Raw genomic sequence first — 56,076 nt, forward strand, 5'->3', positions numbered from 1 at the left:
TCAACACCCGGCAGCAGCGGTGCTATCCGCTCCCACGCCACATCCGTCAGCTCACCACGACCCACCACAAGATCAATTATCAGACACGGCCTAGGCCGGTGTCCTGTTCGAGGTGCGGCGGGCCGTTGCCGCCGATGCCAGGCGGGTCAGGGCTTCGTCGCGGTCGCAGGCGTGGGCGCCCAGGGTTGTCTGGCGGGCGATGATCGTGCGCTCCAGGCGCATCAGGCGCCAGCCTCGGCGGAGGAGGAAGGGGATGGATTTGCGGCCCTCCCTCAAGTCCCGAAGGAAGCGGCGGCGGAAGGTCTTCACCGGGCCCCGGCTCAGGCACAGGGCGTCCGCCAGGAGGCTCAGCTCGCGGCAGCGCGTCACGATCTCCGCCGCGAAGACGCCCTCCGCGATGAACACCGGTGTGCTGTCGATGCTCACCGTTTCCTCGCCGGTGCGGGCGCTGAGGGAGAGGTCGTACGTCGGGACGCTCGCGCGACCCGTGCGGCACAGGTCCTCGATCGCGGCCACGGCCTTGTCCGCGTCCCACGAGTCCGGATGGTCCCAGTCGATGTCGGAGCTGTTGGCCACCAGCGGCAACGTCGGGTCGTCGCCCTCTTTGTAGAAGTCGTCGAGCCGCAGCACCGGCAGGCCGGAGCGGGCGGCGAGCAGGGACTTGCCGGAGCCGGAAGGGCCGCAGAGCAGCACGACTCGCGCAGGTATGTGCGGATGGGAGCTCACGGGACACCAGTGTGAGGCATGCATGTGCCGTCGAACGACCCCGCGGGTCGGCTTTGAAGCGCGCGTCACATGTCCACTACTCTACGTACTTGTACCGTCACTCGGAGCAGTTGAACGTGCAGCAGAGGTGGCAACAGAGATGGCTCGACACGCTCTTCCCCGCAGGACCACGGCTCGACGTGGCCTCGTCGCCCTCGCGGTCGCGGGCGTCGCGCTGGGCGCGGGTGCGGCAACGGCCTGTGCGGCGGACGCCGAGCCCGTGTCCGACCCGGGCGCCGGCCCGGCCACGCTGGGCAACGTCGACCCGCAGGCCGGTCTCGACACCGTCACCGGGACCGTCGGGTACGTCATCGGTCCGGTCGCCGGGCTCAAGCCCAACCCGCTCGCCGGTACGGGCGTGGACCCGCTGGACAACGGCGTCGGCACCCAACTCGCCGACTTCCAGCCGCTGTCCTCCAAGACCCTGACCGGACCGGTCGCGCAGGCCCCGTCCATCGGCGGCATCCCGGTCGTCGGGCAGGTGACGGGGCTGCTGGGCGGCTGAGGCCCGTACACGGCGAAGAGCCGCGCCTTCCCCGGACGGAGGGAGAGCGCGGCTCTTCAGACTGTGGGTGCTCTCAGTACGACCCGCCCGACGCGCCCAGGGAACCGGTCGGGTGCCAGACCGTCTTCGTCTCCAGGAACGCCGTCATGCGCTCGATGCCCGGCGTCACCGACCAGTCCACCTCGTCCGCAGGCTGTGGGCGCAGCGCGCGCTTGAGGTTGTCCGCCGCGGCGATCTCCAGTTCCTTCGCGAGGACCTCGTCCGCGCCGGCCAGGTCGATCGCGTTGACGTCCTGATGGGCCGCCAGTGGTGCCGCGACCTCCGCCGTACGGCCGGAGAGGACGTTGACCACGCCTCCCGGGACGTCCGACGTGGCCAGGACCTCCGCCAGGGACAGGGCCGGGAGCGGGGACTTCTCGCTCGCCACGACCACCGCCGTGTTGCCCGTCGCGATCACCGGGGCCAGGACCGAGACCAGGCCGAGGAACGACGGCTCCTGGGGGGCCAGTACGGCCACCACGCCGGTCGGCTCCGGGGAGGAGAGGTTGAAGAACGGGCCCGCCACCGGGTTCCCGCCGCCCACCACCTGGGCGATCTTGTCCGTCCAGCCCGCGTACCAGACCCACCGGTCGATCGCCGCGTCCACCTGCGCGGCGGCCTTCGCCTTCGACAGGCCCTCCGCCTCGGCGACCTCATGGACGAACTGGTCCCGGCGGCCCTCCAGCATCTCCGCGACGCGGTAGAGGACCTGACCGCGGTTGTACGCCGTCGCGCCCGACCAGCCGCCGAACGCCTTGCGGGCGGCGACCACGGCGTCCCGGGCGTCCTTGCGGGACGACCGGGGTGCGTTCGCCAGCCAGTTGCCCTTGGAGTCGGTCACCTCGTACACCCGGCCGCTCTCGGAACGCGGAAACTTCCCGCCCACGTACAGCTTGTATGTCTTGAAGACCGACAGTCGCTGCACGGTCTTTTCCTTATCGGACATCGAGGTACGCCTCCAGGCCGTGGCGGCCGCCCTCGCGGCCGAAGCCCGACTCCTTGTAGCCGCCGAACGGCGACGTCGGGTCGAACTTGTTGAACGTGTTGGACCAGATCACGCCCGCGCGGAGCTTGTTCGCCACCGCCAGGATGCGGGAGCCCTTCTCCGTCCAGATGCCCGCCGACAGGCCGTACGGCGTGTTGTTCGCCTTGGCGACGGCCTCGTCGGGCGTACGGAACGTCAGGACCGACAGGACCGGGCCGAAGATCTCGTCGCGGGCGATGACGTGCGCCTGCGTGACGTTGGTGAACAGCGTCGGGGCGAACCAGTAGCCCGACGACGGCAGCTCGCAGGCCGGGGACCAGCGCTCGGCGCCCTCCGACTCGCCCTGCTCGGCCAGCGAGGTGATCCGGGCCAGCTGCTCGGCGGAGTTGATCGCGCCGATGTCCGTGTTCTTGTCGAGCGGGTCGCCCAGCCGGAGGGTGGAGAGCCTGCGCTTGAGCGCGTCCAGGAGCTCCTCCTCGATGGACTCCTGCACCAGCAGGCGGCTGCCCGCGCAGCACACCTGGCCCTGGTTGAAGAAGATGCCGGTCACGACGCCCTCGACGGCCTGGTCGATGGGGGCGTCGTCGAAGACGATGTTGGCGCCCTTGCCGCCCAGTTCCAGCGTGAGCTTCTTGCTGGTGCCCGCTACCGTGCGGGCGATCTGCTTGCCGACGGCCGTCGAACCGGTGAACGCGACCTTGTTCACGTCCGGGTGCGCGACCAGCGCGGCGCCCGCGTCGCCGTACCCGGGAAGGATGTTGACGACACCCTTCGGCAGGCCCGCCTGGCGGCAGATGTCCGCGAAGAACAGGGCCGAGAGCGGAGTGGTCTCCGCCGGCTTCAGCACGACCGTGTTGCCGGTCGCCAGCGCCGGGGCGATCTTCCACGCCAGCATCAGCAGCGGGAAGTTCCACGGGATGACCTGGCCCGCCACGCCCAGGGGGCGCGGGGCCGGGCCGAAGCCCGCGTGGTCGAGCTTGTCCGCCCAGCCCGCGTAGTAGAAGAAGTGCGCCGCGACCAGCGGCAGGTCGGCGTCCCTGGTCTCCCGGATCGGCTTGCCGTTGTCCAGGGTCTCCAGGACGGCCAGCTCGCGGCTGCGCTCCTGGATGATGCGGGCGATGCGGAACAGGTACTTCGCGCGCTCCGCGCCGGGCAGGGCGGACCACTTCTCGAAGGCCTTGCGGGCGGCCTGCACGGCACGCTCCACGTCGGCCTCACCGGCCCGGGCGATCTCGGAGAGCACTTCCTCGCTGGACGGCGAGACCGTCTTGAAGACCTGACCGTCGGCGGCCTCGGTGAACTCGCCGTCGATGAACAGGCCGTACGAGGGCGCGATGTCGACGATGGCCCGGGACTCCGGCGCCGGTGCGTACTCGAAGGGGGATGCGGATGCCATGGTGATCAGTCCACCGTCACGTAGTCGGGGCCGGAGTAGCGGCCGGTGGCCAGCTTCTGCCGCTGCATCAGCAGGTCGTTCAGCAGCGAGGAGGCACCGAAGCGGAACCAGTGGTTGTCCAGCCAGTCCGGCCCGGCCGTCTCGTTCACCAGAACCAGGAACTTGACCGCGTCCTTGCTGGTGCGGATGCCGCCGGCCGGCTTCACACCGACCTGGACGCCGGTCTGCGCGCGGAAGTCGCGCACGGCCTCCAGCATGAGCAGGGTGTTCGCCGGGGTCGCGTTCACCCCGACCTTGCCGGTCGAGGTCTTGATGAAGTCGGCACCGGCCAGCATGCCGAGCCAGCTCGCCCGGCGGATGTTGTCGTACGTCGACAGCTCGCCCGTCTCGAAGATGACCTTCAGGCGGGCGCTCGTCCCGCAGGTCTCCCTCACGGCGGTGATCTCGTCGTACACCTTCATGTACTGCCCCGCGAGGAACGCCCCGCGGTCGATGACCATGTCGATCTCGTCGGCGCCCGCGGCGACCGCCTCCCGCACGTCCGCCAGCTTCACGGCGAGCGGTGCGCGGCCCGCCGGGAAGGCGGTGGCGACCGAGGCGACCTTCACGGAGGAACCGGCGACGGCCTCCTTGGCGGTGGTCACCATGTCGGGGTAGACGCAGACCGCGGCCGTGGCAGGGCTCGTGCGGTCGGTCGGGTCGGGACGGACCGCCTTCGCGCCGAGCGCCCGGACCTTGCCCGGGGTGTCCGCGCCTTCCAGCGTCGTCAGGTCGACCATCGAGATGGCGAGGTCGATGGCGTACGCCTTGGCGGTGGTCTTGATGGAACGGGTGCCGAGCGAGGCGGCACGCGCCTCCAGGCCGACCGCGTCGACGCCGGGCAGCCCGTGGAGGAAACGGCGCAGCGTGCTGTCGGACGCGGTGACGTCCGGGAGGGCACGTGCGGCGGTGGGTGCATTGGTGGGCATGGTCACCAGACCAGCATATCTACGCGCGTAGCGGCTGTACAGGGCCCGGCCGGAATCGCGGGCCGGACCGGGGAGGGCGGCGGGCAGGGGGAGGACAGGGGGCGCGCACCGGGAGCGTGGGACGCGGAGATGGCGCTGGTGTGCAGGGGGAAGACGGCAGGAGCGGGTGGGGCGGGTGGTGCGGGTGTGGTGCGCGTGCGGGGACGGAGGGGGCGTCGGGCAGAATCGGGGGCATGACGACCCCGGAGCCCTCAGAGCCCCAGCCTTCACGACCCTCGGGCCCCCCGGAATCATCGGAAACCCCGGACGCCCCGGACGCCCGGAAACCCGCGGAACCCGCGGAACCCGACCGGGTCTACCGGTCTCCCGCGGGCATCGCGGGCGGTGCCCTGATGCTCGCCCTCTCCGGGTGGTTCGGCATCGACGCCGTGGTGCAGGGGGAGGGGCGTACGCCCTGGCTGTCCCTGGCCGCACTGCTGCTCGTCGTCCCGCTCGTCGTCGCCTTCACGCTGCGTCCCGCCGTCTACGCCAACGGCGACCGGCTGCGCGTCCGGAACCCCTTCCGCCTCGTCGTGCTGCCCTGGGGGCAGGTCGTGGAACTGCGCTCCGGATACACCAACGAGGTCGTCGACCGGGCCGGCACCAGGTACCAGCTGTGGGCCGTTCCCGTCTCCCTGCGGGCCCGGAAGCGGGCGGCGCGCCGCGACGCGCGGGCCGCGGCGCACGGGGACCCGCCCGGGGGTGCGCCGCAGACGCCCGTGAGGGCCGGGACCGACCAGATCATGGACGAGCTGCGTGCCCGCCGGGAGGGACGGGCCGCGGCCCCGGAAGCCCAGGGCGCGGTCACCGTGCGGTGGGCGTACGAGGTTCTGGCGCCGGCGATCACGGGCGCGGTGCTGCTGGCGGTGCTGCTGGCACTCGGGTGAGCGGGACGGCCCGCCGGCCCTGAGCGACGCCGGGAGGACGTGGTGGGAGTGTCCTGCGTGGCACCCCCACCACCCCGGAAGTCCGTGCACGTCCGGGTGTCTAGATGCCCGCGGCCCTGGACAGATCGCGCTTGAGGCCGGCCAGCAGGTGCGCCGCCCTCGTCCGTGCCTCGGGCAGGCTCGCGTGCGAGGGCACCGGGACGACGACCTCCAGGTAGCACTTCAGCTTCGGCTCCGTACCGCTCGGGCGGACGACGACCCGGGCGCCGTCGAGCGTGTAGCGCAGGCCGTCGGTGGGAGGGAGGCGGTCCGTGCCCCGGGTGAGGTCCTCGGAGCGGGTGATGCGCAGGCCGGCCAGCTCCGTCGGGGGCTGCTCACGCAGGCGCCGCATGGCCGCGGTGATCACGGCCAAGTCCTCCACGCGGACCGACAGCTGGTCGGTGGCGTGCAGGCCGTGCTCGACGGCGAGGTCGTCGAGCAGGTCGAGCAGCGTGCGGTTCCGCGACTTCAGCACGGACGCCAGTTCCGTGATCAGGAGGGCGGCCGTGATGCCGTCCTTGTCGCGTACGCCGTCCGGGTCCACGCAGTAGCCGAGGGCCTCCTCGTAGCCGTAGCGCAGGCTCTCGACGCGGGCGATCCACTTGAAGCCGGTGAGGGTCTCCTCGTAGGGGAGTCCGGCCTTCTCGGCGATGCGGCCGAGGAGGGAGGAGGAGACGATCGACTCCGCGAAGGTCCCCTTGACTCCTCGGGAGACCAGGTGGGCGGCGAGGAGCGCGCCCACCTCGTCGCCCCGCAGCATGCGCCAGTCGCCGTCGGCCGTGGGCACCGCCACCGCGCAGCGGTCCGCGTCCGGGTCGTTGGCCACGATCAGGTCGGGCTCCGCCTCGCGGGCCTTCGCGAAGGCGAGGTCCATCGCGCCGGGCTCTTCCGGGTTGGGGAAGGCGACGGTCGGGAAGTCCGGGTCGGGGTCGGCCTGCTCGGCGACCAGCACCGGCGCCGGGAAACCCGCGCGGGCGAACGCGGCGAGGAGGACGGCCGTGCCGACGCCGTGCATCGCGGTGTAGACGGTGCGGGCGGTACGGGGAGAGTCCTTGCCGAGGACCGCGTCGGTGCGGGCGAGATAGGCGTCGAGGACGGAGTCGTCCAGGGTCTCCCAGCCGGAGTCGGGCCGGGGGACGTCGTCGAGGGAGCGGACGGCGTCGATCTCGGCGGCGATGCCGGTGTCGGCCGGGGGCGCGATCTGGGAGCCGTCGCCGAGGTAGACCTTGTAGCCGTTGTCCCGGGGCGGGTTGTGGCTGGCGGTGACCTCCACGCCGGCGACCGCGCCGAGATGCCTGATCGCGTACGCGAGGACGGGCGTGGGCAGCGGGCGGGGCAGGACGGCGGCGCGGAGACCGGCACCGGTCATGACGGCGGCGGTGTCCCTGGCGAAGTCGGCCGACTTGTGCCGGGCGTCGTAGCCGACGACGACGAGGCCGCCGGCGTGGCCGTTCTTCTTCAGGTGGGCGGCGAGGCCTGCGGCGGCGCGGATGACGACGGAGCGGTTCATGCGCATGGGTCCGGCGCCGAGTTCGCCGCGGAGGCCGGCGGTGCCGAACTGGAGGGTGCCGCTGAAGCGGGCGGCGAGTTCGGCGACGTCCCCGGCGTCGATCAGGCGGGCGAGTTCCGCCCGGGTATCCGTGTCGGGGTCCTCGGCCAGCCATGCCCGGGCCCGTGCGAGGAGGTCGTCGTGCACGATGGGTCACCTCTCGTGTGTGCGTGCGGTTGGTCTGTTCGGGTGGGTCGCCCGCCCCGGCGCCGACTGGTTGCCGCGTCCGTCCGCGCGGCCGGGTGGGTACGCGTCCCGGCGTTGCCGGGTTGGCGCTGCGCCCACCCTCCCCGACTGTCGGCTTCGCTCGGCCGGGGAGACCCCGTCGCCCCGGCGGCGCGTACCGACGCCGCCGCCGGGCTGGAAGACCTCGGCTTCGGCGGCAGGGGACGGTGGGCCGGCTGCGTACGACGGGAGCGGGGTGGGGGTGGGGTGTGGCCCGCCTCCGGGCCGGCCACCGCCCCGAAAGGCGTGAAGCCGGGCCGGGGTGCGACCCGCGGCGGACCGCGCCACGCCCCCTCACCGTCGATCCGCCCGTGAACTGGCGCCCGACGGCAGCGGAACCGCCCGGCGAACGACGGCTCTACAGACGCTCCAGCACCTGCGCCAGCAGACTGCCCATCCGGGCCGCGCTGTCCCGCCCGGCCCGGAGGACCTCCTCGTGATTGAGGGGCTCACCCGTCATGCCCGCCGCGAGGTTGGTCACCAGCGAGATGCCCAGCACCTCGGCGCCCGCCTCACGCGCGGCGATGGCCTCCAGGACGGTCGACATGCCCACGAGGTCCGCCCCTATCACGCGGGCCATGCGGATCTCGGCCGGCGTCTCGTAGTGCGGCCCTGGGAACTGGGCGTACACGCCCTCCTCCAGCGTGGCGTCGACCTCCTTGCACAGCGCGCGCAGACGCGGCGAGTACAGGTCGGTGAGGTCGACGAAGTTCGCGCCGACGATCGGGGAGGTCGCCGTGAGGTTGATGTGGTCGCTGATCAGGACGGGCTGCCCGGGCCGCATGCCCGCGCGGAGACCGCCGCAGCCGTTGGTGAGGACGATGGTCTTGGCACCGCCCGCCACGGCCGTACGGACGCCGTGCGCGACCGGGGCCACGCCCCGGCCCTCGTAGTAGTGCGTACGGCCCAGGAACACCAGGGCACGCTTCGCGCCGATCCGGTAGGAGCGGATCCTGCCTCCGTGACCCTCGGCCGCCGGCGGCGGGAAGCCGGGCAGCTCGGTGACCTGGAACTCGGCGTCGGGGGCGCCGAGGGCGTCGACGGCCGGAGCCCAGCCGGAGCCCATCACGAGGGCGACGTCGTGGGTCTCGGCGCCGGTGAGTTCGCGCAGGCGCGCGGCGGCGGCGTCGGCGGCGGCATGGGGGTCGCCCTGGATGTCGTCCGGAAGAAGAGATGCGTTCACGCCGACGAGAGTAGCCGGTCGAGGCCTACGCGCGTAGATGACGGAGCTCGCGGGTTGGCGATCGTTGTCTTGTCGTTTCCGACGCCGGAGCACGGCGGGACACGCGGAAAGGCACCCGGAAGGCCCCCGGCGGCGCTCAGCAGGGGCGCTTGCGGAGTTCCATCACATAGTCGTGCGGCGCTCCGGCGGACTCGGCCGCGTCGGCGACCTCGCCCAGATAACGGGCCGAGGGAAGGCCGCCCTCGTAGGCGTTCAGCACGTACGACCAGGCCTGTTCCTCGCCGTCCAGGGTGTGCACGCGGACCCGGGTCCGGCGGTAGATGTCCAGCCCGACGCCCTCCCAGCGGTCGAGCGAGTCCTCGTCCATCGGCGCGACGTCGTAGAGCGCGACGAAGACCTGCGACATCGGGTCCTCGACGATCGTCGCGAGCGCGCCCTCCCAGCCCAGGTGCTCCCCGCCGAACGTCAGCCGCCACCCGTTCATCCAGCCGGTGGCGCGCAGCGGCGAGTGCGGGGCGCGGCGGGTCATCAGCCGCGCGTCGAGGTTGCCGGCGTACGCGGCGTAGAGCGACATGCTTCAGAGCGTACGGCAGGCGGCAGTGACCGCCACTTCGGTAACGGTGGTACGTCGGTCGGGGCCCCGGGGCGGTGAAGCGTTGAAGCGTGCGGGACAATGGAGTACGTGACTCGGATCGTGATCATCGGTGGCGGACCCGGCGGATACGAAGCGGCGCTGGTGGGCGCCCAGCTCGGCGCGGAGGTAACCGTCGTCGACTGCGACGGCCTGGGCGGGGCGTCGGTGCTGACCGACTGCGTCCCGTCCAAGACCCTCATCGCGACGGCCGAGGTGATGACCACCTTCGACTCGTCGTACGAGGAACTGGGGATCATCGTCGCCGACGACACCCCCTACATCGACACGCCCGCCCGGGTCGTCGGTGTGGACCTGGGGAAGGTCAACCGTCGGGTGAAGCGGCTGGCGCTGGCGCAGTCGCACGACATCACGGCGTCCGTCACCCGGGCCGGCGGGCGCGTGCTGCGCGGTCGCGGCCGGCTGGAGGGCATGCAGGCCCTCGACGGTTCGCGCAAGGTCGTGGTGACCGCGGCCGACGGCACCGAGGAGACGCTCGCCGCCGATGCCGTGCTGATCGCGACCGGCGGCCACCCGCGTGAGCTGCCGGACGCCCGCCCCGACGGCGAGCGCATCCTGAACTGGACCCAGGTCTACGACCTGAACGAGCTGCCCGAGGAGCTCATCGTGGTGGGCTCGGGCGTCACCGGCGCCGAGTTCGCCGGCGCCTACCAGGCGCTGGGCTCGAAGGTCACCCTGGTCTCCTCGCGCGACCGGGTGCTGCCCGGCGAGGACCCGGACGCCGCCGCCGTACTGGAAGACGTCTTCCGGCGGCGCGGCATGAACGTCATGGCGCGCTCCCGGGCGCAGTCCGCCAAACGGGTCGGTGACCGGGTGGAGGTGACGCTGGCCGACGGTCGGGTCATCACCGGCTCGCACTGCCTGATGGCCGTCGGCGCCATCCCGAACAGCGCGGGCATGGGCCTGGAGGAGGCCGGCGTCCGGCTGCGCGACTCCGGGCACGTCTGGACGGACAAGGTCTCCCGGACGTCCACCCCCGGCGTGTACGCGGCCGGTGACGTGACGGGCGTCTTCGCGCTCGCGTCGGTGGCCGCCATGCAGGGGCGGATCGCCATGTACCACTTCCTGGGCGACGCGGTGGCCCCGCTGGACCTGAAGACGGTGTCGTCGAACGTCTTCACCGACCCCGAGATCGCCACGGTCGGCTACACGCAGGCCGACGTGGACGGCGGCAAGATCGACGCGCGCGTGGTGAAGCTGCCGCTGCTGCGCAATCCGCGCGCCAAGATGCAGGGCATCCGGGACGGCTTCGTCAAGATCTTCTGCCGGCCGGGCACGGGCATCGTGGTCGGCGGCTGCGTCGTCGCGCCGCGCGCCTCCGAGCTGATCCACCCCATCTCGCTGGCCGTGGACAACAACCTGACGGTCGAGCAGATCGCGAACGCCTTCACGGTGTACCCCTCGCTCTCGGGTTCGATCGCCGAGGTGGCCCGCCAGCTGCACACCCGGAAGATGAACGGCGAGGGCTGAGCGAAACAGGTACGTCTCCCGGGGTGCCCGGCCCCCTGACCGGCCCACCTCCCGACGTGGAAGATCCCCGGCCGCGCCCAACTCGCCGCCGGTCACAGGGAGTCGCCGCCCATGCGCGTGGCATAGTCGGGATGGGTAGGCCTTATACCACTTCCGTGATGTTGTTGCGAACAACTTCTGTTATTCGGCGCAAACTGCTGAAACCAGACGGACGTTGGGGTTACTGTCAGTTTCGTGTTCGCTGCAGAACGTCGCCAATTGATCCTCGAAATGGTGCGAGCGAACGGGGCCGTGTCGCTCCGTGAGCTCGCCCGCGTCGTCCAGACCTCCGAAGTAACCGTACGGCGGGACGTGCGCGCGCTGGAGGCAGAAGGACTCCTCGACCGCCGGCACGGCGGTGCGGTACTGCCGGGCGGATTCACGCGGGAGTCCGGTTTTCCGCAGAAGTCACATCTCGCGACCGCCGAGAAGACGGCCATCGCCGACCTCGCCGCGGGCATGGTCGAAGAGGGCGAGGCCATCGTCGTGGGGGCGGGCACCACCACGCAGGAGCTGGCGCGCAGGCTGGCCCGGGTGCCCGGGCTGACCGTCGTCACCAACTCCCTCCTCGTCGCCCAGGCCCTCGCCCACGCCAACCGCGTCGAGGTCGTGATGACCGGCGGCACGCTCCGTGGCTCGAACTACGCCCTCGTCGGCTCGGGCGCGGAGCAGTCCCTGCAGGGGCTGCGGGTCTCCCGGGCCTTCCTGTCGGGCAGCGGGCTCACCGCCGAGCGCGGGCTGTCCACGTCCAACATGCTGTCGGCGTCCGTCGACCGCGCTCTGGTGCAGGCCGCCGCCGAGGTCGTCGTCCTCGCCGACCACACCAAGCTCGGCACGGACACCATGTTCCAGACCGTGCCCACGGAACTCATCACCCGGCTCGTCACCGACGAACCCCCGGCTCACGACGACCGCGCGGCCACCGAACTCCAGGCGCTCGCCGACCAGGGGGTGCAGATCGCCGTGGCCGGCGCCTCGGGCCCGGGCGCGGGAGGCTCGCCGGGACCGGGGAACCCCGGGGGTGAGGCGAACCCGGCTCGCCGGCAGCGCCAGGACGTACCGGTCCCCGGACCGCGCCGTCAGGTGCCGGGGGCGGGACCGGGACTGCGGAGCGCACCCCCGGTCCTCGGTGAGCAGCCCGCGGCGCAAGAGCGCGCCAGGGTCGCGGACCTGCGGCGGCGGTAGACCTCGCGTCGCGGGGACCGCTGTCCCGCCTCGGCGGCGCGCGGGCGCACCACCGGCGCGGGGCCGGAGGCGGGTTGCCGCCGGCGCGCGCCCGTGGTGCGCCCCGGAGCCTCCTGACCGTCCGCCGTCCGTCCGCCGGACACACGACAGCGCCCGGCGGTCCGTCACGGACCGCCGGGCGCTGTCGTGATCACACGGGCAGTACGGGCGTCAGTCCTTGATCTCGCAGATCACGGCGCCCGACGTGAGGGACGCGCCGACCTCGGCGGACAGGCCCTTCACGGTGCCGGACCTGTGCGCGTTGAGGGGCTGCTCCATCTTCATGGCCTCCAGGACGACGACCAGGTCGCCCTCCTTGACCTCCTGGCCCTCCTCGACGGCGACCTTCACGATGGTGCCCTGCATCGGGGAGGCGAGGGTGTCGCCGGAGGCGGCGGGGCCGGACTTCTTGGCCGCGCGGCGCTTCGGCTTGGCCCCGGCGGCCAGACCCGTGCGCGCCAGACTCATGCCGAGCGAGGCCGGCAGGGAGACCTCGAGACGCTTGCCGCCGACCTCGACGACGACCGTCTCACGACCGCCGTCGTCCTCGGCCTCCGCGTCGGCGGGGGCGGCGAAGGGCTTGATGTCGTTGACGAACTGGGTCTCGATCCAGCGGGTGTGGACCGTGAACGGGTCGGCCGAACCGGTGAGTTCGGGGGCGAACGCCGGGTCCTTCACGACCGCGCGGTGGAACGGGATCGCGGTGGCCATGCCCTCGACCTGGAACTCCTCCAGGGCGCGCGCGGCACGCTGGAGGGCCTCGGCGCGGGTGCGGCCGGTGACGACCAGCTTGGCCAGCAGGGAGTCCCACGCCGGGCCGATCACACTGCCGGACTCGACGCCCGCGTCCAGGCGGACACCGGGGCCGGACGGCGGATCGAATCTCGTGACCGTGCCGGGGGCGGGGAGGAAGTTGCGGCCGGGGTCCTCGCCGTTGATGCGGAACTCGAAGGAGTGACCGCGCAGCGGCGGGTCGTCGTAGCCGAGCACCTCGCCGTCGGCGATGCGGAACATCTCGCGGACCAGGTCGATGCCGGAGACCTCCTCGGTCACCGGGTGCTCGACCTGGAGGCGGGTGTTGACCTCGAGGAAGGAGATCGTGCCGTCCACGCCGACCAGGAACTCCACGGTGCCGGCGCCCACGTAGCCGGCCTCCTTGAGGATGGCCTTGGACGACGCGTACAGCTCGGCGACCTGCCCGTCCGTCAGGAACGGTGCGGGGGCCTCCTCCACCAGCTTCTGGTGACGGCGCTGCAGGGAGCAGTCACGGGTGGAGACGACGACCACGTTGCCGTGCTGGTCGGCCAGGCACTGGGTCTCGACGTGGCGGGGCTTGTCGAGGTAACGCTCGACGAAGCACTCGCCGCGGCCGAACGCGGCCACCGCCTCACGGACCGCGGAGTCGTACAGCTCGGGGACCTCTTCGAGGGTCCGCGCGACCTTCAGGCCACGGCCGCCGCCGCCGAAGGCGGCCTTGATGGCGATGGGCAGGCCGTGCTGTTCGGCGAACGCCACGACCTCCTCCGCACCGGACACCGGGTCGGGCGTGCCCGCGACCAGTGGCGCGCCGGCACGCTGGGCGATGTGCCGGGCGGCGACCTTGTCACCGAGGTCGCGGATGGCCTGCGGCGGCGGGCCGATCCAGATCAGGCCGGCGTCGAGGACGGCCTGCGCGAAGTCGGCGTTCTCGGAGAGGAAGCCGTAGCCGGGATGGATGGCGTCCGCGCCGGATTCACTGGCGGCCTTCAGTACCTTGTCGATGTCCAGGTAGCTGGTGGCCGGAGTGTCACCGCCCAGGGCGAACGCCTCATCCGCGGCGCGGACATGCAGAGCGTCCCGGTCCGGGTCGGCGTATACGGCCACGCTCGCGATCCCGGCGTCCCGGCAGGCCCGGGCAACGCGGACAGCGATTTCGCCACGATTGGCGATGAGCACCTTGCGCACGATTGAGGCTCCCTCCTTGAAACAAGCCGAGTTTAGGGACTGCCGACACGTCACTTCGACCCGTCCCCAGTGGTGAGCTTCCCCACACGGAGCGTGATACGGGGCTCGCTCGACCTGCGAGATCCCATGCAGCACCTCGGTACGCAGGACTTCTCCGGGAAACCCTAGCCCTCCTATGTGGCCAAGGTCTCTGTGAGAGCGTGCTGCGGCCCACTCCGTTTCTTTGTTGAGTCCCTACGAATGGCCCAACGATTCTTTGCCCTCCACAGAACCCTTGTCCCAGCGTTTACCCGTTAGTAGCGTTCAGGGCGGTTCGGACGTACTCCTGGTAACGGCAGTCTTCTCCGGCACGCTGGAGCGGTGGTTGAAAGAGGGTGGGGCTCGTGGTGCGCAGGCCGGTGGCGTGGATCGTGGCGGTCGTGCTCTTCGCCGAGGCGGTCGGCATCGCGGCGCTGAACTGGTTCCTCGGAGTGGTCGTGGACCGGCAGGACATGTCGCTGGCGGGTCTCGACCCGGACATGATGTCGCTGTCGTCGAAGATCGGCGGCGTCGTCTTCGGTCTCTACTTCGCGCTGTGCGGCCTGGTCGCCCTGCTGGTCGCGCTCCGGGACCGCCCGCCGGCCGGGTTCGGCCGGGTGCTGCTGATCAGCGTGGCCGTGGTGCACGCCCTGCTCGGCGCGCTCACCTGGGGCCTGGTGGGCTGGCACGCCTTCCTGTTCATGGTGGTGGTGCTGGGGCTGGTCGTGCTGCTGCTGATGACGTACGACCGCCCGGCCCGGCCCGAGAAGTCCGCCGGGGCCGCGCCCGGTGACGGCCCCGGCGGTTCCCCGGTCACTTCTCCGGCGGCGCCCACAACTCCGTGATACCGGTGCCCAGTCGGGCGAGCAGTCGCCGGACCAGGGGCAGGCTGATGCCGATCACATTGCCGTGGTCGCCCTCGATGCCGTCGATGAACGGCGCCGACCGGCCGTCCAGGGTGAACGCGCCCGCCACGTGGAGCGGCTCGCCCGACGCCACGTACGCGGCGACCTCCTCGTCGGTGGGCTCGCCGAAGCGGACCACGGTGGACGCGGTGGCGGAGACGTACCGCCCGCTGAGGGTGTCGTAGACGCAGTGGCCGGTCTGGAGGGTGCCGGCCCGGCCGCGCATCGCCTTCCAGCGCGCGGTGGCCTCCTCGCGGTCGGCGGGCTTGCCCAGGGCCCGGCCGTCCAGTTCCAGTACGGAGTCGCAGCCGATCACCAGCGCGCCCTTGGCCTCGGGCCTGGCGGCCACCACGGAGGCCTTGGCCTCGGCGAGGGCCAGGGCGAGTTCGGCGGGGGTGGGGGCGGAGACGGCGTCCTCGTCGACGCCGCTCACGATCACCTCGGGGGCGAGTCCGGCCTGGCGGAGCAGTCCGAGCCGGGCGGGGGACTGGGAGGCGAGCACGAGTCGACGGCGCGGCTGATCAGTCATGCGGCCAGGGTATCGGCGCCGCCCGGCGGGCTCATCGCACCCCGATGACCAGCATCGCGAGGACCATGGCGAGCGCCACGAGAACGCCCAGCCGGCGCAGCATCTCCTGCGTGTCGCGCAGTTCCTGGGGCGGCTCGTTCTCGGGGTCGGACCACAGCATGCCGCCCATCGTCGGTCGCGGGGCCGGAGCGACGCCTGAGTACGGGTACTCAGGTCGGGGCGCGGGGTCGCACTGGCGTGCGCGTTCCCCGCGCCCCGGAGCAGGCTGCCCTCAGCCCGGCCAGAACGTGCGGCCCCATGACACCGGCCCCGGCTGGGGCAGGTGGTGGGCCGCGATACGGGCCGGGTCGGACCAGGAGTCGCGGGCGGCGGGCGCGCCGGGCGGTATCGCTGCCGCCGCCGCGGCGCGCGCCCGGACCACCGCCAGGGCGGCGGCCAGCTCCTCCGGCGTCGGGTTGCCCCGTACGACTTTGATCGTCACAGCCACTCCTGAGGGCTAGAGAGGGATGTTGCCGTGCTTCTTCGGAGGGAGTGATTCCCGCTTGGTACGCAGCTGACGCAGGCCGCGTACGACGTGGCGGCGGGTGTCGGACGGCATGATCACCGCGTCGACGTAACCCCGCTCGGCCGCGACGTAGGGGTTGAGGAGGGCGTCCTCGTACTCCCGCATCAGCCGGGCGCGGGCCGCCTCCGCGTCGTCGGCCTCGGCGATGGTGCGGCGGTGCAGGATGTTGACCGCGCCCTGCGCGCCCATCACCGCGATCTGCGCGGTGGGCCAGGCCAGGTTGAGGTCGGCACCGAGGTGCTTGGAGCCCATCACGTCGTAGGCGCCGCCGAACGCCTTGCGGGTGATCACCGTGATCAGGGGGACGGTGGCCTCGGCGTAGGCGTAGATCAGCTTGGCGCCGCGCCGGATGATGCCGTAGTGCTCCTGGTCGACGCCGGGCAGGAAGCCGGGCACGTCCACGAACGTCAGCACCGGGATGTTGAACGCGTCGCAGGTGCGCACGAAGCGGGCCGCCTTCTCGGAGGCCTGGATGTCCAGGCAGCCGGCGAACTGCATCGGCTGGTTGGCGACCACGCCGACCGGGGTGCCCTCCACGCGGCCGAAACCGGTGAGGATGTTCGGCGCGAACAGCGGCTGCGTCTCGAAGAACTCCGCGTCGTCCAGGACGTGCTCGATCACCGTGTGCATGTCGTAGGGCTGGTTCGCCGAGTCCGGCACGATCGTGTCGAGTTCGCGGTCCTCGTCCGAGACCGTGAGGTCGGCCTCCTCGGGGAACGCGGGAGCCTCGGAGAGGTTGTTGGACGGCAGGTACGACAGCAGCTGCTTGACGTACTCGATCGCGTCCTTCTCGTCGCCGGCCATGTGATGGGCCACGCCCGAGGTCGAGTTGTGGGTGCGGGCGCCGCCCAGCTCCTCGAAGCCGACGTCCTCACCGGTGACCGTCTTGATGACGTCGGGGCCGGTGATGAACATGTGCGACGTCTGGTCGACCATCACCGTGAAGTCGGTGATCGCGGGCGAGTACACCGCGCCGCCCGCGCACGGGCCGACGATCAGGCTGATCTGCGGGATCACGCCGGAGGCACGGGTGTTGCGGCGGAAGATCTCGCCGTACGCGCCCAGCGAGGCCACGCCCTCCTGGATGCGGGCGCCTCCGGAGTCGTTGATGCCGATGACCGGGCAGCCGGTCTTCAGCGCGAAATCCATGACCTTGACGATCTTCTGCCCGTAGACCTCGCCCAGCGCGCCGCCGAAGACGGTGAAGTCCTGCGAGAACACGGCGACCGGCCGGCCGTCCACGGTGCCGTACCCGGTCACGACGCCGTCGCCGTAGGGGCGGTTCTTGTCCAGGCCGAAGTTGGTGGACCGGTGCCGGGCGAACTCGTCCAGTTCGACGAAGGAACCCTCGTCCATGAGGAGTTCGACGCGTTCACGCGCCGTCAGCTTGCCCTTGGCGTGCTGCTTCTCGACGGCACGTTCCGAACCGGCGTGCGTGGCCTCCTGGATACGGCGCTGGAGATCCGCGAGCTTGCCCGCGGTCGTGTGGATGTCAGGCTGCTGCGGCTCTTCCGGCTCGGACATCGGGATGCGGCTCCCTGCCTGCTCATAAGGGGGGACGGTTACTGATCCGTAGCGTAGTGGGGTGCCTACCGATCGGCAGTGCGGCGTTTACCACACCTAGGGTGGCTTGCATGACGTCGCACGATGCCCAAGGCACCTCGGGTGCCTCAGACGCTAACAACAACCGGTGGTCGGACCTGGACCGCCCGCCCCTCAACGCCGCGGCCCTGCGAAGGGCGCTGGTGCGCGAGGGCGGGCTGTGGTCGCGGGTGGACGTGGTGCAGCGGACCGGCTCCACCAACTCGGATCTGGTGGAGCGGGCGGCCAAGGGCGACGCCCGGGAGGGCACCGTCCTGGTCGCCGAGGAACAGACCGCCGCTCGAGGCCGCCTCGACCGGCAGTGGACCGCGCCGCCCCGCTCCGGCCTCTTCTTCTCCGTCCTGCTGAACCCCGCCGAGGTGCCCGCGGCCCGCTGGGGATGGCTGCCGCTGCTCACCGGCGTCGCCGTGGCGACCGGCCTGTCCCGGACCGCGGGCGTCGACACGGCACTCAAGTGGCCCAACGACCTCCTCGTGACCGTCGGCGACGACGAACGCAAGGCGGGCGGCATCCTCGCCGAGCGGGCCGGTGACAACGGCGTGGTCATCGGCATCGGCCTCAACGTCACCCTCCGCGCCGACGAACTGCCCGTGCCGCAGGCCGGTTCGCTGGCCCTCGCCGGCGCCACCGGCACCGACCGGGACCCGCTGCTCAGGGGCGTCCTCAGGTCCCTGGAGCAGTGGTACGTGAAGTGGCGCCGCTGCGGCGGCGACCCGGCGTCCAGCGGGCTGCAGGAGACATACGCGGCCGGCTGCGCCACCCTCGGACGTATGGTCCGCGCGGAACTTCCCGGGGACCGCTCGATCAGCGGCGAGGCCGTCGCCGTGGACGGCGACGGGCGGCTGGTGCTGGCGACCGAGGACGGTGTGCAGGAACCCGTGGGCGCGGGCGACATCGTGCACCTGCGGCCGGCGTGACGGGAGCGCCGCGGAAGGCGCGGCACCGGATGTGGCGCAAGACGCGACGGAAGCCGGGACCGAGGGCACGGCGGAAGCCGGACAGAAGGTGTGGCGGGAGGCCTGACAGGAGGGCCGCCCACGCCTCTCACCGGCCATGTCGTCGAGGGAGTGAGGTGGCCCACACCTGCCGTACAGTTGAGGCCGGTCGATACCTGACCGTGGCAGATCGGAAGGGCAACAGGCGTGACCGTCGACGACTCGGGCTCCGACACCGGCGCGCACGGCCGGGTCGACCCCGACCCCGCCGACCTCGGTGAGGACAACCCTCTCGCGCTGCGCCTCGAACAGCTCATCCTGGGCGCAGAGCGCCGCTACACCCCCTTCCAGGCGGCGCGCAGCGCGGGCGTCACCATGGAACTGGCCACCCGTTTCTGGCGGGCCATGGGCTTCGCCGACGTCGGGCAGGCCAAGGCGCTCACGGAGGCGGACGTCCTGGCGCTGCGGCGCCTGGCCGGTCTCGTGGAGGCGGGCCTGCTGAGCGAGGCCATGGCCGTGCAGGTGGCCCGCTCCACCGGGCAGACCACGGGCAGGCTCGCCGAGTGGCAGATCGACTCCTTCCTGGAGGGCCTCACCGAGCCGCCCGAGCCGGGCATGACGCGCACCGAGGTCACGTACCCGATCGTCGAGCTGCTGCTGCCCGAGCTGGAGGAGTTCCTCGTCTACGTGTGGCGGCGGCAGCTCGCCGCGTCGGCGGGCCGCGTCGTGCAGGCCGCCGACGACGAGGAGATGGTCGACCGGCGTCTCGCCGTCGCCTTCGCCGACCTCGTCGGCTTCACCCGGCTGACCCGCCGCATGGAGGAGGAGGAGCTCGGCGAACTGGTCGAGGCCTTCGAGACGACCGCGGCCGACCTGGTGGCCGCCCGTGGCGGCCGGCTCATCAAGACCCTCGGCGACGAGGTCCTGTACGTGGCCGACGACGCCGGTACGGCCACCGAGATCGCGCTGCGCCTCATCGAGACCATGGCGCAGGACGCGACCATGCCGGAGCTGCGCGTGGGCATGGCGTTCGGCACGGTCACCACCCGGATGGGCGATGTCTTCGGTACGACCGTGAATCTCGCCTCCCGTCTCACCTCCATAGCGCCCCGGGACACCGTGCTCGTGGACAGCGCCTTCGCCGAGGAACTCATCCGCACCGGCGACGCGCCCGCCTCGGAAGCGGCGGCGGCCGAGGCGGCGGCCACCGCGGAGAAGGAGGGCGAGGAGCCCCCGAGCTACCGCTGCGCCCTCCAGCCGATGTGGCAGCGCCCGGTGCGTGGCCTGGGCGTGGTCGAACCCTGGCTGCTGTCGAGGCGGAACGGGGCGGCCGGTTCGAACGGGGCCCCGGGAGCGCCGGCGGCGGGATGAGACGGCCGGTCGTCCTCACGGCTGTTCCCGTGCCCCGGCGCGCCGTCTCCTACGGCCGGTCGCCCTCGGGAAGGATCAGGCAGACGCCGATGAGCGGTACGCAGAGTCCTGCACGGTCCGCTTCCGGAGGTGACGGCGCCGGGCTCTGACGCGGGGGCTCGCTGGTCTCCGTGCGCCGAGGAGGCACCGGGGCGGTGGTTTGCTCCCGGCTCTGGCGAGGGGACGGGACCGTGGCCGTCGGGTGCGTGCCCCTTCCGGTCCCGTGCGCGGGGGTGCTGGCGTCCGCCGTGGCGGTGCCGCGGTCCCGCCGCGGTCCGCCGTCCGTGCCGTCGCCGCCCGTGCCGTCGCCGTCCGGACCGCCGTGTCCGGTCGGGCCGCCGGGCGGGCGGGAGCCCGCTCCGCCGGGTGCGACGCTGCCCGGACGCGTCGTCGCCCGGCCCGCGGCGGTCACGGAGTCCTGTCCGGGTGCCGCTGCCGCCACGCCCATGCCGCCGACCCCCGACTCGGACGTCAGCCGTACGAGGGCGAGGGCGCCGGCCGCCAGCGCGAGGCAGGCGGCGGCGAAAAGCGGTCTGCGGGAGCGCGGGCGGCGGTGACGGCCACGCGGCGGCGGCGTCGCCGCCCCCGCCGCCGATGCGGGCGGCCCCGCCTCGCTCGCGGCCGTGTTCCCGGTCGTGGTGTCTGCCGCCCCCGGCGTGTCCGTGGTCATCGTGCTCCCTCCCCATGTCCGGGCGCCCCCCAATGCGCCGCGCTGATCGCACGCTATGAGACGGGTGGGTTACAGGGCGTGATGTTGACCGGACGTCACTCGAACGGGTGGGCCCCGGCAGGGCGCGGACGCCGGACGTGCCCGGGGTTTCGCGCGGCGGGTCCGGCTGCGATGATCGAGCCGACGTTGTTAACCCGCGTTAACCGGGAGGGTGTCATGAGTCGGGACGGTGCCGTGAGCGAGGAGCGTTACGGGGAGTTCGTGCTGGTGCGACGGCACGAGCACGTCGCGGAGCTGGCACTCGACCGGCCCAAGGCCATGAACGCCGTCTCGACCGGCATGGCCCAGTCCCTCGCCGCCGCCTGCTCGGCGCTCGGCGCTGACCGGGACGTACGCGTCGTCGTCCTGACCTCGACGCACGAGCGGGCGTTCTGCGTGGGGGCCGACCTGAAGGAGCGCAACTCGTTCACCGACGCCGACCTGGTGCGGCAGCGTCCGGTCGCGCGTGCCGCGTACACCGGCGTGCTGGAACTGCCGATGCCGACGATCGCGGCGGTGCACGGGTACGCGCTGGGCGGCGGCTTCGAGCTGGCCCTGTCCTGCGACCTGATCGTCGCCGACCGCACGGCCGTGGTGGGGCTGCCTGAGGTGTCCGTGGGTGTCATCCCGGGCGGCGGTGGCACGCAGCTGCTGCCGCGGCGGGTGGGCGCGGCCCGGGCCGCGGAGCTGATCTTCTCGGCGCGGCGGCTGGAGGCCGCGGAGGCGCGGGAGCTGGGACTGGTCGACGAGCTGGTGGACGAGGGCGGGGACCGGACGGAGGCGCTGGCGCTGGCGTCCCGGATCGCGGCGAACTCCCCGGTGGGGCTGCGGGCCGCCAAGCGGGCCCTGCGGCTCGGGCACGGTCTCGACCTGCGGGCCGGCCTGGAGGTCGAGGACGCGGCCTGGCGCTCGGTGGCGTTCTCGGGGGACCGGGCGGAGGGCGTGGCGGCGTTCAACGAGAAGCGTCCGCCGCAGTGGCCGGGTGAGTGACCGGCGGCACCACGGTCAAGCGGTCTCGTGACCCGTACGAACGGCGCGACGGGCGAATGCCGACATCCCGGTTCGCCCTGATTGTCCCTAGCCTGGAGTGATGGGTGAGGACAGACGGCTCGCGGCCGTCGTGGCGCTGGCGCAGAGCATGGCCGCCGCGCACGACGAGCGGGAGGCGTGGCGGGCGGCGGCCGTCGGCGCGTGCGACGCGCTCGGCGGGAACTTCGCGGCGCTGTCGGTGTGGGAGCGGGAGCGGGGCCGGCTGCGCGTCCTGCTGAACGTCGGGCACCGGGCGGCCGGCGAGGAGGAGTTCCCGCAGGACGAGGCGTACCCCGTGCACCGGTTTCCGGAGATCACCGAGTTCCTGCACGAGCGGTGGGTGCGGGGCGGGAAGCCGGACGCCTGGGTCGAGACGGTCGAAGGGCCGGCGCCCGAAACCGGCCGTAGGCCCGGTTACGTCCATCAGCGCGTCGCCGCGCTGCGCCGCCGGGGCCGGGGCTGCTGCGTCGTCGCGCCGATCGTGCTGCACGGCCGTGCCTGGGGCGAGCTGTATGTGGCGCGTCCGGCGGGCGAGCCGGTGTTCGCGCGGTCCGACGCGGACTTCGCGACGGTGCTGGCGTCCGTCGTCGCCGCCGGGCTCGCGCAGACCGAGCGGATCGAGGAGGCGAGGCGGCTGGCGTTCACCGACGCGCTCACCGGGCTCGCCAACCGCCGTGCCGTCGACGTACGCCTGGAGGAGGCGATCGAGCGGCACCGTGCGGACGGCGTGATCGTGAGCCTCGTCGTCTGCGACCTGAACGGGCTCAAGCGGGTCAACGACTCGCAGGGGCACGCGGTCGGCGACCGCCTGCTGGAGCGGTTCGGGTCGGTGCTGTCGCTGTGCGGGGCGATACTGCCGGGCGCGCTCGCGGCCCGGCTCGGCGGCGACGAGTTCTGTCTGCTCGTGGTCGGGCCGTCCGCGGACCAGGTCGTGGAGGCGGCCGGCGAACTCTGTCGCCGGGCCGCCGGACTGGAGCTCGGCGAGGGCGTCGCCTGCGGGGTCGCCTCCACCGGGGACGCGATCGGGGAGGTGCGCTCGGCCCGCCGGCTGTTCCGGCTCGCGGACGCGGCCCAGTACCGGGCCAAGGCCGTGCGGGCCGCCGCGCCGGTGGTCGCCGGGCGGGAGGGCCCGCCGGACCCGGTGGTACGGCTCGCCGACACGCCGCCCGGGGAGGGGAACGGCGAACGGCGCCGGTTCCGGGGCCGCCACGCGCCCCCGGAATGAGCGGGGCGACGAGCGGATGTACCGGGGCAGGGCGTAAGGGGTGAAGCCCCCCGCCAGTAGTGACAGTTTCGAATTCACTGCGTACGCTCCTGAATATGGATATGCACACTGTGGTGGTGGGGACGTCCGGCGTGACCGCGTCCGACGTGCTCGCCGTGGCGCGCGGCGGTGCCCGCATCGAGCTGTCGTCCCAGGCCGTGACCGCACTCGCCGCGGCCCGCGAGATCGTGGACGCCCTGGCGGCCAAGCCCGAGCCCGTCTACGGCGTGAGCACCGGCTTCGGCGCCCTCGCGACCCGGCACATCAGCCCGGAACTCCGCGCCCAGCTGCAGCGCAACATCGTCCGCTCGCACGCCGCGGGCATGGGCCCGCGCGTCGAGCGGGACGTCGTACGGGCCCTGATGTTCCTGCGCCTCAAAACGGTCTGCTCCGGGCACACCGGGGTGCGCCCCGAGGTCGCGCAGACCATGGCCGACGTCCTCAACGCCGGGATCACCCCGGTCGTGCACGAGTACGGCTCGCTCGGCTGCTCCGGCGACCTCGCGCCGCTGTCCCACTGCGCGCTCACACTGATGGGCGAGGGCGACGCGGAGGGCCCCGACGGGGTGGTGCGCCCCGCGGGCGAGCTGCTCGCCGAACACGGCATCCGCCCGGTGGAACTGCGCGAGAAGGAGGGCCTGGCCCTCCTCAACGGCACCGACGGCATGCTCGGCATGCTGATCATGGCCCTCGCCGACCTGGAGACGCTGTACCGGTCCGCCGACGTCACGGCCGCGCTGACGCTGGAGGCCCTGCTCGGCACCGACCGGGTCCTCGCGCCCGAACTGCACGCCATCCGCCCGCACCCCGGGCAGGCCGCCAGCGCCGCCAACATGGCCGCCGTCCTGGCGGGTTCGGGCCTGACCGGTCACCACCAGGACGACGCGCCGCGCGTCCAGGACGCCTACTCCGTGCGCTGCGCCCCGCAGGTCGCGGGCGCCGGCCGCGACACCATGGCCCACGCCCGCCTGGTCGCCGAACGCGAACTGGCGGCGGCGGTCGACAACCCGGTGGTGCTGCCCGACGGCCGGGTGGAGTCCAACGGCAACTTCCACGGCGCCCCGGTGGCCTACGTCCTCGACTTCCTCGCCATCGCCGCCGCCGACCTCGGCTCCATCGCCGAACGCCGCACCGACCGCTTGCTGGACAAGAACCGCAGCCACGGCCTCCCGCCGTTCCTCGCCGACGACGCGGGCGTCGACTCCGGTCTGATGATCGCCCAGTACACGCAGGCCGCCCTGGTCGGCGAACTGAAGCGGCTCGCCGTCCCGGCCTCCGCCGACTCCATCCCGTCCTCCGCGATGCAGGAGGACCACGTGTCCATGGGCTGGTCGGCGGCCCGCAAACTCCGCACCGCGGTGGACAACCTCACCCGCGTCCTCGCCGTCGAGCTGTACGCCGCGACGCGCGCGATCCAACTCCGCGAGGGCCTCACCCCGGCCCCGGCCACGCGGGCCGTCATCGAGGCGGCGCGCGAGGCGGGCGTACGGGGCCCGGGCCCGGACCGCTTCCTGTCCCCGGACCTGGCGGCGGCGGAAACCTTCGTGCGGGAGGGGCGGCTGGTGGCGGCGGCGGAAACGGTGACGGGGCCGCTGCGCTGAGGGGTCGCGCGGCCCGGACTCACGCCGTGCGGCGCACGTGCGTCCCCGCAGCGCCGCCGGTCACCGCGCCGCGCGGGACCCGCTGGACAGGCGTCCCTCCGAAGCCTTCTGCAGGACTGCCGGGCGGGTCAGAAACCCAGGCGCTCGCGGCGTACGGAATAGACCACGAAGCCCGCGCCGACGGTGAGGAACAGCGTGCCGCCGATGACGTACGGCGTGCTGTCGAAACTGCCGGTGTCGGCCAGCCGGACCTGCTCCGCGACCCCGTCCGCGGACTCCGCTGAAGCGACCCGCGCCTCCGTGGTGACCTGCGGCGCGACCTGCGGCGCGGCGCTCGCCGCGGACTCCGCTGTGCCCGGGGTGTCCACGGACGCGTTCGCGGACGGTACGAACCACAGGGCGCCCAGCAGGGTGCCCGCGGCGGTGGCGGTCAGCAACGTTCGGCGAGCGGATGACACGGAATATCGATCCCCTTGTGGCGCTGGCGAATTGGCCGTGCGGGCGATATTAACCCCCGCGGTGAGCGGGTGTTGAGGGGCGTGGGGCCTTGCGGCAACTGAGCCAGTGGGGCTGGTGGCCGCTGGGGTGCTGTCCGCGGTGGCGACGGTCGTTCCGGTGGTGTGTGAAGTCCCGAGGCGTGGGTCACCGACACGTCACGGGATCCTGGCCGTACGCTGCGGCCATGAGCACTGAAGAGACGTCGCGCTTTGTGCGCGTGCGGGTGGAACTCGTCCTCGAGGTGGAGGACGAGGCCGCCGTGACCGGGGCCGCGCTCGGGCGGGTGGCGGACGATCCGGAGATCCCCGAAGGGGAGAGGGCGCATGCCGAGCGGGCTGTGACGGAAGACACCGCGGAGGCCCTGGCCCAGCTCATCGACCCGTTCGACCTGGTCAGCGAAGTGCCGGGGGTGGAGCTCCAGCAGGCTTCGTGGAGCAGCGAGCGGATCGACTACGACCCTGATTCGCCCGACTGGGACCTGGACGAGGATGATGGCGCGCAGGACGACGAGGCCGAGGCCGTCGGCTGACGCCGCTTGGGGAAATCGTGACCCCGGGCGGCAACCGCCACCCGGGGTTTCGTCGTCTCAAGGGGCGCACAGACCGACCCCAGCACCCACTGGCCCTCAGGCAACGTGGTGTGCCCCACACATCAGAGCCATGTGGAACGGGATGAAACGGTCGTAGCGTTGAAAGCTCTTGGCGGGGACTCCCGGGGTTATCGGATTTCGGCAACGATGGAGAAGCGTGTGATGACGGACAGTAAGCGGCGCAAGGGCCTCACGGTCGCGTCCGCACTGCTCGGCGGAGTATTGGTGCTCTCGGCCTGTTCCGGCGGCGACGCCGGGGCCGGCGACGGGGGCAAGGGGGGTGACGCCTCCTCCCAGGCCAAGGTGGACGAGGCGGCGGCGGAAAAGACCTCCGAGGCCCAGATCAAGATCACACCCAAGGACGGCTCGAGCAACGCCTCCATCAACAACTCCGCGACCGTCGGCGTGAGCAAGGGCACGCTCACCGAGGTGACGATGACCACGGCGGAGGGCGCGACGGTCGCCGGCGAGATATCTGCCGACAAGAAGAGCTGGAAGCCCACCGTCCAGCTGGAGCGCGCCACCACGTACAAGCTCGCGGCGACCGCGGAGGACTCCGAGGGCCGCGCCGCCCACGAGAACGCTTCCTTCACGACGGTCTCCCCGGACAACAGCTTCATCGGCAACTTCACGCCGGACGACGGCAACACCGTCGGCGTGGGCATGCCCGTGTCGATCAACTTCGACAAGGCGATCACCAACAAGACGGCCGTCCAGCAGGGCATCACCGTCAGCGCCAGCGGCGGCCAGGAGGTCGCCTGCCACTGGTTCAACGCCAACCGCATGGACTGCCGCCCCGAGAACTACTGGCAGGAGAACCAGACCGTCACCCTGAAGCTCGCCCTGGACGGCGTCGAGGGAGCCGACGGCGTCTACGGCGTCCAGCAGAAGACGGTCACGTTCAACATCGGCCGCAACCAGGTCTCGTACGTCGACGCGAAGACCAAGCAGATGAAGGTCACGCAGGACGGCAAGACCGTCCGGACGATCCCGATCTCCGCCGGCTCGCCCGACAACAAGACGTACGAAGGCCAGATGGTGATCTCCGAGAAGTTCAAGGAGACCCGGATGAACGGCGCCACCGTCGGCTTCACCGACGACGACGGCAAGGGCGAGTACGACATCAAGGACGTACCGCACGCCATGCGCCTGACGGGCTCCGGCACCTTCATCCACGGCAACTACTGGGGCGGTCCGGGCGTCTTCGGCAGCGTCAACACCAGCCACGGCTGCATCGGTCTGCAGGACGCCAAGGGCGCGAAGGACCCGAACACGCCGGGCGCGTGGTTCTACGACAACACGATCCTCGGTGACGTGGTCGTCGTGCAGAACACCGGCGACAAGACCGTCTCCCCGGACAACGGCCTCAACGGCTGGAACATGAGCTGGGACCAGTGGAAGGCGGGCTCGGCGGTCTGACGCCGGCCCACCCCTTCCGCAGTCCGTCTGCCGCTGCCGTCCCGGTGCCTCCGGGGCGGCAGCGGCGTTTTCCCGACCGCCCTGACGCAGGGCCCGGCCGGACCGGACTCCGGTGCGTGGAGACGGGTCGTTCCCCGTCCCCGCGCACCGGGCGGCGGGGTCAGTTCACGGTCAGCGTGCGGTGGGGGGCACCCGCCGGGCCGGTGAGCAGGGCGCCGAAGTTGCCCTCGACCTCGGACTTCTCGGCGGAGTCCGGGTAGGGGTTCGTGCAGGAGACGCCCGCGCTGGAACCCGACATGAGGCTTGTGCACGGGCCGGGCTTGCGGTCCGGCAGGCCCAGGATGTGGCCGAGTTCGTGCGACGAGATCCGAACCGTGTTGTACCCCTCGTTGACGGCTTCCCGTCCGATGTAGACGGTTCCGTTGCCGAGCGAGGTGGTCAGTGCGCGGGGCCAGCCGTCGTCGGCCAGGATGCGGATGTTGGCGCGTTGTCCGGCGGCGACCGGGCGCAGTTCGACGTTGTCGACGCTCTCGTTCCAGATCGCGGCGCCCCGGTCGACGGCCGCCCTGAACTCCGCCGAGGCACTGGCGTCGTAGGTGACGACACGGGCCGCGACGGTGCGGTCGTCCGGGGCGTCCGTCCCTGCGTAGGCCTGGCCGCCGACCAGGGTGAGGGCCGCTGTCAGGGCTGCGGTGACGCCGTGGGCGAAGAAGCGCGAGTGCATGGTCGACCTCCGGTGGGGGGTGGGCGTGGTCATGTCACATGCTGCGGGACTTCACTGCCCAAGCCCGGAGAGCGCCAATCCAACAATCGGGAATCCACCGATCCACGAGGGTCACCGATCGACAGCGGGCATCGACTGGCCAGGGTCATCGACCGACGAGGGTCATCGATGGGCAAGGGGCCATCGATCGACGAGGGTCATCGAGGAGGTCATTGATGGAGGAGGTCATCGCATGACACGGGGCGTCACATGGGGGATTCGTCGATCGGCAGGGGGACGGGCCCCCGCGGCGCGACCGGCGCGTGCGGGAGCAGGGCAAAGCCCAGGGGGCTGAGGGGAAGAAGCAGGGCGGGCGTCGGGCCCGTCGGCCCCGCCTATACGCTCCCCTCCCGGTGCGAACCGCTCCCCGCCCGGGTCGCGTCCGCGCCCCAGCTCGCCAGCAGGCGCAGCGCCTCGGCCGACGCCGAGTCCGGCTCGGCGTGATACGTGACCAGCGACTGCTCGGTGCCGTCGTTCAGGCGGAACGACTCGAACTGCAGCGTCAGTTCACCGACGAGCGGATGGCGCAGGTGCTTGACGCCGTGGCTCTTCTCCTTCACGTCGTGCGTGGCCCACAGGCGGCGGAACTCCTCGCTCTTCACGGACAGTTCGCCCACCAGCGAGGACAGCCGCGGATCGTCCGGATGGCAGCCCGCGTCCATGCGCAGATGGCTGACCATGTCGGTCGCCTTCTGCTCCCACTCCACGTACAGGTCCCGGTACTCCGGATTCAGGAACACCAGCCGCGCCCAGTTCCGCTCCTGCGGGGGCAGCTTCGACCAGTCGCCGAAGACGGCCGCCGCCATGCGGTTCCAGGCGAGGATGTCCGAACGCCGGCCGGTGATGTACGCGGGTACGCCGTCGAACGAGTCCAGCAGCTGCCGCAGCGCCACCCGCACCTGCTGCGTCCGGGCCGCCGCCTTCTTCTTGTGCTGCTTCGGCTTCGCCAGACGCGTCAGGTGCGCGTGTTCGGCGTCGGTCAGCCGCAGCGCGCGGGCGATCGAGTCGAGGACCTCCGCCGACACGTTCCGCCCGTTGCCCTGCTCCAGGCGCGTGTAGTACGCCACGGACACCCCCGCGAGCTGCGCCAGCTCCTCGCGGCGCAGCCCCGGCACGCGGCGCTGCCGCCCGTAGTGCGGCAGCCCCACGTCCTCCGGCTGCAGCCGGGCCCGCCGGGTGCGCAGGAACTCGCTGAGCTCGGCGCGCCGGTCCAGGCCGGCACCGGGCTCCCGGGCGGGTTCGGGCTGTATGTCCATGCGTCCAGTATTCCCGGTCGTACGACGGGGAGCCTGACCCCGCCAGTGGTACGCACGCCGAACGTACGCAGGACCATGGCCTGGGCGAACGCCCGCCCTTCGGGCAGGCTGGACGCGTGCCCGGACGGAAGGCGGCCGGGCACCCGACCTCTAGGAGAACCCTCGGCATGACCACTGTCGCCGCGTACGCCGCACCCGCCGCGAAGGCTCCGCTGGAGCGCACCACCATCGAGCGCAGGCCGGTCGGTGAGTCCGATGTGCTGATCGACATTAAGTTCGCCGGCATCTGCCACTCCGACATCCACCAGGCCCGGGAGGGCTGGGGCGAGGCGATCTTCCCGATGGTCCCCGGCCACGAGATAGCGGGAGTCGTCTCCGAGGTCGGCCCCGGGGTCACCCGGTTCGCCGTCGGGGACCGTGTGGGCGTCGGCTGCATGGTCGACTCCTGCCGCGCGTGCGGCAACTGCGAGGCCGGCCTGGAGCAGTACTGCACCGGCGGTGGCATGGTCGGCACGTACAACGCCATCGGCAAGGACGGCCGGCCCACCCACGGGGGCTACTCGCAGAAGATCGTCGTCGACGAGAACTACGTCGTCCGCATCCCGGAGGGCCTGTCCCTCGACGAGGCCGCACCGCTGCTGTGCGCCGGCATCACCCTGTACTCCCCGCTCCGGCACTGGAACGCCGGCCCCGGCAAGAAGGTCGCGATCGTGGGCCTCGGCGGTCTCGGCCACATGGGCGTCAAGATCGCGCACGCACTGGGCGCCGAGGTCACCGTCCTCTCCCAGTCGCTGCGCAAGAGGGACGACGGACTGAAGCTGGGAGCCGACCACTACTACGCCACCGGCGACCCGGCCACCTTCGGGAAGCTCGCGGGCACCTTCGACCTGATCGTCTCCACGGTGTCGGCCCCGCTCGACTTCGGCGCGTACCTGTCGCTGCTGAAGACGGACGGCGCGCTGGTGAACGTCGGCGCCCCCGAGGAGCCCATCTCCCTCAACCTGTTCTCGGTGATCGGCGGACGCAAGACCCTCGCCGGCTCCAGCATCGGCGGGATACGCGAGACGCAGGAGATGCTCGACTTCTGCGCGGAGCACGGCATCGGCGCGGAGATCGAGCTGATCCGGGCGGACGGCATCAACGACGCGTACGAGCGTGTCCTGGCGAGCGACGTCCGCTACCGGTTCGTGATCGACACGGCGACGATCTGACGTGGTCGGCGCGTGAAGCGGGCCGGCGGCGGGGGCCCCGGGCGTCCTCCTCGGACGCATCACCGGGGCCTCGCGCCGGTCCTCCTCGGAGGCGTCACCGTGGCCCCGCGCCGCAGCGTAGGCGGTGGGCCCGACGCGCGGGCCCACCTGACTCGCGCAGCTTCACCCGGCCTACTGGGCGGGCGCCCCGGGCTCCGCTTCCGGCCCCGCCCCGGCTCCCGCTCCCGGGGCGGGCTCGCCGAGCTGCTCGCGTACGTAGTTCCAGACCACCGCCAGCAGCGCGGCGACCGGTACGGCGAGCAGACTGCCCACGATGCCGGCGAGATTGCCGCCCAGCGTCACGGCCAGCAGGATCACGGCCGCGTGGAGGCCGAGCCCCCGGCTCTGGATCATGGGCTGGAAGACGTTGCCCTCCAGTTGCTGCACCACGACGATGATGGCCAGCACGATCAGCGCGTCCGTCAGGCCGTTGGAGACCAGCGCGATGAGGACGGCGACCAGTCCGGCGAACAGCGCACCGATGATCGGCACGAACGCGGAGACGAAGGTCAGCACGGAGAGCGGCAGCACCAGCGGCACGCCGAGCACCCACAGACCGAGACCGATCAGTACGGCGTCGAGCAGGCCGACGGCCGCCTGGGAACGCACGAACGCGCCCAGCGTGTCCCAGCCGCGCGAGGCCACCGTGGGGATGTCGGTGGCGAGCCGGCCGGGCAGCTGACGGGCGAGCCAGGGCAGGAACCGCGGCCCGTCCTTGAGGAAGAAGAACATCAGGAAGAGCGCCAGGACGGCGGTGACGATGCCGTTGACGATGGTGCCGACGCCCGTGACGACGGCGCCGACCATGTTGCCGAGGCCGTCCTGGGCGCGGGCGACCGCGCTGTCGAAAGCCTTGTTGATCTCGGCGTCACCGATGTTCAACGGCGGCCCGGCCGCCCACTCGCGCAGCCGCTGGATGCCCTCGACCACGCCGTCGGTCAACTCGCCGGACTGCGACGCCACCGGCACCGCGATCAGCGCCACCACGCCCGCGGCGACCGCCAGGAACCCCACGGTCACCACGGCGGCGGCGAGCGCCGCCGGCCACCCGCGCCGCCTCAGGAACCGGGCGAAGGGCCAGGTCAGGGTGGTCAGCAGCAGCCCGACCACGAGCGGCCAGACCACGGACCACATCCGGCCCACGACCCACAGAACCACCGCGAGCATCACCAGAACCAGCAGCAATTCCCCGGACACGCGCGCCGAAGTACGCAGCGCGGCGCGGGTCTTCCCGGCACTCAATGTGGCAGTCACGCATGCACCCTAGTGCCACCCCCGTCACACAGCCGTGCCCCAAGTCACACAGCGCCGCCCGGCCACCGCGGCCTCACCGACCCGTACGCCGACAGCACGCCGGCCCGTATGCCGACAACACGCCGACAGCACGCCGGCCCGTAGGCCAAGAGCACGCCGACGCGTACGCCGACAGCACGGCGACCCGCACGGGGCGGCGCAACCCGGCGGCGCGGGCCGCTATTTGCCTTCGCGACGCAGGCCAGTCCCTCGCCCTCGCCGGGCAGAACACCACCCCTTCACCGCGAACGCGTCACTCGACTTGCACCGCGTCACGGCGAGCTCACAGATGCCGCAACACCGAGTCGTCTGCGAGCGGGCTCCAGGCCGTCGTCCACGAGCCCCGGACCGGTCCACTCGACGACGAGGGTGCAGGGCCGGTCGTCCAGCCTTCGTAGGGCGAGGGAGACCGGTCGGCGCTGCGGGCGGACCGGCGCCGGCAGGCTCTTCATGGGGGTCCCCGAGGAGTTGCCCAGGGTGAAGGCCACCGGCGCCTCTCCGGTCATGGCCAGGGTCACCTCGACGGAACCTCCGGCGCAGCCGTCGGCCTCGATTCTGCCGTCCCAGCCCTGAAGGGAACGGTTGTGGAGGGTGGCCGGCAGCCAGACGGTGCGGAGGGAGGAACCCTGGGGCAGTTTCCACGACCAGATCGTCACGCCCGTGCACGTGTTGCTGATCTGGCTCGCACAACCGGCGGTGTCGACCCGGACGCCGGGTTTGTTCCCGGAGTGGTATTCCAGCGATATGTGGGTCGAGGAGGCGTACACCATGGAGACGAAGGCAAGCCCGAACAGTACGGAACCGACCTGCGTCAGGCTGGCGAAGACGGGCAGCAGCGGTCTGTACCGCCGCCACTTGGCGCTCCACTCGCCGTGAACCGACCGGGAAGGCTTCTCGGCGGCTGTCCCGCCCAACTGCCTCAGCACCCGCTCGTGCCGGAACTGGTGGACAGTACCGATCTGCCGCAGTACGCCGAGTTCGCGGGCGTCTTCGAGGAACGACGGCAGCCGCCAGGGAAGCCGGCCGGTCAGCCAGTACCACGACCGGGACACCTGGTACGACCCCCAGGCCGAGCCGAGCAGTGTGGCCACGCCCGAAGCGGTACCGACGATCGTGCCGTAGTACCAGGCGACCTGCCCGTCCGTCCTGAGCACCCCCGACAGCCACAACGCCGCGGCGCCTCCCGTGGCACCGGCGATCGCGAGAGCCGTCGCGCCGCCGATCAGCGCGTACCGGCGTATGAGGGCTTCCGGTCCGTGCACCGCGCTCTTCGGCACGTACACCTGCCTCAGGTCGGACCGGACCATGCCATGCGCGGCCCATCCTCCGAAAGCGGCCAGCAGTCCGGTCGTCACCCCCACCGTGGGACCGAACAGCACATACAAGAACCAGCCCCACACAGCGGCAAACGCCAGACCGACCAGAGGTCCGGTCAGCCGGGCATTGATCTGCCACCAGGCGAAGTCGACCGTCCCGTCCCGCCGCATCTGACGAGCCATCAGTGTCAGATACCTCCTGGCCGAGGTCTCCTGGTAGCGGCTGGGTGGATGCGTCGTGTAAACGGCAGGAAGGTACCGGTTCAGCAGCCTGTCCTCGATGTCCTCCCGGGACAGCTCCGTCGACATCAGGTCTGCGGGCTTGGTGAGGCTCGCCCGGTACGTCGTCTGTGCCAGGTACAGCATCAGGGGTGAGGCCATCGTCCGGGCCAACTCCGACTCCGGTTCCCCGCGCATGGCGTCGAAGACCACATCCCAGCGCTCGTCACCGGTCACCTTCGACCGTGCCAGGTAGGTGATGGCGGCCTCCGCCTCCACGAGGTCGAGTTCCGCGACCGCGGCTCTGGTGAGGTGGGCCCCGTCCCGGCACGCCGCCGCGTACTCGTCGCCGCGGGAGGTGACCAGCAGCCAGCAGCCGTTCGGGATCACCTTGTCGATCGCCTCCACCGCCTGGGCACGCAGCGGTTCCGGCAGCTCGTCCAGGCCGTCGAGCACCGGCATCACCCTGCGCTCGTCGAACAAGCCCGCCGCCGCGTCCGGCCCGAACCGCCATCGGCTGGTCAGTCTGGGGCTGGTCTGCCGGATCTGCCGGAGAATCCATTCCCGCATCGGGATCGCCGGACGCCAGGACGACAGCGACATCAGCACCGGGACCGGGTCGCCGGGCCGGGGGTTCTCGGCCATGTCATGGACGAGGTGTACGGCGACGACGCTCTTGCCGGTACCCGCTCTGCCCAGCACCACGAATTGATGCAGGGGCAGATTCCGGCAGATGTCCGGAACCTGGGTCACCGTGCCCTTCAGCTCCGCCGCCTCGACACCCAGCACGTCCCGCGACGGCTGGACCGGCCGGCTACTGCCCTGCCAAGCGATCTCGATCAAGGTCGGCTGCTGCAGCCCGAGACGGGCCACAGCGTGCCGCGCCCTGGACAGGACGTCCTTGCGCAACTGGTTCACCGCGCGGTCCAGGGCGGAGGCAGCCGGTTCCCCGTCCATGATCACGGTCACATTGCCGCCGGCCTCGATGTGGCTGACCGTCTGCTGCCGTTTACGCCACACGGCATTTCCCCCATGCTGAAGAATCGGCCTGCAATCGTACGAGACCGGCGGGGGATGGTGACGGGAATGACGTCGACGCGTGTGGCGGCAGCGGCCGGATCAGTGGTGGTCGCGGCGGCCGTGAACGTGGCCACCGGGATGCTGACCCAGAACTGGACAGCAGCGTGGGGGGCCTGCACGGGCGTGCTCGTACTGCTGGCTGTCGCCCTGGCGGTGTGGCAGACGAGGCTCGACGGTGCGTCGGTCCAGCGCAGTCAGCGGGTCCTCGACGTCGAGAGTGGCGGCTCGCTGACCATGAGGATGTCGGGGCCCGGCAAGCAGGTCTTGCGGGGTGCCAAGGTCGACGGAGACGTGACGCAGAGCCAGGAGGACTGACGAGAGGGAGCCGCCCACCGCGTTTAGGCGACCACCCGGTCACTCTCTCGACGCCGGGCCTCGCGTACAGGTGTCGCCGTCCTGAGTCGCGTTGCCGCAGGTCCCGCACCGGGCGGCCACCGTCCGGCGCCCGGCACGGCCTACTCGTCCGTCACCTCCGACGTGGCCGCCACGCCCGTCGGGCGGGACGCCCCCCGGTTCGTACCGAACGGGGTACTCAGCTCGACCCCCGTCCCGCCGAGCCCGCAGTACCCCGACGGGTTCCCGGCCAGGTACTGCTGGTGCTGGGCCCCTGCCGGATAGAAGGGGTGGAGTTCGGCGGGCAGGATCGTGGTGGTGATCCGGCCGTACCCGGCGGCGGTCAGGGCCTGCTGGTACATCTCCCGGCTCTGCTCGGCAGCCCGCTGCTGGGCGGGGGAGTGCGTGAAGAGGATCGACCGGACGTGGGTGCCGACGTCGTAACCCTGCCGGAAACCCTGGGTGGGGTCGTGCGACTCCCAGAACAGCCGCAGCAGGCGTTCGTAGGAGATCTTCGCGGGGTCGAACACCACCCGCACGGTCTCCGCGTGCCCCGTCAGCCCGGTGCGTATCTCGTCGTCCACCGGGTGGGGCGTGAAGCCGCCCTGGAAGCCGGAGAGGGTCGTCCAGATACCGCCGGGGAGCTGCCAGAACCTGCGCTCGGCGCCCCAGAAGCAGCCGAGGGCGAAGTCGGCGATGTCGTGGCCCTCGGGGTAGGGGCCGAGGAGTGGCGTTCCGAGAACGGTGTGCTTGTCGGGTACCTCGTATGCCGGGGCGGAGCGACCGGCTGGGGCTTCCTCTGCTGTGGGCAGGCGTAATTCCTGCATCCGTGTGCGCGGCACGAGCGTCTCCTCGTTCCCGGTGGCGGTGGCGGTGGCGGTGGCGGTGGCGGTGGCGGTGGCGGTGGCGGTGGCGATGGCGATGGCGATGGCGGTGGCCGTCGGCGGCCCGGCAGCCTGGCGGTGCTCGTACAGCAGTCTTCCCGAACGCCGCCCGTTGTGGCAGCCGCACATCGGGCCCGGTGTCGCCGCTCGGCGTGCGGTGATCGGGTCCGGGCCGGTGCGTGCCCGGCAGGCGGAGCCCCGGCAGGCGGAGTTCCGGTAGGCGGAGCGCCGTTTCGCGGGTGCGGTTCCGGGGGTGCGGTTCCGGCTGTTCCGGACTGTCTCGCCGGTCTCACGAAAATCGAGCCGACGACCGTGGGCTACAAGGACAGGCCCGGGCCCGGGTGAGGGCGGTGACCGCTCACTGGTCCGCCGATTCCGGCGCCGGTGCGATACCCGTCGGGCAGGACACCCCCCAGTTCGTCTCGAAGGGGTCGCCCAGCTCGACCCCCGTCCCGCCGATACCGCAGTACCCCGCCGGGTTCTTGTCCAGGTACTGCTGGTGATAAGCCTCCGCCGGATAGAAGGCGCGGCCCTCCGCCGGAAGGATCTCGGTGCTGATCGTGCCGTGACCGGACGCCGTGAGGACCTTCTGGTAGGCCTCGCGGGAGGCTTCGGCGGTCGCCGCCTGCGCCGCGCTGTGGGTGTAGATCGCCGAGCGGTACTGCGTGCCCACGTCGTTGCCCTGGCGGAAGCCCTGCGTCGGGTTGTGGGACTCCCAGAACGTCCGCAGCAGCCGCCCGTACGACGTCACACGGGGGTCGTACACCACACGGACGGCCTCCGTGTGGCCGGTGCGACCCGAGCAGACCTCCTCGTACGTGGGGTTCTCGGTGTAACCGCCCTGGTAGCCGACGAGGGTCGTCCACACTCCGGCCGGGAGCTGCCAGAACTTGCGCTCGGCGCCCCAGAAGCAGCCCATGCCGAAGTCGGCGACCTCCAGGCCCTCGGGGTAGGGCCCGAGGAGCGGGTTGCCGAGCACGGTGTGGCGGTCGGGCACCGCGAAAGCCGGCTCCGGGCGGCCGGTGAGCGCCTGTTCGCGGGTCGGCAACTGGGGCGTACGGCTGTTGAGGAACATGCGGTCTCCCACTCCGGTCGGGGCACCCCGGGGCGAGGGTTCGGGGCACCGATTCAGTGAACGTGTACGGGTGGCGCGGAATTCCGGCCGGACCAACCGCTCGTCCGGCGCCCCCCTCCGCCTCGGGCGCGTACCCGGGGTTCTTGCCCGGCGGGCGCCGCAGCGGTCCGGTCCGCCGGGGAGACAGGGTCCCCGTCCGCCCGGGCCGGAAGCGTCCACGTCGGCCGGTGCGGCAGCGGCGCCGTCCGCTCAGTGCGGCAGCGTCGCAGGGCTCCCGCCGTTGGCCTCGTAGCCCGCCACCGCCAGGGCCCGGTAGACCGCGAACTCCGCAGCCGGGTCCTGGGACAGCGTCCAGGGCAGGGCGCCGACATGGCCGTCGATGTGTATGAGCTGGTCCATGGCCTCGGCCCAGCGCTCGGCCCGTACCAGGAAGAACACCAGCAGATGACGGACGTGCGCCGACATGGGGTCGTCGGGGCGGGCCGAGTGCGCCGCGTGCAGGGCGCCGTGGATCGCCTTCGTGACGACCTCGCTCTGGTAGAACCCGCTGACCAGGTTCACCTCCGGCAGGTGCTCGAAGACCGCGAACAGCGGCATCGCCGACAGGAGGGAGCCCTGCGGGGCGCGGGCCGCCGCGGCCTCAGCGAACTCGCCGGCGAGCTGACGCGAGCCGTGCCACTTCTCGCACCAGTAGTGCAGCGCCGCCAGGTGGGCTCCCATGTGCGCCGGGGCGCGGTCCAGGATCTTCAGCCACAGCTGCTCGAACTCGGCCCGCGGATACGCCAGGCCGCGCGCGACGGACAGCTCGACGATGTACGGAACCGGGTCGCCCGGCGCCAGCAGGGCCGCCTCGGAGCAGGCCGCCTTCGCCTCCTCCATGATGATCCGGAACTCGTCCGTGCCCGGCGTCGCCGTCCGCCACGCCTGCTGCACCAGGAACTCGGCGTGCACCGCCGCGCCGCCGGCGTCCTTGGGTGCCTCGGCGCGCCACACCCGCAGCCACTGCCCGCCCGGCGATTGCCCGACGCCGCCGGGCTGCTGCCGCAGCTCCAGCGACGCGGCGCCCGCGAACGCCTGCACCCGCTGCCAGCGGCGCTCGCTCCCGGCGTCCGTGCCGGCGAGGAGCTGCTGGGCCGCCCGGTAGTCCTGCGTGTGCTGCACGACCTCCAGGACGTCCAGCAGATCCTGGTCGGGGCCGGGCATGCGGATGTCCAGCTCCTCCTCGCGCGCGAATCCGTAGTTCTCCGGGTCAGCGGCGTCCGGGTGGCCCGGGTGGACCTGTGCGATCCCGCTCCGCCCGCGCCGCAAGAACGGGACCAGCACGATGCCGAGCATCATCGCCGCCATCAGAACCCACAGAATCTCCATGCCACAAGCGAACCAGACCGCGCCGACAATTGGCCAACCCGATACCCGGACCTGTGGATAACGCCCTGCCTGGGGAAAACCACCGCGCGACACACGACCCATGCCGGTTCCGCACCGTGAACAGGCGGGCGCCGAACGCGCGCCGGGCGCACTACGCTCGGGCACATGACCGACAGCATCAGTGAGCACTTCGAGACGCTCGCGATCCACGCGGGCAACACCGCCGACCCCCTGACGGGCGCGGTCGTCCCGCCGATCTACCAGGTCTCCACCTACAAGCAGGACGGCGTGGGCGGGCTGCGCGGCGGCTACGAGTACAGCCGCAGCGCCAATCCCACCAGGACCGCCCTCGAGGAGAACCTCGCCGCCCTGGAGGGCGGGCGCCGCGGCCTCGCGTTCGCGTCCGGACTGGCGGCCGAGGACTGCCTGCTGCGTACGCTGCTCAGCCCCGGCGACCACGTGGTCATCCCCAACGACGCGTACGGCGGCACGTTCCGCCTGTTCGCCAAGGTCGTCTCCCGCTGGGGCGTGGAGTGGTCGGTCGCCGACACCTCCGACCCCGCCGCCGTACGGGCCGCGATCACGCCGAAGACCAAGGTCGTGTGGGTGGAGACGCCCTCCAACCCGCTGCTCGGCATCACGGACATCGCCGCCGTCGCCCAGATCGCCCAGGACTCCGGCGCCCGGCTCGTCGTCGACAACACCTTCGCCACGCCGTACCTCCAGCAGCCCCTCTCGCTCGGCGCGGACGTCGTCGTGCACTCGCTGACGAAGTACATGGGCGGCCACTCCGACGTCGTCGGCGGCGCGCTGATCGTCGACGACGAGGCCCTCGCCGAGGAACTCGTCTTCCACCAGAACGCGATGGGCGCGGTCGCCGGGCCCTTCGACTCGTGGCTGGTGCTGCGCGGCACGAAGACGCTCGCGGTGCGCATGGACCGGCACAGCGAGAACGCCGGGAAGATCGCCGACATGCTGTCCCGGCACGCGCGCGTGACGCACGTGCTGTATCCGGGCCTGCCCGAGCACCCCGGTCACGAGGTGGCCGCCAAGCAGATGAGGGCCTACGGCGGCATGGTGTCGTTCCGGGTGCGGGGCGGCGAGGAGGCGGCCGTCGAGGTCTGCAACCGCGCCAGGGTGTTCACGCTCGGTGAGTCCCTCGGCGGCGTGGAGTCGCTGATCGAGCACCCCGGCCGCATGACGCACGCCTCCGCGGCCGGTTCGGCCCTCGAGGTACCCGCCGACCTGGTGCGGCTGTCCGTCGGCATCGAGAACGTCGACGACCTGCTGGAGGACCTCCAGCAGGCGCTCGGCTAGTCCCTCCGGGCCCGGCGCGGTCCGGGCTCACCAGCCGGTCAGGGGTGGAGTCGTGTCGGACGGCGGCTCCACCCACGGCCGTACCGCCATCGCCCACACGAAGAACGCCACGGCCGCGGCGGCCAGCGCCAGCCACAGCAGGCGGCGCGCGATCGTCCGGCGCCGCAGCATGCGCTCGCCGCGCCGCACCGCCCGCGCGTACAGCTCCGGCGGCACGGGCGGCGGCGCCTGCTCCATGACCCGTCGTACGGCGGCCTCCCGGTCGCGCTCTTTCACGGACGGCTCCCGGGGCTGGGCACCCGGTGGCCCGGCCGGCTCATGACGGCGCCGCCTTCGTCCCGCCGACCGCGGAGGTCCGGCCCCGCGGCGGGTGCAGCAGTCTCCTCGTCGCCCGGTCGCAGAGGGCGCGTACGCGGTCGGTGGACAGGCCGAGCAGGGCGGCGGTCTGTTCCTCGGCGACCCCGTCGTACACCCGTAGGACCAGGACGAGGCGTTCCTGCGGGGTGAGGACGGCCAGGGGGCCGGGCGCGGGGTGCGGCCGGGTCCGGCCCCGACCGCCGTACCGGTGCCACGATCCCCGTGCGAAGCGGGTGGCAAGGTACTGGCGGGCGTGATCGTAGGGGTCCTCTCCGCTCGTCCGGTGCCAGCACGCGTACGTGTGCGCGAGGGCGAGCGTCAGCAGGCGCCGGGCGTGCGGATTGTCGTCCGGGGGCTCCGCCGTGAGGAGTGTCGCGGCGTGCAGCAGCCGCCCGCCCGCGCCCGCGACGAACGCCTCGAACTCACGGGCCCGGTGGGCGGCCCACCACGCGTGCCGTTCTCGCACCGCGCCTCCCGGGAGGGCGACCTCTGACATGTCGGTCCGGCCACGACCGTGACCGGTATCGGTCTCATAGGAGGCCACCGGCGGCCACAGGTCAAGAGTCCGGTACGGACCGCGGTTCAGCCGGCTGATCGCGGCCCGGCGGGCCGGACGCGCGCAGACACGCGGGTACGTGTGCCGGGACAGCGGCTGTGGGCCGCTCTGCCGCTCCCGCGGGCGTGCGGTGCGTACGCGCGTGTCCGCGCGGGGGCACGGGAGAGCGGGTGCGTGGGGTGGGTCCTCGCGGCACACCCGGTGGGCAGCCGTGGGCCGGTGTGCCGCTCAGGAAGTCGGCGAGGGCTCCACGCTCGGGGCGTCCTGTCCGGACATCCGGGCGGACAGCGCGCTGTTGAAACGTGTGAGGAGCGTGCAGAACGCCTCACGCTCCCCCGGTGCCCAGTCGTGCGTCAGATCCGCCATCAACTGGCGCCGCGAGGAGCGCACTTCGTCCAGCCGGGACTGGCCGCGCGGGGACAGCTGCAGGACCACGGCCCGCCCGTCCTCGGGGTGCGAGGTGCGCTTGACGAGCCCGGTGTCGACGAGCGGGGCCACCTGCCGCGTGACCGTGGAGGAGTCGATCCCCATGCTCGCGGCGAGCGCCTTCACGCCCATCGGGCCTTCCTTGTCGAGGCGGTTGAGCAGCAGGTACGCGGCGCGGTCCATGGAGTTGCGCACCTGTCCGACCCCGCCGAGCCGGGTTTGTTCGGCACGGCGCGCGAAGAGCGCCACCTCGTGCTGCAGCAATTCGAGAAGACCGGTATCACCGGCGGTCGTCATGTCCATCGACGTTTCAGGAGTGGGCATGGCCGGAGGCTCACTTCGTGGAGGGCTGCTGGTTGGGGGACAGGGTACGCGGATGGGAGGCGGGCTGTACCGGGGCTGAGGCATCCGGTCTCGCACGGTGGTCGGAGCGGCCGATTCCGCTCTGAACTGCGATGCTTGTGTCATGAGCTACACCACGGCTGACTCCTTGCGGACCGTCACTCTGGACGATGTCCGGGGCGCTCAGAAGATGCTTTCGGGCGTTGCACGAGTCACCGCGATGGAGGGCAGCAGGCACCTTTCCCAGATGGTGGGCGCCCCTGTCCACCTCAAATGCGAGAACCTGCAACGGACGGGTTCGTTCAAGCTGCGCGGCGCGTATGTGCGGATTGCCGGGTTGCTGCCCGAGGAGCGGGCCGCCGGGGTCGTCGCGGCGAGCGCCGGCAATCACGCCCAGGGCGTCGCCCTCGCCTCCACCCTGCTCGGCGTGCGGTCCACGGTCTTCATGCCCAGGGGCGCCCCGCTGCCGAAGATCAGCGCCACCGAGGACTACGGCGCCGAGGTGCGGCTGCACGGCCACGTGGTCGACGAGACGCTGGCCGCCGCGCAGGAGTACGCGGAGCGAACCGGCGCGGTGTTCATACACCCCTTCGACCACCACGACATCATCGCAGGTCAGGGCACGGTCGGCCTGGAGGTTCTGGAACAGTGCCCCGAGGTGCGCACGATCGTCGTCGGCGTCGGCGGGGGCGGGCTGGCGGCCGGAATCGCGGTGGCGGTGAAGTCGCTCAGGCCGGACGTGCGGATCGTGGGTGTGCAGGCGGAGGGTGCCGCGGCGTACCCGCCCTCGCTGGCGGCGGGCCGGCCGGTGTCGGTGCGCAAGCCGGTGACGATGGCGGACGGCATCAAGGTCGGGCGGCCCGGCGACGTGCCGTTCAGAATCGTCGGCGAACTGGTCGACGAGGTGCGTACGGTCACGGAGGACGAGCTGTCCGCGGCGCTGCTGCTGTGCCTGGAGCGGGCCAAGCTGGTCGTGGAGCCGGCCGGGGCCAGCCCGGTGGCGGCGCTGCTGAGCAGGCCGGACGCCTTCGACGGGCCGGTCGTGGCGGTGCTGTCCGGCGGGAACGTCGATCCGGTGCTGATGGAGCGGGTGCTGCGGCACGGCATGGCGGCACAGGGCCGCTACCTGGCCGTACGGCTCCGGCTGCCCGACCGGCCGGGGGCTCTCGCGACGCTCCTCGGCGTGCTGTCGGGGGTCGACGCCAACGTCCTGGACGTGAGTCACGTACGGACCGATCCGCGGCTCGGACTCACGGAGGTGGAGGTCGAACTCCACCTGGAGACCAAGGGCCCGGCGCACTGCGCCGAGGTGAGCCAGGCCCTGCACGACGCGGGCTATCTCGTGATCGGCTGACCGCTGCCGCCGGGTGGTCCGTAGCCGCGAGTGGACTCCTGATCCGCAAAACCCCAGGTCGGACGGCTCCCCTCGCCATTTCGCGAAAACTCCGTTGAAGGACGCGATACATCGCGTTACAGTGTGTGTCGGCGCACTTCCTGTGTGACGCGGCACAACCCGACGACGTGGAGGCTCATATGCCGGGCGCCATCCATGCCGAAGGCCTGGTGAAGACCTTCGGTGACGTAAAGGCTCTGGACGGCGTCGATCTCGACGTCCCGGAGGGCACCGTCCTGGGGCTCCTGGGACCCAACGGTGCGGGCAAGACGACGGCTGTCCGCTGCCTCACCACGCTCCTGCGCCCCGACAGCGGCAGAGCGGTGGTCGCCGGCCTCGACGTGCTCGAGCAGCCGGACGCGGTACGCCGCTCCATCGGCCTGTCCGGCCAGTTCGCGGCGGTCGACGAATACCTCACCGGCCGCGAGAACCTCCAGATGGTCGGCCGGCTCTACCAGATGTCGGCCAGAGCGGCGAAAGCCCGCGCGGCCGAGCTGCTGGAACAGTTCCACCTGGTCGACGCCGCCGACCGCCCCACCAAGACCTACTCCGGAGGCATGCGCCGCAGGCTCGACCTCGCGGCGGCGCTCGTCGTCTCCCCGCCCGTGATGTTCATGGACGAGCCGACCACCGGCCTCGACCCCCGCAACCGGCAGCAGTTGTGGGAGGTCATCAAACACCTCGTCTCCGGCGGTACCACGCTGCTGCTCACCACGCAGTACCTGGAAGAGGCCGATCACCTCGCGCACGACATCGCGGTGGTCGACCACGGCCGTGTCATCGCCCAGGGCACCTCCGACCAGCTCAAGGCCCGCACCGGCGGGGAGCGCGTCGAGGTCGTCGTGCACGAACGCGCGCACATGGCCGCCGCCTCCGAGGTGCTGCGCGGCTTCGGCAAGGGCGAGACCACGGTCGACGAGCACATGCGCAAGCTCACCGTGCCCGTGACCGGCGGCGCCAAGCTCCTCGCCGAGGTCATCCGCGAGCTGGACACCCGCGACATCGAGATCGACGACATCGGCCTGCGCCGCCCCACACTCGACGACGTCTTCCTCTCCCTGACCGGCCACCTGGCCGAGGCGCCGGAGCAGGAGGAGGACGGCGCGCGGGGGGATGCCGGAGGCAGGCGCAGGAAGGAGACCGCCCCGTGAGCACCGTCACCGACACCGCGCGGATCGCACCGCCCCGCAACCCTCTCGTCAGGCTGATCCGGGATTCCCTGGTCGTCGCCCAGCGCAATCTGATCAGGATGGCCCGGATCCCCGAGATGGTGGTGTTCGGGCTCATCCAGCCGATCATGTTCGTGGTGCTGTTCACCTACGTGTTCGGCGGCTCCCTGAACATCGGCGGCAGTACCGACTCGTCCGTCTACCGCGAGTTCCTGATGGCCGGCATTTTCGCGCAGACCGTCACCTTCGCCACGGCCGGAGCGGGCGCGGGCATCGCCGACGACATGCACAAGGGCCTCATCGACCGGTTCCGCTCGCTGCCGATGGCGCGCGGCGCGGTGCTGACCGGGCGGACCCTCGCCGACCTGGTGCAGACCGCGCTCACCCTGTCCGTGCTGGCCATGGTCGCGCTGCTGGTCGGCTGGCGCACGCACACCAGCATCGGCGAGGTACTCGGCGCGTTCGGACTGCTGCTCCTGGCCGGGTACGCGTTCACCTGGATCGGCGCAGTGATCGGCCTGTCCGTGCGCACCCCGGAGGCGGCCACCTCGGGCGGACTGATCTGGCTGTTCCCGGTCACGTTCATCTCGAACGCCTTCGTGGACTCGGACCGGATGACGCCCTGGCTGCGGCACATCGCCGAATGGAACCCGTTCAGCGCCACCGTCCAGGCCTGCCGTCAGCTGTTCGGCAACCCCGGCGTCTCCCAGTCCGACGCCTGGCCCATGCAGCATCCGGTGTGGGCGTCGCTGGTCTACTCGCTACTGATCATCCTCATATTCAGAACGCTCGCGGTGCGCAAGTACCGGTCCGCGACCGCATGAGTGCGCCCCCGGTGCCAAGAAGGGGCACCGGGGGCACGACTCGGACGTCGACGGGCGGGTCAGCCGTTGTACGGCTCGGCCTTGAGGATGCGGACCGACGCCTTCTTGCCGTTCGGCAGCTCGTACTGGGCGTCGTCGCCGACCTTGCGGCCGATCACGCCGGCGCCGAGCGGCGACTGCGGAGAGTAGGTCTCGATGTCGGAGCTCGCGTACTCGCGCGAGGCGAGCAGGAAGGTCAGCGTGTCGTCCTCGTCGCCGTCGAAGGCGATCGTGACGACCATGCCGGGCGCCACCGCGCCGTTGGCGGCCGGGGCCTCACCGACCTTGGCGTTGTCGAGAAGCTGGGTGAGCTGGCGCACACGGAGCTCCTGCTTGCCCTGCTCCTCCTTGGCCGCGTGGTACCCGCCGTTCTCACGCAGGTCGCCCTCCTCGCGCGCAGCGGCGATCTTGGCGGCGATCTCCGTGCGCGCGGGACCAGTAAGGTACTCAAGCTCGTCCTTGAGCTTGTTGTACGCCTCCTGGGTCAGCCAGGTGACGTTCTCGCTGGTCTGGGTCACAGGTGCTCCTCGTAGGTACTGGGAAGACAAAGCATCGCCCTACCCAGAAGCATGTTCCTTCATGAGAGGGCGAAACCACGAGCCTAACAATTCCCTGCCCGAAGGGGGAGGACATAAGCGATCAGAATCACGTCAACGCAGGTCAGTGGGTACGGATTCCGAGTGACTGCCCCAGGGCGGCCCGGTGAGGGGAGCCTCGGGTGCCGGGGCTTCGGGGCGGCCCCGGGCCGGGTCAGTCGGCGTGGCAGCCGAGCAGTTCGGCGGTCGTGCCCGGCGACGTCGTACGGAGCGTGACGACCTTGTCGACGCGCGTGGCGTCACCCTCGAAACGGAAGTCGGCGCGGCCCACCTCGGCGCCGTTCGCCGCCTGTGACCGCACGGTGCAGTAGCCGTCGGCGCCGGCGTCCTTGCGGACCTCCAGGTGCACCTTCACGGCGTCCTTCGTGATGTCGAACTCGATCACTTCCGCGCTGATCCTGCTCTGGCCGACGTAGTGGTAGCCGAAGTAACCGATGAGGGCCAGCAGTGCCGCTCCGAGGACGGCGCCGACGATCTTGAGAGTGCGGTCGTCGCGTCCGGCCGGGGCGCGTCCGTAACGGCCCTCGGGCGGTCGCGTGCTCGCCGTGCTCATGATCGTCCTCTCGGCAGGAACGGGACAGCGGTCCCGGAAAGGGCCCCGGAGTCCGGCCCCGGAATTATTCACCCGTGGATTCGGTCACTATAGAAGCCCCACTCGCAAGCCCGCCGTCGCCCCTCGAGGACGTGCCTACGGGGCGGCACCATTGGAATGCGCCGACGCACACCGGGCGCCGACTGACTGAGGAATTGAGTCTTGACTGACCAGCTGCGACTGATGGCCGTGCACGCCCACCCCGACGACGAGTCGAGCAAGGGCGCGGCCACCATGGCGAAGTACGTGTCCGAGGGGGTGGACGTGCTGGTCGTGACCTGCACGGGCGGGGAGCGCGGCTCCATCCTCAACCCCAAGCTGCAGGGCGACACGTACATCGAGGAGAACATCCACGAGGTACGCAAGAAGGAGATGGACGAGGCCCGCGAGATCCTCGGCGTGAAGCAGGAGTGGCTCGGTTTCGTCGACTCCGGGCTGCCGGAGGGCGACCCGCTGCCGCCGCTTCCCGAGGGCTGTTTCGCCCTGGAGGACGTCGACAAGGCGGCCGGCGAGCTCGTGAAGCAGATCCGTTCGTTCCGTCCGCAGGTCATCACCACCTACGACGAGAACGGCGGTTACCCGCACCCCGACCACATCATGACCCACAAGATCACGATGGTGGCCTTCGAGGGCGCGGCCGACACCGAGAAGTACCCGGAGGCCGGGTTCGGACCGGCGTACCAGCCGCTGAAGGTGTACTACAACCAGGGCTTCAACCGGCCCCGGACCGAGGCGCTGCATCAGGCGCTGCTGGACCGCGGGATGGAGTCGCCGTACGGGGACTGGCTGAAGCGCTGGGACGAGTTCGAGCGCACGGAGCGGACGATCACCACGCACGTGCCGTGCGCCGACTTCTTCGAGATCCGCGACAAGGCGCTGATCGCGCACGCCACGCAGATCGACCCCGACGGGGGCTGGTTCCGGGTGCCGATGGAGCTCCAGAAGGAGGTCTGGCCCACGGAGGAGTACGAGCTCGCGAAGTCTCTCGTGGCGACCTCCCTCCCCGAGGACGACCTCTTCGCGGGCATCCGCGACAATGCCTGACATGAGCGCAAGCGCAAGCCAGGCAATGACGCACCTCGTGGTATTCGCCAAGGAGGTGGACGAGGACAAGGTGACCCCCGGCGTCCTCGGGTTCATCGTGTTCGCGGCGATGGCGTTGGCGGTGTGGGCCCTGATGAGGTCGATGAACCGGCACATGGGGAAGGTCGACTTCGCGGAGCCGGCGGACGGCGCCGGCAACGGTGACGGCGAGGGCCGCACCGGGAGCGCCCGGGAGCGGGGTGCTTCCCAGGAGGCCGAGACCTCCGGTCCGGCGGGGCCGCGCAAGGGCTGACCGACTCCGGTTCTCGGGCGTCGGGCGTCGGGCGCGAGACCCGGTTCGCGGTGACGCGGGTGGGCGCGCGGGCGGCGGATGCCGGGGCGGCCGTCGCCGCTGCGGGCTTGCCCATCTGCGGTTCGCCCACCTGCGGGTCCGCCCACCCGCGGGCTTGCCCACCTGGGGGCTCGCCACCCCCGAGCCCGCCCAACCGTGGGACTGCCCAACCGTGAGCCCGCCCATCCGGGGAATGAGGGGCTCGCCGGACTGACGTTCTCCTTGCCGGCTTTCGGAGGCCGCGTCCGGTCGGTCCGGCGTCCGTCCCGCGCGGGCGGCCACTCCGGCCCACCGGCCCGCCTCGCTGCCGGCTTCTGTCAGTCCCCGGCCGCACTGTCTGCTCCTGCTGTCAGTGCCTGCCCACGCTGCCCGTTCCTGCTGGCAGTCCCCGGCCACACTGTGTGTTTGCCGTCAGTCTCCGCCGCCGTTGCCCGCTCCTGCTGGCAGTCCCTGCCCGCGCTGCCCGTTCCTGCTGGCAGTCCCTGCCCGCGCTGCCCGTTCCTGCTGGCAGTCCCTGCCCGCGCTGCCCGTTCCTGCTGGCAGTGCCCGGCCACACTGTGTGTTTCTGCCGTCAGTCCCCGCCCACGCTGCCCGCTCCTGCCGTCAGTCCCCGGCCGCGGGCACCGGTTCCGCCGTCACCTCGCGGGGCGGCCCGAGACACCTCGCGGGGCGGCCCGGAGACATGTCGAGACGCCGGGCTGCCACCCCGGCCCGGGGAAGCCGACCGTGCTCCCGGCACCGACTGGCCGGTGCTGCGCCGAAGCCGAACACCGACTGGCCGGTGCTGCGCCGCGCGCGGGGCGGGTGAGCGGTACGCCGCCGCCTCGCGTTGACGCGGGCCACGCGGGCCGGGCCACGCGAGCCATCCGACCTGTCTCAGCCGTCTCAGCTGTCCGAGCTGTCCGAGCTGTCCGAGCTGTCCGAGCTGTCCGAGCTGTCCGAGCGAGCCGCTGCCGGTCACTTCCGGCGGCGGCTCGCTCGCGTCCGCCGGGCCGGACCGGTCCGGGCGGGGGCCGTGCCGGTCCTGGCGGGGCCGGGAGCGATCCGGGTGCGGTCCCGGGGCGGTCGGAGTTCGATACCCGGGCATGGCGGATCTTCCGCCTCTCTTGCGGTCTTCCGCATCGTCCCGGCGTACGGGAACAACCACTCCTCTCATACCGAAAACGTGCGAGGTCGCCGCAATGGGGAGGAAGGGGCGGGAGGTGGTGGGGGAGTCCCCTGTGTGTGGTGATGCCGCACGCGGTGGCCGGTGTCCGGCGGACACCTGCCGCCGGGAAGTGCGTGTGTGACCACTGTGGGCCACCGTCCGCGCGTGGTCCGGCACACCTGGGCCCCGGGTGCGGTCACCGCCTAGCGTTCCGAATCGATCGGACATCAGTGCGGATGACACATCGGTGAGCACGCCTGGGGGCCCTCGTGAAGAGCAGCACTTCCGTCGCGCCGCGTGAGCGTCACGGGCCGGTCGCCGTGGGGGAGACCTACGAGGCCGTCCTGGACGACCTGGCCTCGGCCCTGTTCGCCTCGCTGCCCCGCAGCGACCAGCGACGCCGGGGGGTCCAGTACGTACAGGGCCTGCTCCGCGCGCGGGGCCGCAAGTCGATCCGCAACATCGCGACGCTGATCGACGGGGCCGCCTCCGAGCAGAGCCTGCACCACTTCGTCTGCAGCTCCACCTGGGACTGGATGCCGGTGCGGCAGGAGCTGTGCCGCTACCTGGACCGGTTCGCCCCGCAACAGGCCTGGGTGGTTCACCCCGTGCTGATTCCCAAGGCGGGCAAGCACAGTGTGGGAGTGGGCCGGCGTTTCGTGCCCGCCCTCGGCCAGGTGCTCAACGCCCAGCAGGCGGTGAGCGTCTGGGCGGTGTCGCCGCAGCTGAGTGCTCCCGTCAACTGGCGGCTGCACCTGCCCGGACCGGCGGCGGACGGTACCGAACCGGCCTCCGGGGTGTCCTCGCCCCCGGATCCCGGTGGCGGGACGCTGGGCGACTGCGTGGCAGACACGTTCCTCGAGGTGGCCACCGGCTGGCAGCGATCGGCGTGCCCGGTGGTCCTGGACGCGCGCGAACTCGCGGTCACCGGGCTGCTGGGCCGGTTGCGCTCGGCGGGCGTCCCGATGATGGTCCGGGTGCGCCGCACCTTCCCGCTGTCACCGGTGGGCGCCGGGCGCGCGGGGCGCGTCGACAGCACCCTGCCGGCCCACCGGATACTCCGTACGTTCGGGCAGCCGTACCGCCTGGCGCCGGCCGCGGGGGAGGACGGCCAGGACGCCCGCACCCTGGTCGCGAGTGTCCGGGTGGTCCTGCCCCGGCGCGGGTCCGCCCCGGCCGCTCACCGCGATGAGGACGAGTTCGTCCTCTTCGGCGCCGGGCCGAAGGGGCGGCACTGGCCCACCGAGGTGTGGCTGAGCGACCTGGCGCAGCACCGGCCCGCCGCGCTGCACGGGCTGAGCCGGTCGGCCGCGCGGGTGGAACGCGACTTCGCCGACATCACCGACCGGGTCGGCGTACGGGACTTCGCCGGGCGCTCCTACAACGGCTGGCACCGCCATGTGACGCTCGCCTCGGCCGCCCACGCGGTGGCGGCGCTCGCCAGGAGTTCGGCCGTGCTGCTATCCGGCCCGTCCGGCGACCTCGTCCGGCTCGCCGGTGCGTCGCGCGATCAGGGACTGCCTGATCCCGTGCAGGCGCAGGGCGAGCTGGATCTTCAGCGTGTGGTCGGGCTGCTGCCAGTCGGGCGCGAGCAGGCTGCCGATGCGCTCCAGCCGGCGGGCGACGGTGTTCGGGTGGACGAAGAGCTGCTGGGCGGCGTACGTCGGGCTGCTGCCGCAGCGGAAGTACGTCTCCAGCGTCTTGGTCAGCTCGGTGAACCGCTGCCGGTCGTAGTCGAGGACGGGGCCGATCGCCGAGTGCACGAACGCCGTGACGTCGCGGCTGTCGGAGAGCAGTGCTCCGAGGAAGCCGAGGTCACGGGCGGAGGCGACACAGCCGGTGGCGCCGAGGGCGATCATCGCGTCGAGACACTGGCGGGCCTCCTCGAACGCGGCAGACGCGGCAACCCGGCCGGTCACCGGACCCGCCCCGGCGATGGTCACGGCACCCTCCAGCAGTGGCGCCAGCTCGTCCATGACGGCACGGGCGGCCCGGCCCGGGTCGGTGCCCGGCAGGACCATGACCAGCAGGTCGCGCTGCTCGCCCGCCAGACCGCCGGTGCGGCGGGCGTGACGCGCCGCCCAGGCGACCGCCTTGCCCAGTTCGTCGGTCCTCGGCAGGGCGACCAGGACGGCGTGCGGCCGTCCGGGGGCCAGGTTCCGCCCGGTCTGCTCGACCAGTCGCCAGGGCCCGGTGAGCAGGTCGTCCAGGGGGCCGTCACTGCGCTGGGCCGGGGCGGCGGCCTGCCCGGCCGTGTCCCCGAGGAGCAGGACGGCCATCGCCTCCGCGAGGATGGCCAGCACGTGTACGTCGGTGTCGGTGACCGGACGGTCCAGTCGCAGCAGGACGGTGCCGAGCCGGGCGCCCCTGGCCCTGATCGGGGCGGCCCACGTGCCGTCGCCCACGGAGACGGGGCGGCCCGCGGTGTGGGCGGCCACCGTGGCGGGCCCGTCGCCCCCCTCGTCGCCCCAGGCGCAGGCGCCGCCGGTCGTGTCGAGCACCGTGCCGTCGGCGGCGAGGATCCGCAGCGCGCCGCCCGTGCGGGCGGCGGCGGCCTCGGCCAGCGCGGACGGGGCCACGCCGTCCAGGGCCCGCCCGATCAGGCGGTGGTGCAGGTCCCGCAGGCCGGCGGTGGTCCGCAGTTGCCGCTCCGACTGCGCGTACCGGGCTTCGAGGGCGGACAGCTCGGTGCACGCCCGCTCCAGGGCCGTGACCTTGTCCACCGCGGCGCCGACGAGTTCGCCGAGCAGGCTCACGAGGGAGATCTCCTCGTGCGTGAAGTGCCGGGGGCTGCGGTCGGCGAGGCAGAGGGCGCCGGCCGGAGCGTCGTCGCGGCCGAGTGGCGTCACCAGTACCGCGCGTACGCTCTCGGCCGCGACCGCCGCGTCGAGCGCGTCGCTGTGCCGGACGCGGTCGTCGTGCGGGTAGTCGGGGCTCCAGACCGGGATCGCGGCGTTGCCGAGGCCGGCGACGGTGGGCAGGGTCAGGCCGATGGTGAGGGCCGACACGTGGCCGTCCGCCGCGCGGACGACCGCCGGGCCGCCGTCCGCGCCGGGGAGGGCGACGCAGGCCAGGTCGGTTCCGAGCAGCATGCGTGCCCGGCGGGTGACGACGTCGAGGAGGGAACACAGGCTGGCGGGCGCCGCGAGTTCCAGCGCGAGGCCGGCGAGGGCGGTCAGCCCGGCCTCACGGCGGCGCCGCAGTTCGCACCGTTCGTGGACGGCCCGGCCGAGCCGGATGGCCTCCTCGACGACCGCGAGGCCCTGCGGGTCGTCGGCGGTGCCGCGGCGGGCCCGGGCGGCGAAGGCTCCGAGGCTTTCGGCCGGAGCACCTTCGGCGAGCAACTCCAGGATGGTGACGGCGCTGGGCTCCACCCCGGTGATCTCCCGCCTCCCGGCCCTCCCGTCCTCCCCCTGAGAACCGTCCGAAGCGCGGGATCATGACGAGAACATGTAACTGCGGCGGGGAGGGCGCGGGCAGTTCATTTTCAGTCGCCTGCCGCGCTGTCCGGGATGCCCGGCTTGGCGCCCCGCGCCGATCGGGGTGAGGGGGCGGCGGGCCGGGCGCCGTCTGCCTCGGCTCTCCGCTGCGGGCACCCGCGGCGGCGTTCCCCGCTGCCTCTGTGACCTCCGGACGCTGTCCGGTTCTGTGCGTCCGGGTGGTTCTTACGTCCGGACTGTCTCGTCGCTCTGCCCGAACGGGCCGTCCGCTCCAGCGTCCCTCCAGTGTTCCTCCGGCGTTCCTCCGGTCCTTTTCGGCCAACGGGCGCCTCATCCATGGCCGGCTGCCCTTTTCCGGTGGCCGGCGTGACAGTCGTACCCGGCACCCGGCCTCCGGGTGTCCGGGTCGTGCGAAACCCGAATCAGTCGACCCGACGTGGAGATGCTCATGCAGAACAAGGTTGCCCTGGTCACCGGTGCGGCCGGCGGTATAGGAGCCGCCGTCGCCGAGGCGCTGGCCGGGCGGGGGGTGCGGGTGGCGGCCGTCGACCGGGACGCCGGGCGGCTGCACGAGACGGTCGCCGCGCTGGCCGCGGAGGGGCACCGTGTCGAGGCGTTTCCCGCGAACGTCTCCGACAGCGCCCAGGTGGAGTCGGCCGTGGCCGCCGCGGAGCGCAGTCTCGGACCGCTGGACTACCTGGTCAACGTCGCCGGCGTGCTGCACTACAAGCCGGTCCTCGACCTCACCGACGAGGACTGGCGGGCGACGTTCGGCGTGAACGCGGACGGCGTGTTCCACGTGTCCCGGGCCGTGGTCCGCTCCATGGTCGCGCGCGGCGGCGGGGCCGTCGTCACGGTGGCCTCCAACGCGGCCCTGGTGGCCCGGACCGGGATGGCGGCGTACTCCGCCTCCAAGGCCGCCGCCACGCTGTTCACCAAGAGCCTGGGCCTGGAGGTGGCCCGGTACGGCATCCGCTGCAACGTCGTGGCGCCCGGCTCCACCGACACCCCGATGCTCACCGGGATGTGGGGCGAGGAGGACGAGATCAGCCGGAAGGCCACCGTCGAGGGCGCCCTCGACACGTTCAAGCCGGGCATCCCGCTGGGCAAGCTGGCCATCCCCGGCGACATCGCGAACGCCGTCGTCTTCCTGCTGTCCGACGACGCCGGCCACATCACCCTGCAGGAACTCACCGTCGACGGCGGTGCCACGCTCGGCGTCTGACACGAAGACGGCGGGCCGCCCGTCCCGGGCGGCCCGCCGTCGCGTGCACGCTGCTCCCCGGAGCTCTCAGAGCTCCAGGTCGACGTCGTAGGTGCGCAGCCAGAAGTCCAGGGCGAGGATCAGTTCGGTGCCGGTCCGGTAGCCGGGGGCCGGGTCGTCGGCGGTGGCGGCGGCCAGCGCCTCCTCGTCCAGCAGCTCGCGCACCGGCGCGGCGGGGCCGTCCGTGGCGCGCTTGAGGGCGCTCCGCAGCCCGTCGAGGTACAGCGGGTCCTTGGTGATCGGGTACGGCGCCTTGATCCGGTCGGAGATCTCCGCCGGCAGCAGGTCGCGCGTGGCGGCCCGCAGCAGGCTCTTCTCCCGGCCGTCGAAGGACTTCATGGCCCACGGGGTGTTGAAGACGTACTGCACCAGGCGGTGGTCGCAGAACGGCACCCGGACCTCCAGGCTGGCCGCCATGCTGGCCCGGTCCTTGCGGTCCAGCATCCAGGGCAGGAAGCGCGTCAGATGGAGGTAGCCGATCTCCCGCATCCGCCGGTCGGAGGCGGACTCCCCGGCCAGGCGCGGCACTTCGGTGAGGGCCTCCTGATAGCGCTGGCTGCGGTATCCCTTGAGGTCGATCTTCGTCAGCAGTCCGCGGTTGATCAGGGACTCGCCGGGGCCGCTGCCGGGCCCGGCGATGCCGGTGCCGAACGGCGGGGCGAGCCAGGGGAAGGTGGCCGCGGCAACGGTTTCGGGGTGGTTGAACCACCGGTAGCCACCGAACACCTCGTCCGCGGACTCGCCGGACAGCGCCACGGTGCAGTGCTTGCGCACCTCCTGGAACAGCAGGTACAGCGAGGTGTCGCCGTCCCCGAGGTCGAACGGCAGGTCGCGGGCGCGCATGACCGCCTCGCGGGCGGTGGTGTCCAGCAGGCTCTGGGAGTGCAGGGAGACGACGTGGTGGTCGGAGCCCACATGCCGGGCCAGGAGCTCCGCGAACGGGGCGTCGGGGGTGCCGCGCCAGTCGTCGGCGCGGAAGTTGTCGGCGTGCCGGGCGAAGTCCAGTGCGAAGGACTTGATGGGGCCGCGGCGGGCGGCCAGCGCGGTGATGATGCTGGAGTCGAGTCCGCCGGAGAGCAGGGTTCCCACGGGTACGTCGGCCACCAGCTGGCGGTCGACGATGTCCTCCAGCAGCGACCGCACCTGGGCGATCGTGGTGTCCAGGTCGTCGGTGTGCTCGTACGACTCCAGGGCCCAGTAGCGGCGCACCGTGATGCCGCCGCGGCCGATGCGCAGGGTGTGGCCGGGCCGCAGTTCGTACATGCCCTTGTACAGGGCGTGGCCGGGGGTCTTGGTGAAGCCGAGGAGTTCGGCGAAGCCCTCGGCGTCGATCGCGGGCCGCACCCGGGGATGGGCCAGGATCGCCTTGGGCTCCGAGCCGAAGAGCAGGCCGCCGGGAAGGGGCTGGTAGTAGAGCGGCTTGATGCCCAGGCGGTCGCGGACCAGGAGGAGTTCCTCGGTCCGGGCGTCCCACAGGGCGAAGGCGTACTGGCCGTTGAGGTGCTCGGTGAAGTCCTCGCCCCACTCGAGGTAGGCGTGCAGGACGACCTCGGTGTCACTGGCGGTGCGGAAGGTGTGACCGCGGCCGAGCAGGTCCTGACGCAGCTCGCGGTAGTTGAACACCTCGCCGCTGTAGCTGAGGCCGATGACCACTTCGCCGTCGTGCTCGAAGAACATCGGCTGGCTGCCGCCGACCAGGTCGACGACGGACAGCCGGCGGTGGCCGAGGGCCACCGTCGGGGTGGTCCACACGCCCTCGGCGTCCGGCCCGCGGCAGATCATGGTCGCGGTCATCGCCTGGGCGACGTCCGCCGTGACGGGTACGTCCGGGTCGAAGGAGACCCATCCTGCTATTCCACACATGCGTGTCGCCTCTCGGAGTGGGAGGGAGCGGGGACGGGCTGCCCCGTCCCCGGGTCGTGTCAGCGAAGCGGCGCCGTTGCCCGGAGAGCGTCGTGGGGCAGGCGCCACTTCGCGGACACGGCCTGGGTCAGGTGCGGGAGGGCGGCGGGCTGAAGCGCTTGAACGTCCAGGTCGTCGCCATCACGACGAGGACGAGCAGGAAGCTCACCCCGGTCGCCCAGGCCATCGCGACGGACCAGTCGCGACCGGTGGGGTCGCCGCCCGCGACGGCGAAGAACAGGGCGCCGACGGCCGCGACACCCGCGGCGCTGGCGAACTGCTGGGCGGTGGTGAGGATGCCGGAGGCCGTGCCCGCGTCCTGCGGGCGGACCGTGGTGAGGGCCGCGCCGAACAGCGCGGGCAGCACCACCCCGTTGCCGCCGCCGATCAGGCACAGGCACAGCACGATGTACGGCAGGCCGGTGTCGGTGTCGGCCGCGATCAGGCGCAGGGCCAGCAGCGCCAGGCCGAGCGCGGTCACCCCGCCGGAGACCACCAGCGCGTTCATGCCCCAGCGCGCGGTGAGCCGGCCGCCGATCATCGAGGTGGCCGTGAACAGCACGCCCATCGGCGAGAACACCAGGCCCGCCTCCAGCGGGTCGAGGCCGAGACCGGCCTGCAGCAGCAGCGTCAGCGTGAACATGAAACTGCCGAAGTAGAGCATGAACGCCACACTGGCGATCACACCGCCGCGGAAGGACTCGCTGCGGAACAGGGACATGACGAGGACCGGGTTGCCGCCGCCGGCGGCGAGCTTCCGCTCCCACCACAGCGTGACCGCGCCCACCGGGACGGCCAGCGCCATGCTGATCCAGGTCCAGGCCGGCCAGCCCGAGCCGTGGCCGGTGGTCAGCGGGACCAGCAGCAGGGCCAGGGCGACCGAGACGCCGACCGCGCCGACCGGGTCGAGCCCGGTCTTCTCGCGGCGGATGTGAGCGGGCAGCACCTTCATCGCGGCGAACGCGATGACCAGGCAGAACGGCACGTTGATCAGGAAGATGGTGCGCCAGCCGAGATCGGCGAAGTCGGACGCCACCAGCCCGCCGCCGAGGACCTGGCCGGCGATGGAACCCAGGCCGGCCGCGGCGCCGTACCAGGCCATCGCGCGGCCCTTCTTCTCGTCCGGGAAGTACGCGGTGATGACGGCGAGGACCGGCGGCACCATGATCGCCCCGGCGAGGCCCTGGGCGAGCCGGGCGGCGATCAGCTGCGCGGGCGTGTCGGCGATCCCGCACAGCAGCGAGGTCACCCCGAAGGCGAGCGTGCCGATGACGAACAGGCGGCGGTGGCCGTAGCCGTCACCGAGCCGGCCACCGGTGATCATCCCGGCCGCGTACGCGAACGCGTACCCGCCGACGACGAGTTCGAGCTGGGCCGCACTGGCGTGGATGCTGCTCTCCAGGGAGGGCGCGGCCACGTTGACGACGAAGAAGTCGAACTGCGCGAAGAACATGGCCGACAACAGCACCAGGAGAATCGGCCCGGTGCGCAACGCGGGTGGCGCCCCGGTCTGTGTCT

Annotated in this window: 51 protein-coding genes and 1 pseudogene (1 of these 52 only partly in view); 22 read left to right on the forward strand and 30 right to left on the reverse strand. The window is 71.9% G+C overall.

The window, feature by feature from the left end; all coding sequences use genetic code 11:
* Positions 1-90 precede the first annotated feature (90 nt).
* Positions 91-795, reverse strand: a complete 705-nt coding sequence (locus tag ABZ354_RS21460; protein WP_358659019.1) for a uridine kinase — start codon at positions 793-795, stop codon at positions 91-93.
* A gap of 70 nt (positions 796-865) precedes the next feature.
* Between ABZ354_RS21460 and ABZ354_RS21465 the strand changes: the two genes are divergently transcribed.
* Positions 866-1,270, forward strand: a complete 405-nt coding sequence (locus tag ABZ354_RS21465; protein ID WP_358659021.1) for a hypothetical protein — start codon at positions 866-868, stop codon at positions 1,268-1,270.
* Between the two features lie 73 nt (positions 1,271-1,343).
* On the opposite strand, the gene ABZ354_RS21470 is transcribed toward ABZ354_RS21465, so the two are convergent.
* Genes ABZ354_RS21470 through deoC form a run of 3 tightly spaced genes read right to left on the reverse strand, consistent with a single transcriptional unit; the run spans position 1,344 to position 4,658 of the window.
* Positions 1,344-2,255 carry an aldehyde dehydrogenase family protein gene (locus tag ABZ354_RS21470; RefSeq protein ID WP_358659023.1) on the reverse strand — a complete coding sequence of 304 codons (912 nt, stop codon included), beginning with the start codon at positions 2,253-2,255 and terminating at the stop codon, positions 1,344-1,346.
* Positions 2,245-3,690, reverse strand: a complete 1,446-nt coding sequence (locus ABZ354_RS21475; protein WP_358659025.1) for an aldehyde dehydrogenase family protein — start codon at positions 3,688-3,690, stop codon at positions 2,245-2,247. The genes ABZ354_RS21470 and ABZ354_RS21475 overlap by 11 nt, the downstream gene beginning before the upstream one ends.
* A gap of 5 nt (positions 3,691-3,695) precedes the next feature.
* Positions 3,696-4,658: a deoxyribose-phosphate aldolase gene (deoC, locus tag ABZ354_RS21480; protein WP_358659026.1), complete on the reverse strand. Its 963-nt coding sequence runs from the start codon at positions 4,656-4,658 to the stop codon at positions 3,696-3,698.
* A gap of 233 nt (positions 4,659-4,891) precedes the next feature.
* Between deoC and ABZ354_RS21485 the strand changes: the two genes are divergently transcribed.
* A complete protein-coding gene (locus ABZ354_RS21485; RefSeq protein WP_358659027.1) occupies positions 4,892-5,584 on the forward strand; it encodes a PH domain-containing protein in 693 nt (230 codons plus the stop codon).
* Positions 5,585-5,684: 100 nt separating this feature from the next.
* Here ABZ354_RS21485 and ABZ354_RS21490 read toward each other — a convergent pair whose 3' ends face one another.
* From ABZ354_RS21490 to ABZ354_RS21500, 3 genes are all read right to left on the reverse strand, one after another.
* Entirely contained in the window at positions 5,685-7,319 is a 1,635-nt protein-coding gene (locus ABZ354_RS21490) for a phospho-sugar mutase (RefSeq protein ID WP_358659029.1), read from the reverse strand.
* A 436-nt stretch (positions 7,320-7,755) separates the two neighbouring features.
* A complete protein-coding gene (locus tag ABZ354_RS21495) occupies positions 7,756-8,580 on the reverse strand; it encodes a purine-nucleoside phosphorylase (RefSeq protein ID WP_358659031.1) in 825 nt (274 codons plus the stop codon).
* 136 nt (positions 8,581-8,716) lie between these two features.
* Positions 8,717-9,154 (reverse strand): gamma-glutamylcyclotransferase, encoded by a 438-nt coding sequence (locus tag ABZ354_RS21500; protein WP_358659033.1) that lies wholly within the window; start codon positions 9,152-9,154, stop codon positions 8,717-8,719.
* 99 nt (positions 9,155-9,253) lie between these two features.
* Between ABZ354_RS21500 and ABZ354_RS21505 the strand changes: the two genes are divergently transcribed.
* Both ABZ354_RS21505 and ABZ354_RS21510 read left to right on the forward strand, forming a co-directional pair.
* A complete protein-coding gene (locus ABZ354_RS21505) occupies positions 9,254-10,702 on the forward strand; it encodes an NAD(P)H-quinone dehydrogenase (protein ID WP_358659035.1) in 1,449 nt (482 codons plus the stop codon).
* Between the two features lie 234 nt (positions 10,703-10,936).
* Positions 10,937-11,926 (forward strand): DeoR/GlpR family DNA-binding transcription regulator, encoded by a 990-nt coding sequence (locus ABZ354_RS21510; RefSeq protein ID WP_358659037.1) that lies wholly within the window; start codon positions 10,937-10,939, stop codon positions 11,924-11,926.
* Between the two features lie 210 nt (positions 11,927-12,136).
* Here the strand turns inward: ABZ354_RS21510 and ABZ354_RS21515 are convergent, their stop codons facing one another.
* Complete coding sequence (locus ABZ354_RS21515; protein ID WP_358659038.1) at positions 12,137-13,909, reverse strand: biotin carboxylase N-terminal domain-containing protein; 1,773 nt, start codon at positions 13,907-13,909, stop codon at positions 12,137-12,139.
* A 383-nt stretch (positions 13,910-14,292) separates the two neighbouring features.
* Here ABZ354_RS21515 and ABZ354_RS21520 point away from each other — a divergent pair, with 383 nt between their 5' ends.
* A complete protein-coding gene (locus ABZ354_RS21520) occupies positions 14,293-14,772 on the forward strand; it encodes a hypothetical protein (RefSeq protein ID WP_358659040.1) in 480 nt (159 codons plus the stop codon).
* Here ABZ354_RS21520 and ABZ354_RS21525 read toward each other — a convergent pair.
* The 4 genes from ABZ354_RS21525 to ABZ354_RS21540 all read right to left on the reverse strand — a co-directional run bounded on the left by ABZ354_RS21525 (position 14,741) and on the right by ABZ354_RS21540 (position 17,450).
* A complete protein-coding gene (locus ABZ354_RS21525) occupies positions 14,741-15,361 on the reverse strand; it encodes a nucleoside triphosphate pyrophosphatase (protein WP_358659042.1) in 621 nt (206 codons plus the stop codon). The genes ABZ354_RS21520 and ABZ354_RS21525 overlap by 32 nt on opposite strands.
* A 31-nt stretch (positions 15,362-15,392) precedes the next feature.
* A complete protein-coding gene (locus ABZ354_RS21530; protein ID WP_358659044.1) occupies positions 15,393-15,521 on the reverse strand; it encodes a hypothetical protein in 129 nt (42 codons plus the stop codon).
* 111 nt (positions 15,522-15,632) lie between these two features.
* Positions 15,633-15,842: an acyl-CoA carboxylase epsilon subunit gene (locus ABZ354_RS21535; protein ID WP_358659046.1), complete on the reverse strand. Its 210-nt coding sequence runs from the start codon at positions 15,840-15,842 to the stop codon at positions 15,633-15,635.
* Positions 15,843-15,857: 15 nt separating this feature from the next.
* Entirely contained in the window at positions 15,858-17,450 is a 1,593-nt protein-coding gene (locus ABZ354_RS21540; RefSeq protein ID WP_358659048.1) for an acyl-CoA carboxylase subunit beta, read from the reverse strand.
* A gap of 110 nt (positions 17,451-17,560) precedes the next feature.
* Between ABZ354_RS21540 and ABZ354_RS21545 the strand changes: the two genes are divergently transcribed.
* The gene (locus ABZ354_RS21545; RefSeq protein ID WP_358659050.1) at positions 17,561-18,445 is read left to right on the forward strand and encodes a biotin--[acetyl-CoA-carboxylase] ligase; all 885 of its coding nucleotides are present in this window, start codon (positions 17,561-17,563) and stop codon (positions 18,443-18,445) included.
* A gap of 225 nt (positions 18,446-18,670) precedes the next feature.
* On the forward strand, positions 18,671-19,834 hold the full coding sequence (locus tag ABZ354_RS21550; RefSeq protein WP_358659052.1) for an adenylate/guanylate cyclase domain-containing protein: 1,164 nt from the start codon (positions 18,671-18,673) through the stop codon (positions 19,832-19,834).
* A gap of 49 nt (positions 19,835-19,883) precedes the next feature.
* Here the strand turns inward: ABZ354_RS21550 and ABZ354_RS21555 are convergent, their stop codons facing one another.
* Positions 19,884-20,543, reverse strand: a complete 660-nt coding sequence (locus ABZ354_RS21555) for a hypothetical protein (protein WP_358659053.1) — start codon at positions 20,541-20,543, stop codon at positions 19,884-19,886.
* Positions 20,544-20,759: 216 nt separating this feature from the next.
* Between ABZ354_RS21555 and ABZ354_RS21560 the strand changes: the two genes are divergently transcribed.
* From ABZ354_RS21560 to hutH, 3 genes are all read left to right on the forward strand, one after another.
* Entirely contained in the window at positions 20,760-21,572 is an 813-nt protein-coding gene (locus tag ABZ354_RS21560; RefSeq protein ID WP_358659055.1) for an enoyl-CoA hydratase-related protein, read from the forward strand.
* Between the two features lie 100 nt (positions 21,573-21,672).
* A complete protein-coding gene (locus tag ABZ354_RS21565; protein ID WP_358659057.1) occupies positions 21,673-22,836 on the forward strand; it encodes a sensor domain-containing diguanylate cyclase in 1,164 nt (387 codons plus the stop codon).
* A gap of 101 nt (positions 22,837-22,937) precedes the next feature.
* The gene (gene hutH / locus ABZ354_RS21570; RefSeq protein WP_358659177.1) at positions 22,938-24,476 is read left to right on the forward strand and encodes a histidine ammonia-lyase; all 1,539 of its coding nucleotides are present in this window, start codon (positions 22,938-22,940) and stop codon (positions 24,474-24,476) included.
* Between the two features lie 128 nt (positions 24,477-24,604).
* Here hutH and ABZ354_RS21575 read toward each other — a convergent pair whose 3' ends face one another.
* A complete protein-coding gene (locus ABZ354_RS21575; RefSeq protein ID WP_358659059.1) occupies positions 24,605-24,934 on the reverse strand; it encodes a hypothetical protein in 330 nt (109 codons plus the stop codon).
* 224 nt (positions 24,935-25,158) lie between these two features.
* Here ABZ354_RS21575 and ABZ354_RS21580 point away from each other — a divergent pair, with 224 nt between their 5' ends.
* Both ABZ354_RS21580 and ABZ354_RS21585 read left to right on the forward strand, forming a co-directional pair.
* On the forward strand, positions 25,159-25,503 hold the full coding sequence (locus tag ABZ354_RS21580; RefSeq protein WP_358659060.1) for a hypothetical protein: 345 nt from the start codon (positions 25,159-25,161) through the stop codon (positions 25,501-25,503).
* A gap of 222 nt (positions 25,504-25,725) precedes the next feature.
* The gene (locus tag ABZ354_RS21585) at positions 25,726-26,982 is read left to right on the forward strand and encodes an Ig-like domain-containing protein (protein ID WP_358659062.1); all 1,257 of its coding nucleotides are present in this window, start codon (positions 25,726-25,728) and stop codon (positions 26,980-26,982) included.
* Positions 26,983-27,142: 160 nt separating this feature from the next.
* Here the strand turns inward: ABZ354_RS21585 and ABZ354_RS21590 are convergent, their stop codons facing one another.
* The gene (locus tag ABZ354_RS21590; RefSeq protein ID WP_358659064.1) at positions 27,143-27,706 is read right to left on the reverse strand and encodes a snapalysin family zinc-dependent metalloprotease; all 564 of its coding nucleotides are present in this window, start codon (positions 27,704-27,706) and stop codon (positions 27,143-27,145) included.
* Positions 27,707-28,080: 374 nt separating this feature from the next.
* Positions 28,081-29,001 (reverse strand): helix-turn-helix transcriptional regulator, encoded by a 921-nt coding sequence (locus ABZ354_RS21595; protein ID WP_358659066.1) that lies wholly within the window; start codon positions 28,999-29,001, stop codon positions 28,081-28,083.
* A gap of 167 nt (positions 29,002-29,168) precedes the next feature.
* Between ABZ354_RS21595 and ABZ354_RS21600 the strand changes: the two genes are divergently transcribed.
* On the forward strand, positions 29,169-30,212 hold the full coding sequence (locus tag ABZ354_RS21600; protein WP_358659068.1) for an NAD(P)-dependent alcohol dehydrogenase: 1,044 nt from the start codon (positions 29,169-29,171) through the stop codon (positions 30,210-30,212).
* A gap of 171 nt (positions 30,213-30,383) precedes the next feature.
* Here ABZ354_RS21600 and ABZ354_RS21605 read toward each other — a convergent pair whose 3' ends face one another.
* Positions 30,384-31,505, reverse strand: a complete 1,122-nt coding sequence (locus ABZ354_RS21605; protein WP_358659070.1) for an AI-2E family transporter — start codon at positions 31,503-31,505, stop codon at positions 30,384-30,386.
* A 311-nt stretch (positions 31,506-31,816) separates the two neighbouring features.
* Positions 31,817-34,099 (reverse strand): NACHT domain-containing protein, encoded by a 2,283-nt coding sequence (locus tag ABZ354_RS21610; protein ID WP_358659072.1) that lies wholly within the window; start codon positions 34,097-34,099, stop codon positions 31,817-31,819.
* 66 nt (positions 34,100-34,165) lie between these two features.
* Between ABZ354_RS21610 and ABZ354_RS21615 the strand changes: the two genes are divergently transcribed.
* Complete coding sequence (locus ABZ354_RS21615) at positions 34,166-34,474, forward strand: hypothetical protein (RefSeq protein ID WP_358659074.1); 309 nt, start codon at positions 34,166-34,168, stop codon at positions 34,472-34,474.
* 140 nt (positions 34,475-34,614) lie between these two features.
* On the opposite strand, the gene msrA (ABZ354_RS21620) is transcribed toward ABZ354_RS21615, so the two are convergent.
* From msrA (ABZ354_RS21620) to ABZ354_RS21630, 3 genes are all read right to left on the reverse strand, one after another.
* Positions 34,615-35,319: a peptide-methionine (S)-S-oxide reductase MsrA gene (gene msrA, locus ABZ354_RS21620; RefSeq protein WP_358659179.1), complete on the reverse strand. Its 705-nt coding sequence runs from the start codon at positions 35,317-35,319 to the stop codon at positions 34,615-34,617.
* 415 nt (positions 35,320-35,734) lie between these two features.
* A complete protein-coding gene (gene msrA / locus ABZ354_RS21625; RefSeq protein WP_358659076.1) occupies positions 35,735-36,451 on the reverse strand; it encodes a peptide-methionine (S)-S-oxide reductase MsrA in 717 nt (238 codons plus the stop codon).
* Between the two features lie 249 nt (positions 36,452-36,700).
* Positions 36,701-37,819 (reverse strand): hypothetical protein, encoded by a 1,119-nt coding sequence (locus ABZ354_RS21630; protein ID WP_358659078.1) that lies wholly within the window; start codon positions 37,817-37,819, stop codon positions 36,701-36,703.
* Between the two features lie 165 nt (positions 37,820-37,984).
* On the opposite strand from ABZ354_RS21630, the gene ABZ354_RS21635 reads away from it, so the two are divergent.
* Positions 37,985-39,136 (forward strand): cystathionine gamma-synthase, encoded by a 1,152-nt coding sequence (locus ABZ354_RS21635; RefSeq protein WP_358659080.1) that lies wholly within the window; start codon positions 37,985-37,987, stop codon positions 39,134-39,136.
* 27 nt (positions 39,137-39,163) lie between these two features.
* Here ABZ354_RS21635 and ABZ354_RS21640 read toward each other — a convergent pair whose 3' ends face one another.
* From ABZ354_RS21640 to ABZ354_RS21650, 3 genes are all read right to left on the reverse strand, one after another.
* On the reverse strand, positions 39,164-39,412 hold the full coding sequence (locus tag ABZ354_RS21640) for a hypothetical protein (RefSeq protein WP_358659081.1): 249 nt from the start codon (positions 39,410-39,412) through the stop codon (positions 39,164-39,166).
* 40 nt (positions 39,413-39,452) lie between these two features.
* Complete coding sequence (locus ABZ354_RS21645) at positions 39,453-39,959, reverse strand: sigma factor-like helix-turn-helix DNA-binding protein (RefSeq protein WP_358659083.1); 507 nt, start codon at positions 39,957-39,959, stop codon at positions 39,453-39,455.
* Between the two features lie 318 nt (positions 39,960-40,277).
* The gene (locus tag ABZ354_RS21650) at positions 40,278-40,799 is read right to left on the reverse strand and encodes a MarR family transcriptional regulator (protein WP_358659085.1); all 522 of its coding nucleotides are present in this window, start codon (positions 40,797-40,799) and stop codon (positions 40,278-40,280) included.
* Positions 40,800-40,941: 142 nt separating this feature from the next.
* On the opposite strand from ABZ354_RS21650, the gene ilvA reads away from it, so the two are divergent.
* The 3 genes from ilvA (at position 40,942) to ABZ354_RS21665 (ending at position 44,203) form a co-directional block, all read left to right on the forward strand.
* Positions 40,942-42,171, forward strand: a complete 1,230-nt coding sequence (gene ilvA, locus ABZ354_RS21655; protein WP_358659087.1) for a threonine ammonia-lyase — start codon at positions 40,942-40,944, stop codon at positions 42,169-42,171.
* A 179-nt stretch (positions 42,172-42,350) separates the two neighbouring features.
* Positions 42,351-43,361: an ATP-binding cassette domain-containing protein gene (locus ABZ354_RS21660; protein ID WP_358659089.1), complete on the forward strand. Its 1,011-nt coding sequence runs from the start codon at positions 42,351-42,353 to the stop codon at positions 43,359-43,361.
* Positions 43,358-44,203 (forward strand): ABC transporter permease, encoded by an 846-nt coding sequence (locus ABZ354_RS21665; protein ID WP_358659091.1) that lies wholly within the window; start codon positions 43,358-43,360, stop codon positions 44,201-44,203. Before ABZ354_RS21660 ends, ABZ354_RS21665 begins: the two co-directional genes overlap by 4 nt.
* Before the next feature lie 59 nt (positions 44,204-44,262).
* Here the strand turns inward: ABZ354_RS21665 and greA are convergent, their stop codons facing one another.
* A complete protein-coding gene (greA, locus tag ABZ354_RS21670) occupies positions 44,263-44,760 on the reverse strand; it encodes a transcription elongation factor GreA (RefSeq protein WP_358659093.1) in 498 nt (165 codons plus the stop codon).
* A 232-nt stretch (positions 44,761-44,992) separates the two neighbouring features.
* Positions 44,993-45,391, reverse strand: a complete 399-nt coding sequence (locus ABZ354_RS21675) for a DUF4307 domain-containing protein (protein ID WP_358659095.1) — start codon at positions 45,389-45,391, stop codon at positions 44,993-44,995.
* Between the two features lie 222 nt (positions 45,392-45,613).
* Between ABZ354_RS21675 and mca the strand changes: the two genes are divergently transcribed.
* The 3 genes and pseudogenes from mca to ABZ354_RS21690 form a co-directional block, all read left to right on the forward strand.
* Positions 45,614-46,474, forward strand: coding sequence for a mycothiol conjugate amidase Mca (gene mca, locus ABZ354_RS21680; RefSeq protein ID WP_358659181.1), 861 nt, complete (start codon positions 45,614-45,616; stop codon positions 46,472-46,474).
* A complete protein-coding gene (locus tag ABZ354_RS21685; RefSeq protein ID WP_358659097.1) occupies positions 46,467-46,766 on the forward strand; it encodes a hypothetical protein in 300 nt (99 codons plus the stop codon). Before mca ends, ABZ354_RS21685 begins: the two co-directional genes overlap by 8 nt.
* A 1,506-nt stretch (positions 46,767-48,272) precedes the next feature.
* Positions 48,273-48,908 (forward strand): annotated as a pseudogene (locus ABZ354_RS21690) (transposase); the annotation flags it as partial.
* 42 nt (positions 48,909-48,950) lie between these two features.
* On the opposite strand, the gene ABZ354_RS21695 reads toward ABZ354_RS21690, so the two are convergent.
* Both ABZ354_RS21695 and ABZ354_RS21700 read right to left on the reverse strand, forming a co-directional pair.
* Positions 48,951-49,352 (reverse strand): hypothetical protein, encoded by a 402-nt coding sequence (locus ABZ354_RS21695; protein WP_358659099.1) that lies wholly within the window; start codon positions 49,350-49,352, stop codon positions 48,951-48,953.
* Positions 49,353-49,412: 60 nt separating this feature from the next.
* On the reverse strand, positions 49,413-51,326 hold the full coding sequence (locus tag ABZ354_RS21700; RefSeq protein ID WP_358659101.1) for a helix-turn-helix domain-containing protein: 1,914 nt from the start codon (positions 51,324-51,326) through the stop codon (positions 49,413-49,415).
* A gap of 514 nt (positions 51,327-51,840) precedes the next feature.
* Between ABZ354_RS21700 and ABZ354_RS21705 the strand changes: the two genes are divergently transcribed.
* Positions 51,841-52,617, forward strand: coding sequence for a 2,3-dihydro-2,3-dihydroxybenzoate dehydrogenase (locus tag ABZ354_RS21705; RefSeq protein WP_358659103.1), 777 nt, complete (start codon positions 51,841-51,843; stop codon positions 52,615-52,617).
* A 66-nt stretch (positions 52,618-52,683) separates the two neighbouring features.
* Here ABZ354_RS21705 and asnB read toward each other — a convergent pair whose 3' ends face one another.
* On the reverse strand, positions 52,684-54,519 hold the full coding sequence (gene asnB / locus ABZ354_RS21710; RefSeq protein ID WP_358659105.1) for an asparagine synthase (glutamine-hydrolyzing): 1,836 nt from the start codon (positions 54,517-54,519) through the stop codon (positions 52,684-52,686).
* A 127-nt stretch (positions 54,520-54,646) separates the two neighbouring features.
* Positions 54,647-56,076: the 3' portion of an MFS transporter gene (locus ABZ354_RS21715; protein ID WP_358659107.1), read on the reverse strand. The gene runs 25 nt beyond the window's last position; 1,430 of the gene's 1,455 nt are visible here — the last part of the coding sequence; the start codon falls outside the window, past its right edge; it ends in the stop codon at positions 54,647-54,649.

Source organism: Streptomyces sp. NPDC005925 (assembly GCF_040638805.1).
Taxonomy (GTDB): Bacteria; Actinomycetota; Actinomycetes; order Streptomycetales; family Streptomycetaceae; genus Streptomyces.

Coding starts and splice junctions, on each gene's coding strand:
- ABZ354_RS21650 (WP_358659085.1), bottom strand. CDS start 40,799: ATGCCCACTCCTGAAACGTCGATGGACATGACGACCGCCGGTGATACC.
- ABZ354_RS21695 (WP_358659099.1), bottom strand. CDS start 49,352: ATGGCGGTGCCAGCCGTTGTAGGAGCGCCCGGCGAAGTCCCGTACGCC.
- deoC (WP_358659026.1), bottom strand. CDS start 4,658: ATGCCCACCAATGCACCCACCGCCGCACGTGCCCTCCCGGACGTCACC.
- ABZ354_RS21660 (WP_358659089.1), top strand. CDS start 42,351: ATGCCGGGCGCCATCCATGCCGAAGGCCTGGTGAAGACCTTCGGTGAC.
- mca (WP_358659181.1), top strand. CDS start 45,614: ATGGCCGTGCACGCCCACCCCGACGACGAGTCGAGCAAGGGCGCGGCC.
- ABZ354_RS21470 (WP_358659023.1), bottom strand. CDS start 2,255: ATGTCCGATAAGGAAAAGACCGTGCAGCGACTGTCGGTCTTCAAGACA.
- ABZ354_RS21635 (WP_358659080.1), top strand. CDS start 37,985: ATGACCGACAGCATCAGTGAGCACTTCGAGACGCTCGCGATCCACGCG.
- hutH (WP_358659177.1), top strand. CDS start 22,938: ATGCACACTGTGGTGGTGGGGACGTCCGGCGTGACCGCGTCCGACGTG.
- ABZ354_RS21580 (WP_358659060.1), top strand. CDS start 25,159: ATGAGCACTGAAGAGACGTCGCGCTTTGTGCGCGTGCGGGTGGAACTC.
- ABZ354_RS21465 (WP_358659021.1), top strand. CDS start 866: ATGGCTCGACACGCTCTTCCCCGCAGGACCACGGCTCGACGTGGCCTC.
- ABZ354_RS21615 (WP_358659074.1), top strand. CDS start 34,166: ATGACGTCGACGCGTGTGGCGGCAGCGGCCGGATCAGTGGTGGTCGCG.
- ABZ354_RS21555 (WP_358659053.1), bottom strand. CDS start 20,543: ATGACCACGGACACGCCGGGGGCGGCAGACACCACGACCGGGAACACG.
- ABZ354_RS21525 (WP_358659042.1), bottom strand. CDS start 15,361: ATGACTGATCAGCCGCGCCGTCGACTCGTGCTCGCCTCCCAGTCCCCC.
- ABZ354_RS21530 (WP_358659044.1), bottom strand. CDS start 15,521: ATGCTGTGGTCCGACCCCGAGAACGAGCCGCCCCAGGAACTGCGCGAC.
- msrA (WP_358659076.1), bottom strand. CDS start 36,451: ATGTTCCTCAACAGCCGTACGCCCCAGTTGCCGACCCGCGAACAGGCG.
- ABZ354_RS21590 (WP_358659064.1), bottom strand. CDS start 27,706: ATGCACTCGCGCTTCTTCGCCCACGGCGTCACCGCAGCCCTGACAGCG.
- ABZ354_RS21685 (WP_358659097.1), top strand. CDS start 46,467: ATGCCTGACATGAGCGCAAGCGCAAGCCAGGCAATGACGCACCTCGTG.
- ABZ354_RS21540 (WP_358659048.1), bottom strand. CDS start 17,450: ATGTCCGAGCCGGAAGAGCCGCAGCAGCCTGACATCCACACGACCGCG.
- ABZ354_RS21500 (WP_358659033.1), bottom strand. CDS start 9,154: ATGTCGCTCTACGCCGCGTACGCCGGCAACCTCGACGCGCGGCTGATG.
- ABZ354_RS21475 (WP_358659025.1), bottom strand. CDS start 3,690: ATGGCATCCGCATCCCCCTTCGAGTACGCACCGGCGCCGGAGTCCCGG.
- ABZ354_RS21565 (WP_358659057.1), top strand. CDS start 21,673: ATGGGTGAGGACAGACGGCTCGCGGCCGTCGTGGCGCTGGCGCAGAGC.
- ABZ354_RS21560 (WP_358659055.1), top strand. CDS start 20,760: ATGAGTCGGGACGGTGCCGTGAGCGAGGAGCGTTACGGGGAGTTCGTG.
- ABZ354_RS21505 (WP_358659035.1), top strand. CDS start 9,254: ATGGAGTACGTGACTCGGATCGTGATCATCGGTGGCGGACCCGGCGGA.
- ABZ354_RS21600 (WP_358659068.1), top strand. CDS start 29,169: ATGACCACTGTCGCCGCGTACGCCGCACCCGCCGCGAAGGCTCCGCTG.
- ABZ354_RS21545 (WP_358659050.1), top strand. CDS start 17,561: ATGACGTCGCACGATGCCCAAGGCACCTCGGGTGCCTCAGACGCTAAC.
- msrA (WP_358659179.1), bottom strand. CDS start 35,319: ATGCAGGAATTACGCCTGCCCACAGCAGAGGAAGCCCCAGCCGGTCGC.
- ilvA (WP_358659087.1), top strand. CDS start 40,942: ATGAGCTACACCACGGCTGACTCCTTGCGGACCGTCACTCTGGACGAT.
- ABZ354_RS21595 (WP_358659066.1), bottom strand. CDS start 29,001: ATGGACATACAGCCCGAACCCGCCCGGGAGCCCGGTGCCGGCCTGGAC.
- ABZ354_RS21705 (WP_358659103.1), top strand. CDS start 51,841: ATGCAGAACAAGGTTGCCCTGGTCACCGGTGCGGCCGGCGGTATAGGA.
- ABZ354_RS21585 (WP_358659062.1), top strand. CDS start 25,726: ATGACGGACAGTAAGCGGCGCAAGGGCCTCACGGTCGCGTCCGCACTG.
- asnB (WP_358659105.1), bottom strand. CDS start 54,519: ATGTGTGGAATAGCAGGATGGGTCTCCTTCGACCCGGACGTACCCGTC.
- ABZ354_RS21675 (WP_358659095.1), bottom strand. CDS start 45,391: ATGAGCACGGCGAGCACGCGACCGCCCGAGGGCCGTTACGGACGCGCC.
- ABZ354_RS21485 (WP_358659027.1), top strand. CDS start 4,892: ATGACGACCCCGGAGCCCTCAGAGCCCCAGCCTTCACGACCCTCGGGC.
- ABZ354_RS21630 (WP_358659078.1), bottom strand. CDS start 37,819: ATGGAGATTCTGTGGGTTCTGATGGCGGCGATGATGCTCGGCATCGTG.